The 57,671-nt window shown below is 35.8% G+C and carries 41 protein-coding genes and 1 tRNA gene (2 of these 42 running past the window's edge); 19 read left to right on the forward strand and 23 right to left on the reverse strand.

The features are described 5' to 3' along the window. The 3 genes from K0R77_RS08060 to K0R77_RS08070 all read right to left on the reverse strand — a co-directional run. Window positions 1-127 carry the 5' portion of a DUF4377 domain-containing protein gene (locus tag K0R77_RS08060; RefSeq protein WP_300350894.1) on the reverse strand. Its footprint begins 146 nt before the window's first position, so the window shows 127 of its 273 coding nt (coding positions 1-127); its start codon is at window positions 125-127; the stop codon falls past the left edge of the window. Between the two features lie 99 nt (window positions 128-226). Further along, window positions 227-550, reverse strand: a complete 324-nt coding sequence (locus K0R77_RS08065) for a DUF962 domain-containing protein (RefSeq protein WP_300350896.1) — start codon at window positions 548-550, stop codon at window positions 227-229. 109 nt (window positions 551-659) lie between these two features. Beyond that, window positions 660-2,330, reverse strand: coding sequence for an APC family permease (locus K0R77_RS08070; RefSeq protein WP_300350899.1), 1,671 nt, complete (start codon window positions 2,328-2,330; stop codon window positions 660-662). Between the two features lie 253 nt (window positions 2,331-2,583). Here K0R77_RS08070 and K0R77_RS08075 point away from each other — a divergent pair, with 253 nt between their 5' ends. From K0R77_RS08075 to K0R77_RS08085, 3 genes are all read left to right on the forward strand, one after another. Next, window positions 2,584-5,547, forward strand: coding sequence for a tetratricopeptide repeat protein (locus K0R77_RS08075; protein ID WP_300350901.1), 2,964 nt, complete (start codon window positions 2,584-2,586; stop codon window positions 5,545-5,547). A gap of 81 nt (window positions 5,548-5,628) precedes the next feature. Beyond that, window positions 5,629-7,398, forward strand: coding sequence for a TonB-dependent receptor (locus tag K0R77_RS08080; protein WP_300350903.1), 1,770 nt, complete (start codon window positions 5,629-5,631; stop codon window positions 7,396-7,398). A 75-nt stretch (window positions 7,399-7,473) separates the two neighbouring features. Continuing rightward, a tRNA-Arg gene (locus K0R77_RS08085) sits at window positions 7,474-7,547 on the forward strand. 169 nt (window positions 7,548-7,716) lie between these two features. Here the strand turns inward: K0R77_RS08085 and K0R77_RS08090 are convergent. From K0R77_RS08090 to K0R77_RS08170, 17 genes are all read right to left on the reverse strand, one after another. Then, window positions 7,717-8,538 (reverse strand): alpha/beta hydrolase, encoded by an 822-nt coding sequence (locus K0R77_RS08090; protein WP_300350905.1) that lies wholly within the window; start codon window positions 8,536-8,538, stop codon window positions 7,717-7,719. Window positions 8,539-8,803: 265 nt separating this feature from the next. Beyond that, a complete protein-coding gene (locus K0R77_RS08095; protein ID WP_300350907.1) occupies window positions 8,804-9,319 on the reverse strand; it encodes a DsbA family protein in 516 nt (171 codons plus the stop codon). A 2-nt stretch (window positions 9,320-9,321) separates the two neighbouring features. After that, the gene (locus tag K0R77_RS08100; protein ID WP_300350910.1) at window positions 9,322-10,491 is read right to left on the reverse strand and encodes a redoxin domain-containing protein; all 1,170 of its coding nucleotides are present in this window, start codon (window positions 10,489-10,491) and stop codon (window positions 9,322-9,324) included. A 132-nt stretch (window positions 10,492-10,623) separates the two neighbouring features. Then, a complete protein-coding gene (locus K0R77_RS08105; RefSeq protein ID WP_300350913.1) occupies window positions 10,624-11,358 on the reverse strand; it encodes a M17 family peptidase N-terminal domain-containing protein in 735 nt (244 codons plus the stop codon). Window positions 11,359-11,392: 34 nt separating this feature from the next. Further along, window positions 11,393-12,439 carry a cupin domain-containing protein gene (locus K0R77_RS08110; RefSeq protein WP_300350915.1) on the reverse strand — a complete coding sequence of 349 codons (1,047 nt, stop codon included), beginning with the start codon at window positions 12,437-12,439 and terminating at the stop codon, window positions 11,393-11,395. 358 nt (window positions 12,440-12,797) lie between these two features. After that, the gene (locus K0R77_RS08115; RefSeq protein ID WP_034706033.1) at window positions 12,798-13,355 is read right to left on the reverse strand and encodes a hypothetical protein; all 558 of its coding nucleotides are present in this window, start codon (window positions 13,353-13,355) and stop codon (window positions 12,798-12,800) included. A gap of 399 nt (window positions 13,356-13,754) precedes the next feature. Further along, window positions 13,755-14,303: an antibiotic biosynthesis monooxygenase gene (locus tag K0R77_RS08120; RefSeq protein WP_300350920.1), complete on the reverse strand. Its 549-nt coding sequence runs from the start codon at window positions 14,301-14,303 to the stop codon at window positions 13,755-13,757. Window positions 14,304-14,324: 21 nt separating this feature from the next. Then, entirely contained in the window at window positions 14,325-15,383 is a 1,059-nt protein-coding gene (locus K0R77_RS08125; RefSeq protein ID WP_300350923.1) for an NADH:flavin oxidoreductase/NADH oxidase, read from the reverse strand. Between the two features lie 13 nt (window positions 15,384-15,396). After that, complete coding sequence (locus K0R77_RS08130) at window positions 15,397-17,604, reverse strand: hybrid sensor histidine kinase/response regulator (protein ID WP_300350926.1); 2,208 nt, start codon at window positions 17,602-17,604, stop codon at window positions 15,397-15,399. Window positions 17,605-17,843: 239 nt separating this feature from the next. Further along, complete coding sequence (locus K0R77_RS08135) at window positions 17,844-18,539, reverse strand: LytTR family DNA-binding domain-containing protein (protein ID WP_300350929.1); 696 nt, start codon at window positions 18,537-18,539, stop codon at window positions 17,844-17,846. Window positions 18,540-18,609: 70 nt separating this feature from the next. Beyond that, window positions 18,610-19,083, reverse strand: a complete 474-nt coding sequence (locus tag K0R77_RS08140; protein WP_300350932.1) for a DNA starvation/stationary phase protection protein — start codon at window positions 19,081-19,083, stop codon at window positions 18,610-18,612. A gap of 270 nt (window positions 19,084-19,353) precedes the next feature. Continuing rightward, window positions 19,354-22,161, reverse strand: coding sequence for a hypothetical protein (locus tag K0R77_RS08145; protein WP_300350935.1), 2,808 nt, complete (start codon window positions 22,159-22,161; stop codon window positions 19,354-19,356). Then, window positions 22,161-23,195 (reverse strand): hypothetical protein, encoded by a 1,035-nt coding sequence (locus K0R77_RS08150; protein WP_300350937.1) that lies wholly within the window; start codon window positions 23,193-23,195, stop codon window positions 22,161-22,163. The genes K0R77_RS08145 and K0R77_RS08150 overlap by 1 nt, the downstream gene beginning before the upstream one ends. Beyond that, window positions 23,188-23,991, reverse strand: coding sequence for a molecular chaperone (locus tag K0R77_RS08155; protein ID WP_300350940.1), 804 nt, complete (start codon window positions 23,989-23,991; stop codon window positions 23,188-23,190). Before K0R77_RS08155 ends, K0R77_RS08150 begins: the two co-directional genes overlap by 8 nt. A 73-nt stretch (window positions 23,992-24,064) precedes the next feature. Next, window positions 24,065-24,586, reverse strand: coding sequence for a hypothetical protein (locus tag K0R77_RS08160; protein ID WP_300350942.1), 522 nt, complete (start codon window positions 24,584-24,586; stop codon window positions 24,065-24,067). A 298-nt stretch (window positions 24,587-24,884) separates the two neighbouring features. Next, on the reverse strand, window positions 24,885-25,337 hold the full coding sequence (locus tag K0R77_RS08165; RefSeq protein WP_300350944.1) for a hypothetical protein: 453 nt from the start codon (window positions 25,335-25,337) through the stop codon (window positions 24,885-24,887). Window positions 25,338-25,375: 38 nt separating this feature from the next. Further along, entirely contained in the window at window positions 25,376-26,221 is an 846-nt protein-coding gene (locus K0R77_RS08170) for an AraC family transcriptional regulator (protein ID WP_300350947.1), read from the reverse strand. A 506-nt stretch (window positions 26,222-26,727) separates the two neighbouring features. Here K0R77_RS08170 and K0R77_RS08175 point away from each other — a divergent pair. The 16 genes from K0R77_RS08175 (at window position 26,728) to K0R77_RS08250 (ending at window position 54,132) form a co-directional block, all read left to right on the forward strand. Then, window positions 26,728-27,024 (forward strand): hypothetical protein, encoded by a 297-nt coding sequence (locus K0R77_RS08175; RefSeq protein WP_300350949.1) that lies wholly within the window; start codon window positions 26,728-26,730, stop codon window positions 27,022-27,024. A 278-nt stretch (window positions 27,025-27,302) separates the two neighbouring features. Beyond that, window positions 27,303-28,682 (forward strand): glycosyl hydrolase family 28 protein, encoded by a 1,380-nt coding sequence (locus K0R77_RS08180; RefSeq protein WP_300350952.1) that lies wholly within the window; start codon window positions 27,303-27,305, stop codon window positions 28,680-28,682. Then, complete coding sequence (locus tag K0R77_RS08185) at window positions 28,679-31,534, forward strand: glycoside hydrolase family 2 TIM barrel-domain containing protein (protein WP_300350954.1); 2,856 nt, start codon at window positions 28,679-28,681, stop codon at window positions 31,532-31,534. The genes K0R77_RS08180 and K0R77_RS08185 overlap by 4 nt, the downstream gene beginning before the upstream one ends. Window position 31,535: 1 nt before the next feature. Beyond that, the gene (locus tag K0R77_RS08190) at window positions 31,536-32,858 is read left to right on the forward strand and encodes a rhamnogalacturonan acetylesterase (RefSeq protein WP_300350957.1); all 1,323 of its coding nucleotides are present in this window, start codon (window positions 31,536-31,538) and stop codon (window positions 32,856-32,858) included. 11 nt (window positions 32,859-32,869) lie between these two features. Beyond that, a complete protein-coding gene (locus K0R77_RS08195) occupies window positions 32,870-35,650 on the forward strand; it encodes a glycosyl hydrolase (RefSeq protein WP_300350959.1) in 2,781 nt (926 codons plus the stop codon). A gap of 4 nt (window positions 35,651-35,654) precedes the next feature. Continuing rightward, window positions 35,655-36,458: a lacto-N-biose phosphorylase central domain-containing protein gene (locus tag K0R77_RS08200; protein ID WP_300350961.1), complete on the forward strand. Its 804-nt coding sequence runs from the start codon at window positions 35,655-35,657 to the stop codon at window positions 36,456-36,458. 256 nt (window positions 36,459-36,714) lie between these two features. Then, window positions 36,715-38,595 (forward strand): rhamnogalacturonan lyase, encoded by a 1,881-nt coding sequence (locus K0R77_RS08205; protein WP_300350963.1) that lies wholly within the window; start codon window positions 36,715-36,717, stop codon window positions 38,593-38,595. Between the two features lie 7 nt (window positions 38,596-38,602). After that, window positions 38,603-39,379, forward strand: a complete 777-nt coding sequence (locus tag K0R77_RS08210; RefSeq protein WP_300350965.1) for a rhamnogalacturonan acetylesterase — start codon at window positions 38,603-38,605, stop codon at window positions 39,377-39,379. 5 nt (window positions 39,380-39,384) lie between these two features. Next, window positions 39,385-40,545 carry a glycoside hydrolase family 88 protein gene (locus K0R77_RS08215; RefSeq protein ID WP_300350968.1) on the forward strand — a complete coding sequence of 387 codons (1,161 nt, stop codon included), beginning with the start codon at window positions 39,385-39,387 and terminating at the stop codon, window positions 40,543-40,545. 279 nt (window positions 40,546-40,824) lie between these two features. Further along, on the forward strand, window positions 40,825-41,913 hold the full coding sequence (gene rhaT, locus K0R77_RS08220) for an L-rhamnose/proton symporter RhaT (RefSeq protein ID WP_300350971.1): 1,089 nt from the start codon (window positions 40,825-40,827) through the stop codon (window positions 41,911-41,913). A 359-nt stretch (window positions 41,914-42,272) separates the two neighbouring features. Then, entirely contained in the window at window positions 42,273-45,317 is a 3,045-nt protein-coding gene (locus tag K0R77_RS08225) for a TonB-dependent receptor (RefSeq protein WP_300350973.1), read from the forward strand. An 18-nt stretch (window positions 45,318-45,335) separates the two neighbouring features. Beyond that, complete coding sequence (locus K0R77_RS08230; RefSeq protein WP_300350976.1) at window positions 45,336-47,399, forward strand: RagB/SusD family nutrient uptake outer membrane protein; 2,064 nt, start codon at window positions 45,336-45,338, stop codon at window positions 47,397-47,399. Between the two features lie 194 nt (window positions 47,400-47,593). Next, window positions 47,594-49,696 carry a bifunctional aldolase/short-chain dehydrogenase gene (locus tag K0R77_RS08235; protein WP_300350979.1) on the forward strand — a complete coding sequence of 701 codons (2,103 nt, stop codon included), beginning with the start codon at window positions 47,594-47,596 and terminating at the stop codon, window positions 49,694-49,696. A gap of 217 nt (window positions 49,697-49,913) precedes the next feature. Beyond that, complete coding sequence (locus tag K0R77_RS08240) at window positions 49,914-51,194, forward strand: TIM barrel protein (RefSeq protein ID WP_300350981.1); 1,281 nt, start codon at window positions 49,914-49,916, stop codon at window positions 51,192-51,194. Between the two features lie 394 nt (window positions 51,195-51,588). Then, window positions 51,589-52,977, forward strand: coding sequence for an FGGY family carbohydrate kinase (locus K0R77_RS08245; RefSeq protein ID WP_300350983.1), 1,389 nt, complete (start codon window positions 51,589-51,591; stop codon window positions 52,975-52,977). 3 nt (window positions 52,978-52,980) lie between these two features. Beyond that, entirely contained in the window at window positions 52,981-54,132 is a 1,152-nt protein-coding gene (locus tag K0R77_RS08250; RefSeq protein ID WP_300350986.1) for an alpha-hydroxy acid oxidase, read from the forward strand. A 187-nt stretch (window positions 54,133-54,319) separates the two neighbouring features. Here the strand turns inward: K0R77_RS08250 and K0R77_RS08255 are convergent, their stop codons facing one another. The 3 genes from K0R77_RS08255 to K0R77_RS08265 form a co-directional block, all read right to left on the reverse strand. After that, on the reverse strand, window positions 54,320-54,763 hold the full coding sequence (locus K0R77_RS08255; RefSeq protein ID WP_300350989.1) for a nuclear transport factor 2 family protein: 444 nt from the start codon (window positions 54,761-54,763) through the stop codon (window positions 54,320-54,322). 208 nt (window positions 54,764-54,971) lie between these two features. Then, entirely contained in the window at window positions 54,972-56,018 is a 1,047-nt protein-coding gene (locus K0R77_RS08260) for a GntR family transcriptional regulator (RefSeq protein WP_300350991.1), read from the reverse strand. Between the two features lie 540 nt (window positions 56,019-56,558). Then, window positions 56,559-57,671 carry the 3' portion of a hypothetical protein gene (locus K0R77_RS08265; RefSeq protein ID WP_300350994.1) on the reverse strand. It continues 1,023 nt past the right edge of the window, so 1,113 of the gene's 2,136 nt are visible here — the last part of the coding sequence; its start codon lies beyond the right edge, outside the window; its stop codon occupies window positions 56,559-56,561.

Raw genomic sequence — 57,671 nt, forward strand, 5'->3', positions numbered from 1 at the left:
AATTTCCCCAACTGTCGGATTCTTTTTCTTTTACCTGAAGACATTTCATTGGCGCAACTCCCGTACAATCTACAGTTTGTGAGGCAATGATGAAAGTTTTTTCATCCTCTGAAGATGAATTTGGCATTGGTTTGTTTACATTGTGTTATTAAAAACATGAATGTAAATGTATAGCTTACTATTTTTAAAATATTTTTCATACAATTAATTTTTGTGGTAACCAAAATTAAGCTTTTTCCTGAGTTCTGAATTTCTGTTTACCAATCAACAATTCGAAAAATAATTTAAAATCTGAAATCAATGACCAAAGTGGATACTTAAAAGTTGCCGGTTTATTTCGTTCTATGAAAGCATGACTCAGCCACGCAAAACCATATCCAAATATCGGAATGTACCAAAGAAATCTTTCTTTTCCGGTATAAAATACAAATCCGATCACGGCAAAAACAAATAAAATTCCTAAGAAATGGAAAATTCTTGTTCCCAATTTACGGTGTTCTTCGAGATAAAATTCGTAGAACTCACTGTATGTTTTAATTCTTTCAGCCATGGTTTAGTATTTAAAGATCTTAGAATACTTTAGCAATAATTTCGCCAAATACAAAAAAGGCAAAACTGTATTTTACAATTTTGCCTTTCGTTATTTAAAAATATTTGATTTAAACTTTTCTCAACTTACTGTTCTGATATCCATAGCAGAAATAGATCACCAAACCTACAGCAAACCAAAGTCCAAACCAGAACCAGTTTTCATGGCTCATTCCGGTCAGTAAATAAAGACAAGAACTCAAACCAATCAACGGAATTAATGAAAGATTTTTAATAAAAGTCAAAATGCACAATCCTAAATTAATCAGGATAAAAAAGAAAATAGAAGCTCTGAATTCTCCCTGGTCGGGATCTTTCCAATCCATCAAAGTATCAAAAAATGCAGGCTGAAAATAATAAAAACCGACCAAAGCTCCGATGAAAATTACAGGAAAGATAATTTTACCATTAATATAAGGAAGGTGAAATCTGCCTTTGATCTTTTCTTTTGCCGGCAACAATAAAACTCCGGCACAAACCAACACAAAAGCAAAAATTGTCCCGATGCTTGTAAAATCCAGGATAAAACTTTTATCGGTAAAAATAATCGGAACACCCACTACAATACCTGTAATAATTGTAGCAAAAGATGGTGTTTTGTATTTTGGGTGTACAGTCTGAAATTTTTCAGGCATCAGTCCGTCACGGCTCATCGCATACCAGATTCTTGGCTGTCCCATCTGGAAAACCAGTAAAACTGTGGTGATTGCTACAATTGCTACAAAAGAAACCACCAGTTCCATCCATGCAACATTCGCGTTTGTTTTTTCAAATATAAATGAAAGCGGATCTCCTACACCGTCAAATTTTCTGTAATCGACCATTCCTGTGAGAACCAGAGTAAGGCAGATATAAATTACGGTACAAAGCACCAAAGAAATGATCATTCCTTTCGGTAAGGTTTTTTGCGGATCTTTAGTTTCTTCAGAAAGTACACTCAAAGCATCAAAGCCAATGTAGGCGAAGAAAACTCCGGAAACAGCACTCATGACTCCTGCAAAACCGTTTGGCATGAAAGAAGTAACTCCTGTTTCAGGATTTAAAGGGGTCCAGTTATCTGTATTGATGTATGAAAAGCCAACTAAAATAACCAATACAATAACCGCTAATTTTAATATAACTAAAGAATTATTGAAATTTTTACTTTCCTTTAAACCTACATAACAAAGCCAGGTAATCAAACCATTAATGATGAGTGCAGGAATATCAACGATGAATTTTAAACTTCCCAATAGTGGTGCATTTGTCCATGCATTGATTAATTCTTTATTTTCAGAACCATTTAAGAAAGCTTTTTTTGCTTCTGTGTAACTGCATGTGAGATAATCTGGAATATGCATTCCGAGGCGCTCCAGAAAACTTGTAAAATAATCTGACCAGGAGAATGCAACATAGATATTTCCGAAGGAATATTCCATAATCAAAGCCCAACCGATAATCCAGGCAATCAATTCCCCAAAACTTGCGTAAGCATAAGTGTAAGCCGAGCCAGCTGTGGGAATTCTGCTGGCAAATTCTGCATAGCATAAAGCTGTAAAACCACAGGCAAAACCGCAGATCAGATAGAGTAGAATAACACCGGGACCACCTCTGAAAACCGCTTCACCCAAACTGCTGAAGCTTCCTGCCCCGATAATTGCTGCGATTCCGAAAAATACGATGTCCCAAACACCTAAAACCCTTAAAAGATTAGTGGAAGTATCTGTTTCTGAATAGTTTTTTCTTCTGAAAAGTTGATTCATTCAATAGTTATATATAAGTTGAAAAAAACAAATGTAATTATTTCTATTAAATAATTAATATTTTCTTAAATATTCTTGCTGAAAAGTTAATAAGTATTAAAAATTAATCCACAAACTAACATTATCTGAAAAGACTTGTTTATACAATATCTTTTCGATATTTTCGTTGATAATTTGTGGATAAAAACTTATCTGAAATTTAAGATAAATGGTCTTATTTTTGAAGGCTAACCCATTTTAAAATTTGATATTAATGAAATCAAAAAAAATACTTTTAGCGGCTGCTGTTTTCTATTTTGGTATTTCCGAAGCCCAACAGTCACAGTACTTTACCCAAAAGGAAAACTACAGGTTTAACTTAGCACAGAATCTTTACCAGACCAAAATATACAACGCTTCACAATACGAATATGCACGCCAGTATTTCTATAATCAGAATCTGGAGCAATCGAAAAAAGAAGCTGCACAGTTTTTTGATAACGTCATAGGAGTGATCCTTCAGAAAAATCATGCTGAAGAAGGATTGACGGCTTTTATGAAAGAATATCCCAACTCTGCATATTTTGCTCAGGCTAATCTTCCGTTGGCAGATTATTATTTGGCTAAAAAAGATTTTAAGGAAGCTTTAAAAACTTTAAAGAAAGTTAATCAGTATCAGTTAACCCGTGAAGAAAATACGCAGTATATTCTAAAATTAGGTTATGCCAAATTTATGATGGGAGATTCTAAAGGTGCGATAGATGCGCTGGAAGAAGCTTACAAAACAGCAGAGGAATCTCAAAAAGGCGATATTGCTTATATGTTAGGGCATTTGTTCTATTCAAAAGGTCAGAACGACCAGGCTTTCCAGTATTTTGATTCGGTAAAAGATCAGCCTAAATTTTCAAAGCTCGTGCGTCCGTATTATGTTCAGATGCATTACAATGATAAAGATTATGATAAAGCGATTTCTGAAGGAACAGCTTTATTAAATGAAGATATTTCAGAGTCTTATAAAGCAGAGGTTCATAAAATCATTGGTGAAAGTTATTTTATGAAGAGTGATTATGAGTCTGCTTATCCGCATTTGAAAGATTATCTGAGCGTTCAGCAGAATCCTTCAGAAAATGATTTGTATGAAATGGGATTTGTGGCGGCTCAGCTCAAAAAATATGATGAAGCGGTTTCTTATTATAATCAGTTGTTAAACAGCAATTCGGCTTTGGCTCAGAACGCTTATTATCAGTTAGGAAACGCTTATCTGGCGGTCGGAAAAAAGCAGGAAGCACTTTCAGCGTTCCGTTCTTCTTATCAGATGGATTATGATGCGAGTGTAAAACAGCTTGCTCACGAACAGTATGCAAAATTGGGTTACGATATAGGAAACCCGTTTGAAAGTCCGACAACGGTGATTCAAAATTACATTACCGCAAACCCAAGCGGTGCTAAAAATGCAGAAATGAGATCACTTTTGGTGAAATCTTATCTGTATTCCGGAAACTTTAAGGAGACTTTAAACGCAATTGATAAATTACCGAATTCAACTCCTGAAACCGATAAAGTGGATCAGGAAGTTTCTTATTTATTAGGAACGGAAGAATTTAACAAAGGAAATTTTGATGAAGCTGAAAGATATTTCTTAAGAAGTCTAGAATTTAATATTAATAAAGAGTTCAACAGCAGAGCTTTGTATTGGTTGGGTCAAGTGTATTATCAGAAAGGAAATTACCCTTCTGCGATTGCACGTTATGAAAAATTAGTGAACGAAACTTTCCCTGAAAAACAGCAGTTGCCTTACGACATCGGTTATGCTTATTTTAAATCTAAGAAATTCGATCAGGCGGAGCAATATTTTACGCAATATTTAAAAAATCCGAAACCTGAATTTAAAAATGATGCCGAGCTTCGTTTAGCGGATATTAATTACGCCAACAACGACTTGGATCAGGCAATTGCGATTTACGATAAAAACGAAGATGCTACCGATTATACTTTATACCAAAAAGCTTTGGCTTTAGGATTTAAAGATGATAACGCAGCAAAAATTACCAACTTAAAATCATTGATTTCAAAATATCCTTCTTCGGAATATATTGATGATGCACAGTATGAAATTGGTGTTGCTTATGCAGCTCAAAGTGATTTTGCTAATTCTAATGATTTCTTCGGAAAGGTTATTAAATCTTCTCTGGATAAAGATTTGGTGGCGAATGCTTCTATTTACAGAGCGCAGAATTATATTGACCAAAACCAAAGTGATAAAGCCTTGTCTGAATTAAGATCTCTTGGTGAACAATATAAAAATACAGCTTATGCACAAAAAATCGTTCAGGCGGCAAAGCCTATTTTTACTAAAAACGGTGATGTTTCCGGTTACGCAGATTTTGCAAGAAATGTGGGAGTTAATATTGATGCTTCTGAAATTGATGAAATCAATTTGTCAACCGGAAAACAGTATTTCACAAAGAAAGATTATAAAAACGCGATCTCTTATTACGAAAAATATTTAACTCAGAATCCGACAGGAGAAGGTCTTTATCAGGCCAAATATGAGTTGGGAGAAAGTTATTATCAGACAAATAATCCTACAAAAGCATTATTGGTTTTACAGGAGATTGCAAACGTTCAGAACGATTATCAGGATGATGCACAAACCCGGGTTGCTCAGATTTACATTGCTCAGGGAAATTCTGCTGAAGCTAAAAAATATTTGGAAAATATCAGAAATTCTTCTAACATCAACGTCAGAAATTATGCGAATGTAGAATTGATGAAAATGTATGCTGAAGAAAAAGATTTTTCACAGGCTGAAAAATTAGCCGATGCAGTAATTGCCAACAACAAAAACTCTGCAGCAGTTATTGAAACTGCAAAAGTAATCAAGGCGAGAAGTCTGATGAATTCAGGGAAAGATAAAGATGCTCAAACAGCTTATACTTCGCTTGAAAAATCTTCAAACACAGAAGTTGCGGCAGAAGCTCTTTACGCAAAAGCATTCTATCAGAACAAAGGAAAAGCATTTAAATCTTCTAACGAAACTATCTTCAAATTGGCTAATAATTATGCGTCAGAAGATTATTGGGGAGCAAAAGCATTGGTTTTGATGGCGAAAAATTATATTGGCTTGAAAGACAATTATCAGGCGAGTTACACTTGTGATCAGATTATTGCCAATTATGCAGATTTCCCGGAAATTGTTGCAGAAGCGAAAGAGGTTAAAAAATTGATTAAAAAATAAATGTACTGTCGTATTTATGTAAGATGTATCGATGTCATTTAATCATTAATACTTTTTACTTTATACATTAATACAACATATATGAACAAGAAAATTCAAATACTATCTATATTATTTCTGGGAATTTCGTCTGTGGCATTTTCTCAGATCAAAGAGGAAAAACTGATTCTTAACAAGAAAAGAGAACCGGAAGTAAAGAAAATTGAGAAGAAAAAAACCTCAGTAGAAACGGTGAAAAATTATCCGCCGGAAGAGAAATCTGCCAATCCTGTAAAATACAATATTACAGATGTTCCTGCAGTTTCAGACTTTAAAACTTCTACGATTCAGGGTGAAGATGTCGCTCCGAAATTTGATGCAACGGCTCAGAATAACTATTTTCAGTTTGGAATGGGGAATTACGGAAAGATTTTAGCCGACGCCAATATTTCTAAAACGCTTGAGAACAAAATTGAAGTGGGAGCTGACGTTCATGTGCTTTCTACCAATGGTTTGAAAAAAATCTACGATTGGGATTCTAATCAGAGTTCTGCAACTTTGGGGGCTTTCCTTAATTCTTACGGTGAGAAAGGAAAAATCAATGTGAATGCTGAATACGGTTTAGATAATTATAATTATTACGGAATTTACGCATTGACACCTTCCGCAGATGTAGATTTGAAGCAGAAAGTCAATCAGTTTAAAGTAAACGGTTATTATGATTTTTATTCAAATGAAATTTTAAATGATGTAAGAGTAAAATCTTCCTTTTTGAGTGACCATTTTGATGCAAAAGAAAATCAGGCTTCCATCTTAGCTAACCTTTCAAAACACGCTGTTGAACTAGGAAAAAGCGGAGTTGTTTTAAATGCTGATTTAGGTTTAGGTTTAGAAACGGTAAAAACAGATTTTGCTTTATTAAATAAAAATTCATCAACATTCTTTAATGCAGATATTGCTCCGAAAGTAACTTTTGCTAAAGGTGAATCGTATTTGATGTTGGGTTCTTCTTTTTCATTTTTAAATGCAAGAAATTCTAATTTAATCTTAGCTGAAGAATTAAAAAACAATAAAACATATTGGTTTCCGCAAGCTGAGTTTCAGGTAGCTGCTGCTAAAGAATTTAAATTCTACGGTGGAGTAGACGGTGGTTTAAAACTAAATACTTACAGCGAATTATTGCAGGCAAATCCGTTTTTAGTTTCGGATCAGATGTTGAGACCGACTGAAACGCAGTATCATTTTTATGCAGGTTTAAGAGGTGATATCGACGAAACTTTTAAATATGATGTTTCTGCAGGTTTTGGAAAAATGAGAAATATTATGTTTTTCCAGGGAAATAATTTGTTTGATAATACATTTACTTTAGACCGTCCGGGTTACGATTTTGCTAATACTTTTTCAGCAGTTTATGATGACGGAAATGTACGCGATATCAAAGGTAGTTTACAATATTTCCCATTGGAAAATCTAATTGTTGATGCTGATGTTAGATTTTTAAAGTATGATTTAAAGAATTATGACAATATTTACAATGTTCCGTTGGTGACAGGAAGCATAGGTGCAAAATATACAATGTTCGAGAAAAAACTGTCATTAGGCTTCAAAGGAATCTTTGCAACTGACAGAACGACAAACTCGTATATGCTTGAAGGCGTGGGAAGTCCGTCGTTGATTTTCCAATCGACAGAAGATACGAATGATAAAGTTGGTGGGTATGCAGATTTAAATTTGTCTGCAGAGTATAAAATTCATAAAAATTTCAGTATTTTCGCACTCGGAAACAATCTTCTGAGCTCAAAATACCAAACGTACAAAGGATATAAAGTTCTTGGTGCACAGATTGTGGGAGGTGTGAAGATTACTTTCTAAAATATGGGTAATGAGTAATTGGTTATAAGCAATATTTTCATTACATATCATTAATTACTCATTACTTATAAAAACGGCTTCGTAGTTCAACTGGATAGAATATCGGATTTCGGCTCCGAGGGTTGGGGGTTCGAATCCCTTCGAAGTCACATTTTTATAAAGAAAAACAACGCTAATAGACTATTGGCGTTGTTTTTCTTTATTATGATTACTCTTATTAATTTTTGAGAACATAATCTTTCATAATTAAAGTAATGATTTAATAAAAAATAAAAAAGGTGAACCAAACAGTTCACCTTTTCCTTATTTCACTTTTCCTTAAGATTGGATAAACTCCAAAAGATCTTTATTAATCGTTTCTGCTTCCGTAGTCGGCATTCCGTGAGGGAACCCCGGGTAAGTTTTTATCGTTCCGTTTTTCAGTAATTTAATTGATTTTAAAGCAGCATTCTGGTAAGGAACGATCTGGTCATCTTCTCCGTGAAGAACCAAAACAGGAATGTCAACCGCCTGTAGATCTTCTCTGAAATCAGTTTCAGAAAAAGCTTTTATTCCGTCGTAATGCGCAACAATTCCGCCCATCATTCCTTGTCTCCACCAGTTTCTCTGTACACCTTCTTTCACTTTTGCACCTTCTCTGTTGTAGCCGTAAAAAGGGAAAGTCAAATCGATATAAAACTGCTGTCTGTTGTTCAGTGTCTGATCTCTGATGTTGTCGAAAACTTCCATCGGTACACCATCCGGATTGCTTTCACTTGCCACCATAATCGGCGGAACTGCACTGATCAAAACAGCTTTTTTAGCTCTTCCGTTAGCATATTTGTTAACATAACGGATCACTTCACCACCTCCTGTTGAGTGTCCGATGTGAACTACGTCTTTCAGGTCTAAGAATTCTACCAACTCAGCCGCATCAGCAGCGTATTGTTCAATGGTATGACCGTATATGTTCTGGCTAGATCTTCCGTGACCTCTTCTGTCGTGCGTCACAACTCTGTAACCTTTCTGTAAGAAAAATATTACCTGTGCATCCCAATCATCTGATGATAAAGGCCATCCGTGGTGAAACATCAATGTTGGTCCTTCTCCTTGATCTTTGTAAAAAATCTCTGTTCCGTCTTTTAATTTTAGTGTGCTCATAATTTACTTTTTAAATGTTTGTAATTAATTTATTTTAATATTTCGTTGTCTTAATTCTTTAGCAAATGTAGTTCTGTGAAATTCAACCCATCTTGATCTAAGTTAAAATAGTTCATTTGCTATATTTTATTTTGGGCAGCTTAATCCGCCTTCCGTTCCCGCTTTTTTTGTCATTGCGAACAAAGTGAAGCAATCTGTAGAACTTTTGTACATTCGCAATGACAAAAAAGAGCTCCACTCAAGTCGGGCTGCGGACGATTCGGCATTATTTTACGTTTTCTCTTACTAATTCTAGCAGATCTTCCGCACTTCCGTTGAATTTATTTCCGTTAACGAAGAAAGAAGGTGTTCCATTCACTCCGCTGACGATTCCGCTTTCAAAATCTGCATCAACTTTATTTGCCAGTTCGGTGCTTTCCAGATCCTTTTCAAATTGAGGAATATTCAGTTTTAATTTTTCCGCCAGTTTCATAAGGAAATTCTCATTCAAATCTTGCTGATTTTCATAGATTGCATCGTGCATTTCCCAGAATTTCCCTTGTAAATTGGCTGCTTCTGCTGCGAGTGCCGCCGGTCTTGCATATTGATGCATTTCTGATAATGGGAAGTTTCTGAAAACAAATTTGATTTGACTTCCGAACTCTTTCATCAATTCTTTCAGAACAGGGTAAGCAGCTCCGCAATACGGACATTGATAATCTCCATATTCTACGATAACTAAATCGGCATCTAAGTTGCCTTGTGCGTGGTCAGTTTTGCTGACCGCTGGTTTTAATGACATAATTATTTTGTTTTAAGTGTTTCTAAAGCTTCTAAAATTCCGTCAGCACCGGGATTAATGGCCGTTGGTGACAGATAACTCCATTCGATAATGCCATCTTTGTTGATGACGAATAATGCGCGTTTGCATTCGCCTTCTTCTTCATCGTAAACGCCATATTTTCTGGCGATTTCTCCTTTAGCTTCAAAATCTGCTAACAATGGAAAATGTAAATTTCTGGATTGTGAAAAAGCCAAATGACACCATTTGCTGTCTACAGAAATACCGAAGAGTTCCGCGTCATATTGTTTGAAAAATTTCAATGTTTCATTATACAAAGCCATTTGGTCACTGCAAACCGGACTCCAGTCGGCCGGATAAAAAGCGAGAATAACATTCTTTCCTTTGAATTCTGAGAGTTTAATTTTCTGGTCGGGCGTTGCAAATAATGTAAAATCAGGAGCAACATCATTTTTCTGTAACATAATATGAGTTTTATAGTTATTTTTTGAAATCAATAATCCGCAAATCAGTAATGATAGAGCCGGAAGAATAAAAGTCCATTTTCCTGAATAATCGAGTAGGATAGGAGCGATGAACGCACCGGACAAAAAGCCAATCCACAAGAGTAAAAGACGAATGGCATTGGATTTATATTCTTCTTTTTTCGCCTTATCTTTAGTCATACTCAACATTGCTGTGTTTCTTGCCAAGCTGTTCAAAGTTCCTGTTACGAAATCTGTATTCACTTTTTGGTTTCCTACGGAAGTTACAATCGTGTTCATCAATCCCATCGAAAAACCAATAATTGCAATTGAAGAAATATTATTGATATTATAAAAATAAGCAATTATTGTATAGAAAATAAGAATTCCAGAAACTATGTAAAATGTTAATATTTGGTTCTTAATTCTCTTCCATAATGACAGGCAAGTTCCTGCGTAAACCCCCAGTAGGAAAAGAATGATAACTGTAACTGATGTTATAATAACTCCAAATTTATCAGTAGAAAATGCTGCACCCAACTGTGTCGTGTTTCCACTCATAAAAGAAACGTAGGTTTTCCATTTGATAAGACCTGTCGCATCGATGTATCCTGCAATCAGAGCTAAGAATACCGCCAATCTTTCCTGCTTCCTGATTGGGTCAGGTAAAACTGAAATGCTTGCTGAAGAAATTATTGACTGTTCCATTTTGAGAGGTTATATTTTTGCCACGAAATCACTAATTTTTTATAATTGAATCTAGTAGAATTTCCATTTAAAAGAAAAATAATGATTATTAAATTTTTGCATTTGTGGCTATTTAATATGAATTAATAATCTCTACTTATTAAAAGCAGCAATCGCTTTTTGAATTCCTTCTCCGGCAGTTGTGAAAAATGCAGGTCCTGCGAGCAATGTTATTTTCTCGATTGGTTTGTAGGCAGACATCTTTTTACCCTTCAGGAAAGCCTGAGTTCGGTAAGCGTTGATGGCTCCGGTTACGCCGTATCCTGCAACTTCTGCGGTGGGCGAATCTATTCCTGCATCTTTCAGGTCGGTTGCAAAAGCATATTTTGTAACCCCCAATCGCAACGCTTCTTCCATACCGACAGTAGCAACTTGCTGCATCAGCTCGGGTGTGAATTTATTCCTGTCACCCAATCCAATCAACAGTAATTTTTTTGCTCCGATGGTTCCTGAAGGTGGTGTTATTAATAATGTTTCCAGTGAATGTCCTGCAAACTTACCTGATTTTCTGAGTTCTGTGAGGATACCGTTCAGGCTTTTGTCAAGATGAACCATTCCATTTACAGCTTCAGGTAAAGCGGGCGGCGAATTGAAAATATCACCTTCCGTATATTCAAAAACGCAGGCAATCTGTAAAGGTGTGACTTCTGTGGACGGCCCTTGTACCATTCCTTCGATCGCGATTCCATCAACTTTCCCCCAGATCTTGGAAGTGTTTGCAGGCGTGGTCTGTACTGTGGTTTGTGAAAAATAGATTTGTGATGTTGCAAAAAACATTGAAACAAATAAACCAATTTGTGTGGCCTTTTTTATATTTAAGGTTTTCATAATGTAAAATTTTTAGAATAATATGAAGGAAATTTTATTTTTTAGGCTCAATAAATACTTTCTTAGAAGGGAATTTTTCTGTTTCACCTTCTTTCAAACCAAAATTGGTAACAACAACATCTTTTGGATTTCCCGCAAGCCATTCGCTTAAATCAATAGATTCATAAACACCGCTGTTAAATCCAATAAGGACTTTACAAACCATATCTCCTGTATTTTTGATATAATGTCCGGCTCCCATTGGAACATAACCCACATCACCTGCATTGAATTGCTCCGTTACAACCGTTCCTTCTGCTAAAAATACCGACATTTCTGCTTCTCCGGAAATAAAATACTGCCATTCGTCTGCGTTGGGATGCCAATGCATTTCTCTCAAAGCGCCCGGTTGCAATTCCAAAATAGAACCAGACATTGTATTGCTAATCGGGAATTCTTTGCTGGTAACCAATCTTTGCAAACCTCCTCCGGGAATGATTCTCGGCTGCTGAGAATGCAAAGGATAACGGTGGAAACTGAGTAATTCTATATCAGATTCTTCAGGACGGGCAGCTGCGGTAAATGATAATTCGTCAGGAACAATTCCGGCAGCGAAATAAGCTTCTTTTTGTGGTAATGCAGCGACTTCTTCAAGCGTTAAACCTAAATTTTGTGCAACAATTTCAGGAGGCATACTTGATACGAAATCTGTAACACTGAATGTATGATCTTCGGAAAAATTACCATTATCGAAAATCAAAATAAAATGACATTCTTCTGTTCCTGTCGCCTGAATTGAGTGTCCGTAACCTTTTGGAAAATACCATACATCACCTGGTTCAAAATTATCAACATAACTGTGTCCGTCCGGATGAATAATTGTTGTACGCACCGTTCCGGAAATTACGTAAGCCCATTCTGCAGCGTTGGCGTGCCAGTGCAATTCTCTCATACTTCCTGGCTGCAGTCTCATAGAAACCCCCGCAATGCCTATAGAAGCCGGAAAATCTTTTACTGATGCTCCTCTTGTTGTTCCGCCATCATTAGTGCGGGGAACTTTTTTTTCTAATTCGTATCTGAAGCTTAAGTTTTCGGTATTCATAATAGTAATTTTTAATGTGATTATTAGAGTTTGTCTTTATTTCTACTGTAAAGCTACTGAGGAATCATTCGTTTTGTAAGTTGTTTTCGGTGAATGGGCAAAAACAGTCGTTGGGAATTTGAAAAAAATAGTTGGGGCTTTTAAAATAGAATCTGGTTTTTGTTCAGGCAAATGTTAAATAATACACAGATTAAGAAATAAACATAATGTTTGTCATTCTGTAGGAATCTCAACTACGTATTTACAAAGAATAACTTAGATTCCTACGGATGACAAACCCCGGAAAATAATGTTATTATAAATAAAAAAATCACTGGAATATTCCAATGATTTTAATAAAATAACTATATGGTTATTTTTAAAAAGGTTGATTGTATTTTCCTGTCAACGCTTTGTTTTCGATGCTTTTTGCAAAGTTTGGCGTTTCTTCATGATTATGTGCATCAGAAGCAGCCTGTCTTGAAGCCGCAGCATCAGCAAGGTTCACGTTGTGTTCTTTTAGGTATTCAAACATTTCGGGCGTTGCTGTTGCGTGAATTTCGTTGGTATACAATGTCGTATTATCATCAATTTTTGTCGCTTTAAGTTCCCATAAAACCTGAACTTTAGTACGGCCGGCTTTGGTGATAGAATCTGAAATCGATAGCATTCTGCAATAATCCGCACGGTGTTCCACAGCTACATAATGTTGAACCATCAGTGCATCACCAATGGTTTCAACATTTAATGATACAGGTTCGCCGTCATAAGTTGAAGAGATAGCTGCTCCGATGTGTTGCGTAGAACATCTTTGATATTCTGCATCCGGCAGATTTAACAACCAATCTGCGATGTTTACTTTTTCGATAGGCGCATTGATGATCGCTGTTACAGTAGAATGAGACAATGCGTTTTCTGGTGTTTGAATAATTTCCATAATGTTTAGAATTTTGATTGTTTGTATTAATTTGATGATGTAAAGCTATTATCAGATTAATTCAAAATCAATTGCCATTCGATGAACAGGCAAAATGGATCGTTAAATAGAAAAATAGATAACAATTTTGAACGGAAGGTTTTTTTTAATAAAAGAAAAAGTTGTTTTGTTCCAAAAAGGGTTGTTTTAAATAGAAATTTTTACCAGATTCAGTTATAAAAAATTCGTGCATTCGTAGCAAAAAATATGACCTTCCATTAAATTATATCAATGAATAGCCACGAATGCACGAATTTAATCGTTGTTTTATTCAAAACAGACTGTCGTTTTTAGAAATTTAACAACAAAAAAAATCCGCTTCAAAAGTATTGAAACGGATTTTATGATCAGTGGTTTAATTTATTTATAAAGCCATTTTCTAATCAGTTTGGTATAATTCGGCATCATTGCAAATACCATCAGAAAAACAATACATCCTGAAACGATAAACCCATCAAAATAATGATTGACAGGAATTTGTAAAAATCTTAAAAAAGGTAATACAAATAAGGGAATCAGAAGTGATAACGGATAAATGGCAGACCAGGTCACCAGAAATTGCTTCCAGCGAACGGGAACTTTGGCTTCATTCTCAGATTCGAAAAGAAAATCGAGACCGGAGTTTATTTTGTAATTATCGTTTTTCCGGAATAACGGATTTGCTTTTTCAATCAGATTTTTTCGATTGTCAGATTCCATCCAGTGTTTAAGATGGCTGATGGTGTCGAAGCGGATAATCACAGTATAAACAAAAGTCAAATCAGGAATCGGACGTACAATCTGCAAATCAATAAAACCTTCCGAATGCTTCGTGATGGGAACGATTTCGTCTAACCATTTTTCATATTCCTGTCGTTTTCCATCCAAAATATGGTGGGTGATAACAACGGATGCGCCTTGATTTTCCATAACTGATGTTTTTGTTTAGATTTAAAAAGCTCTTTTATACTGCCACGGAATTTCTATTTCAATATCTAATTCTTTAGCAGAATGAATGGCAAAATAAGGATCACGTAAATGTTCTCTTGCAATAATAATTAAATCTGCTTCTTCATTTAAAATAATATCATTCGCCTGTCGGGCTTCTGTAATCATTCCGACAGCTCCTGTCAGAATTCCTGTCTGCTCTTTAATAGCTTTTGCAAACGGAACCTGGTAACCGGGAAACACCCTGTCTTTGCTCACATTGGTAAATCCGCCACCGGAAGCAGTGATAAAATCTACACCATTTTCTTTCAGTATTTTTGAAAGGGCAATGCTGTCTTCCAAGGTCCAGGCTTCTTCAGATTCTATATAATCAACAGCTGAAATCCTTACCAGCAAAGGCATCGATTCAGGAATTGCTTTTCTGATCTCCTGAACGGTTTCTACTAAAAACCGGATTCTGTTTTCAAAACTTCCGCCATATTCGTCCTGTCTTTTATTGATAACTGCGGAATAAAACTGGTGAAATAAATATCCGTGTCCTGCGTGTAATTCAATCGTATCAAAACCTGCATTCACAGCACGGAACGCCGCCTGAACGAATTTAACTTTCAACTCGTGAATTTCAGGAATGGTTAATTCTTCTGCGAAAACACCGTTAAAATCTCTTGCGGAAGAAGATTTTACTGTCCATCCGCCTTCTTCCTCGCTGAGTGGTTTCATCCGTTCATTAGGATGTTTCAGGCTTCCTTTTCCGCCGGAATGCCATAGCTGGATTCCTATTTTGGCATCCTGTTCGTGAACGAAATCTACAATGTTTTTCCACGCATTTTTTTGTTCGTCGTTCCAGATTCCAACATCATTTAATGTAGCCAATCCTTCGGGAGAAACGGCTGTACATTCGGTAAGGATTAAACCTGCACCACCAACGGCACGGCTTCCCAAATGTACAAGATGCCAATTTCCGGGAACTCCGTTTTTTGCGCTGTACTGCTGCATTGGAGATACTGCCATCCTGTTTTTTAATGTAAGGCTGCGAAGTTGTATAGGAGAAAATAAGTTCATTTTTTCTAAATTTTTAAAGTGATTTTGAAAATTCCTCTGTTTCGGAAACAGCTTGTGAAATGATGTTTTTTACATCTTCTAAAATTGTTTCTGCTGTTGGATTTTCTTCCGTTATCATTTCAAGTGTATCCAGTTTTTCCTGTAATAAGGGCAGCAATCCCATTATCGCAACACTGGATTTGAGGTCGTGTGCACGTAATTTTACGGTTGTAAAATCTTTATTTTGATAAGCTGTTATTAATTGTTGAAGATGATTAGGGACATTATCGATAAACTGCTGGCTGACAATTTTTTCAAAACTCTTGTCGCCACCGCTTACCGACTGCGTATAAGTAAGGTCGATGTATTGATAAACAGGCGGTTTTTCTTCAATTTTTATCTCTTTATGGTTTCTTTCATTCAATCCGAAATTTGAAATCAGTTTGAAAAGTTCTTCTTCTTTGATCGGTTTTGAGATGTATTCATTCATTCCGCGGCTGATACATTTTTCTCTTTCTCCCGCCAAAGCGTGTGCAGTCATTGCAATGATTGGAATATTTAATTTCAGTTCTTCCCGAATTTGTTGAGTCGCAGCATAACCGTCCATCTGTGGCATTTGAATATCCATCAAAACAAGGTCACAATCGTTATTTCTAAGATATTCTACAGCTTCCAAACCGTTTGATGCGGTTTCAAAATCGATATTCCATTGCAACAATAAGTGCTTCATCAGACTTTGATTGATCGCATTGTCATCGACTACCAAAACGCGTAAAGGCGTATTTGATTTATCTTTAAAATAATTGGTATCTACCGCAGGAATTGTATTGAGTTGCTCTTTTGCAATACCGTAAGGAATATAAAAGTGAAAAGTCGTTCCTTTTCCCTGTTCACTGCTGACTTCGATATCGCCGTTCTGCAGCAAAATCAGGCTTTTTACGATGGATAAACCTAATCCTGTTCCTCCGTAATTTCGGGTGATGGAATCTTCACCCTGGTTGAATCTTTCAAAAACTTCATTCAGTTTTTCTTTATCAATTCCAATTCCTGTATCTGTAACTTTAAAACCGACAATGACTTCTTTTTCAGTTTGTTGTTTGTTATAAATTTCAATATTAATGCTTCCCTGATCTGTAAATTTTATGGCATTCCCGAGGAGGTTGACCAAAATCTGAGTTAATCTCGTTGCATCGCCTGTCAATGTATCCGGGATTGATGCTTCTACCTTGCTGGCAATTGTCAGTCCTTTTTCCTTTGCGCGCTCTGCAAAAAATGTTTCTACGGAATTTACTAATCCGTTGATACTGAATATTCCGGGTGTAATTCGCATCATTCCTGCTTCGATTTTAGATAAATCAAGAATGTCATTAATAATTGCCATCAGATTTTCTCCCGACCGCTGAATTGAAGATACAAATTCGGCTGAAGTTGTATCCAGAGGTCTTTTTTGCAGCAAATTGGTAAAGCCCAAAATCCCGCTTAGGGGTGTTCTGATTTCGTGGCTCATATTGGCAAGAAAATTTTCTTTTGTTTGCGCGGCCACCGACGCTTTTTTCTCGGCAACATCCAATTCCTGTATCAGTAAACGCTGACGTTTGAACTGACGAAGGATGTGATAACCGACAATAGCACCGCTTAATATTAATAAAATAAGCAAAGAAATGTCGTACATTCTTGCTTTTTGTCCCATTTCCTCGCTTCGTTTACTAAGCTCAACCATATGCAACCGGCGGCTTTCATAGATTTTTGCAGTAATGGAAGTGATTTCATTTGAAATTTTTCTAGCCCGTGGATTCGCAATGGAAGTTTGGTCGTCCATATTTCCCAAAGAAAAGTAGCGGTGCAGTAATTTTTCCTTTGTTGTTTTCTTTTCCATTGCAAGAACGCTGAGTCTATGAATAAGCTTTTCTTCTACAGAATCTGCATTGTCTTTGGAAAGTGAATCGAGGAAATTTTCTATCTGATTTATTTTCTGGTCGATCCCTTCCAGATGGGTTGTGTCATTGGTTGCGATGGATGCTCTGATCCTGCTTTCAACACCCAGAATATCACGGTCGATTTCTCTTAAATGGTTGCTTGAACGAAGCTCATTTAAAAGTCTGTTATTATTTTTGATGAGCTCTTTCGTGTTTTTGGCTGAATTGATCTGTACAGCGATCAATAGGAGAGAGCCTGCAATGAAGGTCAGTATTATAAAATAACTAAAACGTTTGTTGTTCATTACAGAAGGTTTATTTATCATAAATGAATATGTTCTTTTTTACTATAGAGTTTGTCTTTCCGTAGGAATCTAAGCAATGATTTAAAATTGAATCTCTAAAAAATAAGTCTATATTTCTACGGAATGACAAATGTTGTGTCAAATTCAAAAATGTCTAAACTTGCGTGTTGCAGCCCGGCTTGAACGGAGCTCTTTTTATTTTTCCTAAAAATAAAAAAGCGGGAGTGGAAGACGGATTAAGCTGCCCAAATAAAAATTATCTAAAAAACATTCATTCTTGTGTTGAGTGCTTTTCTGTAGGCATCGGCAACGGGAATGAATTTTCCATTAATCATAATTCCACCGTCCTGTAAGGTGTCAATCTTGCTTACAGAAACGATGTAAGAGCGATGAACTCTGATAAAATTGTCCTTTGGAAGACGTTCTTCAGCAGTTTTCATCTTGCCGTGTATCGCAAACATTTTTTCACGGGTATAAAACTTTACATAATCTCCCATTGCTTCTGCGTAAAAAATATCGTCCAGCTTCAAACGCCTTGTGATATTGGAATCCCTGACGAACAGAAATTCGTCGTTGGTCATTTCTACATTTTCTTTTTTGCTTTCGAGAATTGACTGAGCTTTGCTTACTGCCTGTAAAAATCTCGCAGGCATTACCGGTTTCAGGATATAATCTGCAATATTCAGTTCAAAAGCTTCGAGCGCATATTCTTTGTTGGAAGAGGTGAAAATGATGATGATATCTTTCCCAGAAAGGTTTTTCGTGAGCTCAATTCCCGTCATTTCGGGCATTTCGATGTCCAAAAAAATCAGGTCAACGTGATTGTTCTGCAAATGATTGTAAGCTTCAATCGCATTGGAATATTCATTGACAATGGTAAGATTCGGAATCTGTTTTGCGAGATGTGCCAAAGTTGTTCTTGCAATGTCATTATCATCAACGATTAAAGCTTTCATAGGAATAGTTATTATATGATTGACACAAATATAATTATTCCTTTTTATTTTTGATGCTCCGGAATCTTAATTATCTGAAATATGAACGGATCATCCAAGCCATTTCTTCGTGGGTTTCCATCAATCCTGTAATGAAATCGCTGCTGCCGTAATCTTTGTATTCTTCGGCAAATGGTGTGATGTTTCCTCTTAGAAAATCGATGATGCTTTCGTGGTCTTTTAAAAGATCTTTCATAAAGCCGAGACCATCGTTTGTTCTATCGCTGTATTCTGTAAGGTGCGTAAGCTCAAGATAAATTTTCATTGTAGCAGGTGCATAATGTCCTATTTTGCGCATACGTTCTGCAACACTGTCGATCAATTCGTCGATTTGTTTATACTGCTCCTCGAAGAAGATGTGGTTGGCGTGGAAATTCTCTCCGGTCACATTCCAGTGCGCATTTCTTGTTTTGGTGTAGAGTACAAATTCGTCTGCTAAAAGTTTTGCCAATTGTGCTGCCACAGCGTCTGTGTTTTGCTCTGTAAGTCCGATGTTTGTTTTCATAATAATAGGATTTAAATTTTGAGCATTATTGCTCTGTTTTCTGATGTAAAGGTCAGTAAGAATCCTGTAAAATGGAAAAGGTTTTCGTTGAATGGGCAAAAAGAGTCGTTGAAATAATTATCTGAAATGTTTAGTGAAATAGTATTGGTGCCGGAAATGAGTTTGTAATATTCAAGCTTTACCAATTTAAATCTTTCAAAAAAATATTAAAAAACTGTAGCTCCGGATTATAAATTTTAATGTAAAAGGCATTAGAACTGCAATTTGAACTTAATTACCAAATTTTTTCGAATGTATTTTCTTCTCCTTCACTTTTATCACAAACTCAGGAAGTGTGTAAAGTTCACCTGCCTTTACAGAGAAAGAGGCGCGTTCTGTCTCACAGTATGTATTTTGAGGCAGCGTATTGATGTTAAGTAAGGCGGTATAATTTCCGGTAGGTAAGAAAGAAATAAACTCACCATCATCGTTTGTGTTTACAGTTTCAATTAAAGTATCATCCTGATAAATATTAAATATAATGCCATTAGCTCTGGGATTGAAATCAACAGCTGTTTTATTATCGAATTGATATTTTACGTGTCCTGCTACAGTGCCATTTTGATGGAGCGGGATCGCAATTTCAAGTGTGTATTGATTGACATCCAACATTTGATCATCATAATACCAACCTTCCTGAACAGACTGTTTTAAACGGTATTTTCCAAAAGGTACATTTTTATATGAAATTTTCCCGTCAGAATCGGTTTTAAAGGCGATATTATTGATGTTGATCAGATAATTTGAAGCAGTTTCTTCTTCTGTATCAAATATATTGTTGTTGTTTCGGTCATAGAAGGCAAAAGCGTAAAGATCTGATTTTTTCTTTGTGCTTAAAGTGGTTTTCTGCAGATTCAAGGTAACTCCTGCTTCAATGGTGAAAATATTATTTCTGGTGTTTGCGGATGAATAGTTGTATAAAGATGAATTCACAAAAAACTCATATACTCTTGTATGCCACTTCAGATTGCAAAATGCTGAAGGTGATTTTCCGTAGATGTTATCATCTGTATAAGAAAGCCCGGAAGTAATGCTTAGTTTGTCTTTAAAAGCGGTACTGCTGTAATAAACAGATGCACTGAGTTTTTTATATTTTTCATTTTTATCGATGAGCTGTGAGAAGGCATATTCTGATAAATAGTAACTTCCAGACTGGTATTGAGAAGAAAAATTGATCTTCCGGTAATTATAATTGGCTGTAAATTTTCCCTGAAACTGTTGGTTTTCTTCATTCGGATATTGTGCAAATCCCATCTCGAGAGCCAAAACAGCAGAGTGTTTTCTGCTTTCACTGATCCAGTTGGTATTTTCTACAATTCTGTGAGCTTTAATTGATAAATCGTTTTTTTGAAATTGCGGAAGAAAATTATTGTACGAGTTAGATTTTTCCAATTGATATTGATATGAAAAAGAATAACCAAATGATCCTGTTTTTGCCAAATTCAGTCCAGCTTCCATTTTGACATTATCCGAAGAGAGCTGAGTGTTGTAAAAGTAATACTTAGGTGAATAATTAGAATAAAAAGCATTAACGAAAGCATAATGTTTTTTGAAAACTGTGAGATTGGCATTTTGCTGAATTTGCAGACTTCCTCTGCGGTTTCCGGGATAATAATCTGAGCTGTAGAAAATATTTCCGTTAAGATTTAGTTTTTTTATAATCCCTGAATATTGAGATTCAAATGCGAGAGAAGGCTTGGTGATTCCGTTCAGGTCATAAGAGCTGATTCCTCCGTATAGTTTTGACGTTGTCTGCCAAAGATTGTTGAAGCTGTGAGTAAATTCAGTTCCTAACAAATGATGTTTGGCTTTCTCGTAAGGATCGTTTTTAAATATATAAATTGATGAAAAATTCCGGGAAAAATTATAAGGATTAAGAATTCCCTTGACATAAAAACCGTATCCGTTTTTCAAAAACGAATTTTTTTCCAACAAACTGAAGCTTTGCTCAATGAAACCAACTTCAATTTTTTTATCTTTTGCAGAATTCAGAAAGCTGTACTCTACACCTCTGCCAAAAAGTGAAAGTTCCAGAAGCTTACTGATATTTCCAAGTGTAAATTCGCTTTTCTCGCGGCGGTAAGAAATGTATGTATTATTGACAACAGGATCGGTTTGCGAATTTATCATAAACATATTTCCGTTGATGAAAATATATCCTGAAGAAACATTAAAACCACCGCTTCCTAAAATTTGATACATATTAAGGTTATCTCCAACTCTGCGATAGCTTGTTGTTATAGAATTTTTCGTAGTACTTGCGAACCCATTTTGCTGCTCATCCTGAAACTTCTGTGTATGCGAAATACTCTGCACGGAAATTCTGCTAGTACCGAATATTTCTTTATCAGGATCTTTGAATCCGGTAACGTTGATGTCAAAAATGTTGTGTTTAAGAAGTTCTTTTGATGGTAAAAAGCTGAATGTAAATACAGAATCCTGTTGCGGACGTAATGTTCCGTGTTTTTCAATAAAAAGATTGCTGTCGCTATGATCAGGAATTTTAAAAACCAATGTCGTTTGTTGTGTTTTGTTTCCCTTGTTAGAAACCTTGATTCTGATCTTTAAAGAATCCTGATTGTTGTTTCTGAAAATCTGTGAAGTTTCGGCAAACATCTGCAAAAGACTGCTTTCCTCCACTTTATGAGTCACCATTTTTTCATTAATTTTCTGATCGTACTGATTGGTTAAAGTCAGATTGATGTTGGCATCTCCTGCATCTGCATTGTTGCTGACAAAGAATTTAAGTGAGACAAATCTTCTTTCATTTTTTTGCAGGTCTACTATAATTTCCTGCCCCAAAATAGATTTGAATCCTGTAGGAGTTGATATTTTTATTTTACCTTTAAAATTTTCGGTTGTATTGTTCTCAACAACAATTACCAGATCAATAATTTTTGATTCTTCACTGTATGATTTTTCATGAATGTCAAACAGAATATTTTCAGTTTTATTTTGAGCCGACAAAAACAGCGAACCAATCAATAGCAGAAAAGTCGTACAATATTTTATAAAATTTTGGAAAGGAGTAGGCAACATTATTGAGGAGTTATCTCATATTGTAATGTTGCAGAATATTCATCAGGTTTTGCATTAATGAAATATTCATCATTAGGTTTTGTGAAATATTTGATCGTGTAATCAAGATTTGCACCTTGTGTTGAAGATCCTTTTGCAATAGTCTGTGAAGCAGTATTTAAAAAAACTGTATTGAATGATGAGCCAGTGTTTTGTGTTGTTGGCAATATATTCATCTGAACATTGCCGACCGGAATTGTTCTTCCGCTCGCCGATGTGAAATTATTTTGGATGGCTCTTACTGTTATCTGAAAATTTGTATTGGCTTTTACAGTAAGCGCATTAGGATAAATAACACTTTTGCCATCTTTATAATCCTGTACACTATTAAATTCCAAAAGACCATTAGTTGCATTGCTGTTCACTTTCAGTGAAAGTTCTGTGCTTGTAGGTGGCGTTCCGGAGAGTGCGCCTATCTGAAATTGGAACTGATGATCTACTTTTCCGATGATCATATTATTTTGATCATAAGCTGTAAATTCTATTGGAGCCGTAAATGTGATCCAGGCAGGATAATTTCCGAGATATGCTCCACCGGCAACAACAATGCTGAATTTTAATTGTAAATTATAATATCCGTTATTTTGGCTTGGCTGATTATATAAAGGAGCATTTGATTTAGGAATCAATAAAAAATCTGAACCTTCGGTAACAATGGTATTAAGAGGAATTCCGATTTCTGCTATCGTGGGAACGGCATTCGGATGTGCCTGACCTGTTGAAGATACCGGCTGGAAAGATATTTTATCAGCAGGGAAAATATATGATCCGCTGTTAGCGGTGATGCTGCTTTTAAGACGTGCTGCTAACCTCCAGTTAGGAATATTAAAATTTCCGTTTCCGGCAAAAGTAACGGTATAGGCATCAGGATTTGTATTTCCCTGATATGAGTTTATCTGGAGATAGCTGTTTGTCCAGGATGAAAATGATATTTGAGCATGTAACTGAGTGGTAAGTAAAAATATCATTAACAAAAAGCAGAACTTTTTATTCATAACTAAAATTTAATTCGCCCATTTCTAAATTTTCTGCGTCACCGTAATCTATGAGTACGGATGCGGTGTATTTACCTTTTTCCAATGGTGTTGGAAGAGCAATTTCCATTTCACGCTTGTTTCCCGGCATAGTGTAAAACACGATCGGACTTAAAGTTGTTTTTTTACCGTTATCTGCATTGAGAATATCAGTCGTCACTTTACCGTCTACCCATATTTCAGCCTGATTTTCAAAATTCAATGTCAGTATTTTTTTTGCTGCATCAAATTTTAAATCGGTTATTTCAATTTTTTTCTTCGTTGCTTCCGGTTTCTTATGAAATATTTTAATTCCTGAACGGATGCTTACCTTTATGTTGGCTCCTTTACTGTCGACATCATCCACAGGATTCATTTGGCTTACGTACAGCAAAGCAGTATGAGCTGATAAATTGTCTTTTGAAAGAGTAGGTGAGGTAATCGTTATCTCAATATCACGTCTTTCTCCGGGTGTTAACGAAAAATAATTGTCGCCTTTTTTAATGGTAATCCAGCCGGCACAAGAATTTGGTAAAGAATTGGCGGGATGCATCTGGTTTTCTCCTTTTACATCATATTCCCAGTCGCCAAGACTTACTGCAAGGTCAAGACTGTTTTTTGCACTTACATTGGTTACGGTTATTTTTTCGGTATTACTGATACCTGCTCCTGATTCAAAGTAAAGTCGGGGTGGCGATACGGATATTCCGGTTTGTGCTTTTGCATTGAAAATAAATACAAAAAAGAAAAAGCAGAATAGCTGGAATGTATTTTTCATGAAGAAAGTACTAATAAAGAGAAGTGCTGCAAAGACTGCAACACTTCTTTATAGATTTAAATTTCTCAGAATCTTATTGAGATACGATAGTGTAAGTCAGTTCAGTTGTATATACTGTAGGATCTTGTCCTGCAATATAGTTGTTTAAATAAGCGTTTGCACCTGCACCTTTATATTCGATGCTGATTTTCTTATCTACACCTCCGTTTGCAGAAGTTACCAATGTTGTTTCGTTAGCTGATAACGAAACGTTTTGAGCGTATTGTGCACCATTTACGGCATCAGAACCTGCTGTTGCTTTGATCTGAATTGTATTAGCCTGAATGTTTTTTGCACCATTTTGCAAAGCTGCATTAGCACTTTTTACTTTTACCTGAAATCCGCCGGTACTGAAAACGTTTAAGTGATCTGCATTCAAAGAGCTTACTCCGTTTGCATAGTCATCTTTCGTCACGTAGTCTAAGTTGACGATTTTTTGAGCGTTGTTTACAACTAATGTCTGAATAGGTTTTAATCTTACGTTAAGAGTAACGTTTTGAGCACTGAGGGTTCCTACACCTAATATTGCTATTGATGTAATAATGAATTTTTTCATTAAATTATTGTTATATTGTTTCTAAGTTTCGGATGCAAAAGTAATACGATCCAGCGAAATATAAATTGTAAAAAATGACTAATCTTTTGTGAAAATTAACAAATAATTAATGAATAGGCTGATTTTTTGTTTTTAATGAAATTTAAACATAATATTATATGATTAAATATAATTTATATTTTTTATTATATGATACTATTATATGTAATACTTTAAATATTATGTGAATAGATAGATAATTTTCGGGTCTAATTATTCCTATTTATCACATATCAATAAAAATATTTTTTTCATTTTTTTATTGTGTAATTATCACATAAACAAGCATTCTGTCGGTCTCTGATATTGTGCATTTGTTGATAATTTCTCTTTGAGAATAAATAGGGTATTGTGTCGGAATTTTGTGGTCGGTTCCGGAAGATGTTTTTGAATAAATGAGTTTTGAATCAGATGGACAGTTGTTTTGGTTTTTGTTTTGCTTGCTTTGAGAAGTGTTTGTTTTGGGTAACTTATTCTCATTCAGTAACTTGATTTGATATCCGTATAAATTGGATGCTCTCAGTTCATTTCTGTTTTGTTTCTGGCTAGAATAATTATCTTGGTTGGAATGTTTTAAATCTTTTGCAGTTGTAATCGATAGAACCTGGGAAGGAAAAATTCTTATATTGATGCGATTTTGGTCTGCTGATTGTGCAGGTAAGAGTGTCAATAGTCCCAAAAGGAAAAAAAACACAATATACTTGGCGTACATAATAAAATGTATGAATTGGTTAATATAAATGTAGGGCTTTATATTGGTATTTCCCTCATTTCAGATGGTTTTTTTCCTGTATGTTTTTTTACAAAATTGCTAAAATTACCTTCATCGTTGAAACCCAGATCAAAAGCTATTTCAGACATGGTATGATTGGAGAATTTAATTGCTTTTTCGCATTCAATTTTTATTTTTTCAATGATAAGTTGCTTGGCAGATTTACCATATACATATTCTGTCATCTCTGTTAGTCTGCGTACGGAAATTTTCAGTTCTTCTGCATAGTGGGAAACCTTTTTAGCGGTTTTAAAATCTCTTTGAAGTAAAATTCTAAATCTGTTAACGTAGGAAACATATTCCATACGCTCGTCTTTTTCTATGTAATGATTTTCTACGTGGAGGTATGCGTCAAGAATGAGTCCTTCGATAGCATTGTGTGCGGCCGAAATATAAAGGCTTTCATCTTTGCTCTGAAATTTCAGCAGGCGTTCTACCAGAATGATTTGGTGATATTTGTTGTTTCCGAAATAGGGTGCAATGAAAATCTCAGAATCACTGTTGAAAAATACCTGTGAATTTAAAAAGAGGCTGTCTTTTGATGATTTATCGTAAAAACCGGCTGAAAATGCAATCACATAAATATCTTTACCGATTGCATCGATGATTTCAATGTCCTTTTGAGGACCGATGAAAACGGCATTTCCGCCAGTAATTTTGTATATTCTGTTTGAAACGGCCAGATCCAGATCTTGTGCTGTAAGAAAGATGCAAAAATATTCTCGTGTATTAAACTGGCGCTCATAATTATTACGTTTGATAATATCGCTTATTAAATTAATACTGAAGCCTATTTTATGAAGTTGATTTGTTATCTGGTACATTGAGATGTGAAACTTACATTTGTTAATCTCAAAAATAGAATAAAATTTTGACAAATAAGTAAATAATTTATGATTATGTTTTATATTTAATAATTTGTTATTGTGAATTTGTGTTTTTGTTAGTTGTAATGGGCTTTTTGAGTGGATAATGATATTCTTTTATTCTTATAATATATTTTTAAAAGAAGTTTAAACTCTGATATAAGCGTTATATTGCCTAATTGTTTTTCTTATTGTAATGCTTTAAATATGGTGTTTGAGGTGTTTTTTTACTGAAAAGTTTTTTTATTAACTGGAAACCCAATTAATAAAAAGGAATTATAATATTTCATTATGAATTTTTTTATTTGTAATAGTAAATTATTATTGTTGAAAAAAATGTTATTAGTCAAAGAAGAAAAAATTACATTCAATAAAAAATTTGATACTCAATATCTGCATTTTACATAACAATTTGTTAATATAGAATCGAAAGAATTACTTCTGGAAAGATGTAATTTTACTCAATGAAAAAGAAGAAAAAGACGGTAACCAAAGCTCAGCTGGATGAACTTAAACATTTGAGAAATCATTTAACGCCGCAGTTATCAATCGACAATAAAATTAATACGCTTATTCAGATCAGTCAGGTATTGAGAACAATCAATTTGACGAGCACATTCTCGAGCAATATTTCAACCGAATTTACAGGATTAGAAGTTTTTGGAGAGAGATATAATAATTTCCCTAAAATAACTTCTGTGATTGATGATGCTATTGTATATTATGACGAACAGCTAAATTCATTTTCTCAATCTTCTTAAAATATCATTTGAAAACAGCTCTGTTTTTGAATTTCAAAAATATCAGATCAAACCAATGAATTTCATTGGTTTTTTATTTTCTAATGAGTTGATAAAAATCAATCATCGGTCATCTTTTGAATTCACCCGAAAGAGCAGGATACTGCAAATTTCAAAAATGTATACTTTTATAAAAATGAAATGATAGAATAATTTTCCTTAAAGAATGAAAGTTATTGTGATTTTGTGTTTGTCATTTAGAATTCATGAAATCAAGTCATACAGAAATATAAATAGATATGAAATTTCAAAATACATCAAAATTCCTACTGTCTTTATTTATAGTTTTTCTCTTTTCATCAGTTGTGAAAAGTCAGGACAAATTCCCTGATGGTACAACAATCCCAAAATGGTTCAAAGAAAATAAACCGACCGACATCAACAAATTAGGCAAAAAATACATCCTTACAGACAATGGAGTAAAGAACGACAGCACGATTCTTCAAACCAAGCAATTACAGGCAGTGATTGATTTGGCTGCTAAAAATGGTGGAGGTGTTATCATCGTTCCAAAAGGAACATTTCTTATCAGTTCAGTCTTCTTCAAACAGGGAACACATTTGCATTTGGAAAATGGAGCCAAATTAAAAGGAAGCGATGATATCAATGACTTTCCGGTAGTAATCACAAGAATGGAAGGTCAAACCGTAAAATATTTTCCGGCTTTGATCAATGCGGACGGATTGGATGGTTTCACTATTTCAGGAAAAGGAACACTTGACGGAAATGGACTTCGCTTCTGGAAATCATTCTGGAAAAGACGCGAGTGGAATCCTAAATGTACCAATATGGATGAAATGAGACCTAGAATTATCTACGTTTCCAATTCTAAAAACGTTCAGGTGGAAGGAATTACCATTAAAAATTCACCTTTTTGGAGCACTCATTATTATAAAAGTGATTTTGTTAAATTGTTAAATCTGACCATTCTTGCTCCAAAAGAACCTGTAAAAGCACCAAGTACAGATGCTGTTGATATCGATGCGTGTACCAATTTCTTAATTAAAAATTGCTATATGTCAGTGAATGACGACGCGATTGCTTTAAAGGGTGGAAAAGGCCCGAAGTCTGATAAAGACCCGAACAACGGTGAAAACAGAAACATCCTCATCGAAGACAACAGCTTCGGATTTTGCCACAGCGTTTTAACTTGCGGAAGCGAATCAATTCACAATTACAACGTGATTCTAAGAAATTCTAAGGTAAAAGATGCTTCAAGATTATTACATCTGAAAATGCGTCCGGATACTCCTCAACATTACGAATATCTTACCGTAGAAAACATCACAGGAAACGTGAAAACATTCTTGTATGTTAAAGGCTGGAATCAGTTTTTTGATTTAAAAGGCGAAGAAAGACCGAGAAAAGGATTGGCTAATAATATTACTATCAAAAATATAGATTTAAGTTGTGAAACGGCGTTTTCTATTGAAAAATCAGACTTATTTGATTTGAAAGATTTCACATTTGAAAATTTGAAAATAAAAGCTTTAAAGCCTGAAATGCAAAACCTGAGTAACATTCAGAATTTAAAGCAAAAAAATATCAATGTGACTCAGGTCGCTTCTCTCACGCAATCTTACAACAAAAAAGACGATTCCGATACTGCTGCAAAATGAGTTATTTTACCAAAATATTCGTTCTTTTATGCTTTTGCTCACAGTTTCTGCATTCTCAGTCTAAGGAAATTCAATTCCTGAGCGGGACAGATGCTGAGCATACAAAAGAATGGGATTTTTGGATTAACGACGGAAGGAAATCAGGAAGTTGGAGCAAAATTCAGGTTCCTTCTCAATGGGAACAGCAGGGATTTGGCTCGTACAATTACGGAAGAGATTACGTAACCTACGGCAAGAATTTTAAATTTAATGACGAAACAGGTCTGTATAAACACAAATTTTCAGTTCCAAATTCCTGGAAAGGCAAATCAGTCAACATTGTTTTCGAAGGTTCAATGACCGATACCGAAGTGAAAATCAACGGAAAGTTAGCCGGAGAAATTCATCAGGGCGCTTTTTATGAATTTAAATATGATATTTCAGACAAATTAAATTTCGGAAAGGAAAATATTCTTGAGGTCAAAGTTTCAAAAATGTCCGCAGATAAATCTGTGAACAATGCAGAACGTCTCGCTGATTATTGGGTTTTGGGAGGGATTTTCCGCCCTGTTTATTTGGAATCCACTCCAAAAGAAAATATCTCATCAACATCAATTGATGCCAAAGCAGACGGAACTTTCTGTTCCAATATTTATTTAAAAGGAATCAGTTCTGTCAACAATTTAAAAGTCCAAATTTTTGATACTAAAAATAGTCTCGTTGCCGAATCTCAGATTAATATACAAAAAGGAGATACTTTAAAACAAATTAAATTCTCTGTAAATAATCCGAAACTCTGGACAGCCGAAACGCCGAATTTATACAAAGCTAAATTCAGTTTAAATAAAAATAAAAAAAACATCTACGAAACCGAAGAAAAATTCGGTTTCCGAACGATTGAAATTCGAAAAGGCGACGGAATTTACGTCAACGGTACCAAAATAAAAATGAAAGGCATCAACCGTCACGTGTGGTGGCCTGAAACAGGAAGAGCTGTCAACAAAAACATCGATTTAATGGACGTTCAGCTCATCAAGGAAATGAATATGAATGCCGTTCGCTGTGCCCATTATCCACCGAATAAATCGTTTCTTCAGATTTGCGATTCTTTAGGGTTGTATGTTTTGGATGAGCTAGCAGGCTGGCAAAAAAAATACAGTACGGAAGTCGGAAAAAAACTTGTGAAAGAAATGGTTACGAGAGATGCCAATCATCCTTCCATCATTTTTTGGAGCAACGGAAATGAAGGCGGACATAATTTTGATTTGGATGCAGAATTTGCAAAATACGATTTGTCAAACCGTCCGGTGATTCACGCTCATCATAAGCCTGGAAACGCTTTCAATGGCATCGACTGCAATCATTACGAAGATTATTACAGCACCAAAAAAATTCTCGAAGGAGAAAATATTTATATGCCGACCGAGTTTTTACACGCACAAGACGACGGCGGTGGCGGAACTTCTCTCGCCGATTATTGGGAACTGCACTGGAATTCCAAAAAAGGAGCGGGCGGTTTTTTGTGGGCGTTTGTTGATGAAGGTTTGGTGCGAACGGATTTCAATAATCAGATTGATGTCAACGCCATCAACGCTCCCGACGGAGTTTTAGGGCCACATCGTGAAAAAGAAGGCAGTTTTTACGCCATCCGTGAAATTTACAGTCCTGTAAAAATTGATTTTAAAACGTTGCCGACAGATTTTAATGGAACAATTCCTGTTGAAAACCGTTATCATTTTACCAATCTAAATGAATGTCAGTTTGAATGGAAACTGGTCAAATTCAAAACACCATTTTCGTCTGAATCTGGATTTGATGTAATTCAAAAAGAAAAAGCAGAGTCTCCAAATATCAAACCAACGGAAAAGGGAAATATTAATGTAAATCTTCCTCAAAACTGGAAAGAAAGTGAAGGTTTGTTGTTAACTGCAAAAGACAAATTCGGTAAAGAAATTTATACCTGGACTTGGAAAATCAAATCTAATGATGAAATTTCAAAACAGTTTTCGAAATCATTAATCAAAGAATTTTCGGTTACTGTTGTAGAAAATGATTCATTATTTATCTTAAAATCAGATGAAAAAGAATTTTCATTTTGGAAAAAAGACGGATTATTAAAGTCAGTTATTTTAGATAAAAAAGGCAAAAAAATGACCTTTCGAAACGGACCGATTTTCGTGAATGGAAAAACGGAATTGTCTTCAATTAAATCTTTATCAGAAGGAAAAAATCAAATCATCGAAGTTTCCTACAAAGACGGAAAAAAAGCAGTTTGGAAACTGAATCCGAACGGAATTTTAGAATTGAATTATGAATATTCGCTTTCCGGAGATTATCAGTTTGCAGGCGTAAGTTTTGACTATCCTGAAAATTATGTCATCAGCGCAAAATGGTTAGGGAAAGGCCCATATCACGTTTGGAAAAACCGAACTCAGGGACAAACTTACAACGTCTGGCAGAACCTTAAAAACTCAACCCGAACAGGTTTTTCACCTTGGATTTATCCTGAATTTAAAGGCTATTTTGATGATATTTCGTGGTTGCAACTGAATACAGCGGAAGGAAAAATCACCGTTGGAACAAAAGAAGAAAAAATGTTCGTCAGACTTTTTGATTTCTATGGAATTTATGGTACGGAAGGATATCCGAAACTGCCTACAGGAAATATTTCTTTCCTCGATGCAATTCCACCACTGGGAACTGTTTTAGCATTTAATATTAATAATGATACTTCGACTTTAGGTCCTGAAAGTGAACCGAATCATTTGAATGGGACCTTCAAAAGAACATTGTATTTCTATTTTGGTCTGCCGGATTTGGGTGATGAAAATAAGCAGTTTACAATGCCAAAAGAAAATATTTTAACAGATTAAAATGCAGAACTGGATAAAATTTTTGACGCTTTTCTTAAGTTCGTTTTTGTTTGCTCAACAGACGACTTTCAAGTTTGATTTTGGCACAGACAGAACCGAAAACGGATTTATTCCCATCACGTCAACATCGAAATTTGATAAGAAAATCGGCTACGGATTTATGGATATTTCCGGTTTAAAATCTGTCGATAACGGAGGAAATGCTTTGACAGGAGATTTTATTACGAGTGACAAACCTTTCTATTTTTCAGTCGCAATTCCTGAAGGAAATTATAATATTACAATAAATCTTGGCGATTCTAAAGGAGCATCTGAAACGACAGTTCGTGTAGAAAACCGCCGTCTGATGCTGAATGATATCAAAACAAAACAAGGTGAAATTGTTGAAAAACAAATTTCAGTTCACGTAAAAGACAGTATCATCCGAAATCAAAATGGCGAAAAAATCGGAATTATAAAATTAAAACCAAGAGAAACTAAATATTTACATTGGGACAACTTATTGACGATTGAATTCAATGACAAAACTCCAAAAGTTTCTTCGGTAGTCATTCAACCGAACCCAACAGCTAAAACCATTTATATCACTGGAGATTCAACGGTTGTAGATGCGCAGTACGAACCTTGGGCGTCGTGGGGACAGATGTTTCCGTATTTTTTCGTTCCGAATGAAGTTGTGATTGCCAATTACGCTGAAAGCGGAGAAACATTGAAAGCCTTTGAAGACCGTCACCGAATCGATAAAATCTGGAATAAAATAAACCCCGGAGATTATCTGTTCATCCAGTTTGGACACAACGACCAAAAAGCTGGAAACAGCATTAAATCTGGTTACAAAAAAAGGTTAAAAGAATGGATTGGCAAGGCAAAACAATTGGGCGCAATTCCGGTTTTGGTAACTTCGATGAATCGTAGAGTTTTTGATGAAAGTAATAAAATCGTCAATACTTTAGATGATTTTCCTGATGCAATGCGGGAAATTGCGAAAGAAGAAAATGTATATTTAATCGATTTAAATGCAATGAGTGAGACCTTGTTCGAAGCGATGGGACCAGAAAATTCTAAGAAAGCATTTGTTTATTATCCGGCAAACAGTTATCCAAATCAACCAACAGTTTTAGCAGATGATACACATTTCAATACCTACGGTGCTTACGAATTGGCGAAATGTGTGGTTAAATCTATCGTTGACCAAAATTTACCTTTAAAAAAATATATTTCGAAAAATTATAAGACTTTTAACCCAAATAAACCTGATGATATTGATAGATTCCATTGGCCAGAAAGTATCTTTATGGAAAGTTTGAAGCCTGATGGAAATTAAAAAAATAAGAAATGAATATTCAATCTATCATAAAATTAAGTTTAATCTGTTTTGCTTTCGGAAATCTTTCCGCACAAAATACGTGGCCAAAAATCACCGAGACCGCAAAACCCTGGACACGTTGGTGGTGGATGGGAAGCGCTGTCAACGAAAAAGGATTAGACAAACAACTGACAACTTTAAATAAAGCAGGTTTCGGAGGCGTGGAAATCGTTCCGATTTATGGCGCAAAAGGTTTTGAAAAACAATACCTCAATTACCTTTCTCCGGAATGGATGAAAATGCTTCAACTCACTACTTACAAAGCAAAAAACCTGAATATGGGCGTCGATATGTCGGTTGGAACAGGCTGGCCAATCGGTGGACCGCAAGTTAATGAACAGGATGCTGCTACGAAAATGATTGTTCAGACTTACACGATTTCAGCAGGCGAGAATTTTTCAGATAAAATTATTTTGAAAGATGAAAAACAGAAGAATTTAAAAATCATAAAACTCGATATTGTCACAGCTTACAATGAAAAAAATGAAGCGGTAGTTTTAACAGATAAAGTCAGTAGCGATGGAAGTTTAGACTGGAAACCGAAGTCTGGAAAATGGACAATCTATGCAGTTTTTGTAGGTAAAACTTTGCAAAAAGTAAAACGTGCCGCTCCGGGCGGAGAAGGCTATACTTTAGACCATTTTTCAAACACAGCAACGGCTGATTATTTTAAAACTTTCGATAAAGCTTTTGGAAATTCAAACTATGGAATTCGTTCATTTTTTAATGATAGTTACGAGGTTTACAATGCAGACTGGACGCCTGATTTTAAAAATGAATTTAAGAAGAGACGAGGGTATGATTTAAGTCCATACATCAAATATTTGGTGAATGATGAAGAAGATAATGAAACGACAGGCAGAATAAAATCCGATTATCGCGAAACGATGAGCGAACTGATTTTGAATAACTTCACCGATAATTTCACGAAATGGGCACATTCCAAAAATTCTAAAAATACGAATCAGGCTCACGGTTCGCCAGGAAATTTACTGGATTTATACGCAGCAGTCGATATTCCGGAATCGGAAACTTTCGGAAGTACAAAATTTGATATTCAGGGTTTGAGAAGAAATCTGGAAGACATCAATACGAAGGAAGTTCCCGACATCAATATGCTGAAGTTTGCCTCTTCGGCAGCAAATGTGACAGGTAAAAAATTAACTTCAAACGAGACTTTTACCTGGCTGACCGAACATTTCAAAACATCCTGGTCGCAGGCAAAACCCGAAGTGGAACAGGTGTTTTTATCGGGAATCAACCACGTTTTTTATCACGGAACGACTTACACACCGGCCGAGGTTCCGTTTCCAGGGTGGTTGTTTTATGCGTCGGTGAATTTCGTTCCCGAAAACAGTTTATGGCCGCATTTGAAAGGATTAAATTCTTACATCGAGCGTACGCAATCTGTCCTGCAAAGCGGAGAATCGGATAACGAATTGCTGATGTACTGGCCGATTTACGACCAATGGGCGAGTCCGAAAGGGAAGGATGTGACGTTCAAAGTTCATAACGTGGAAAAATGGTTACAGCCAACTCCGATGTATGAAAATCTGAATAAACTCAATAAAATGGGTTATTCTCTCGATATGATTTCGGATAAAATGATTGGCGAATCGAAGTCGGAAAATCAGAAAATTCAGGTGTCGAAGGAAGGTTCTGAGTATCAGGTTTTAATTATTCCTGAACTCACTTATTTGCCGGAATCTACTTTAAAAAATATTTTGAATTTGGCTCAAAACGGAGCTTCAATTATTTTTCAAAACGAGCCGAAAGATATTCCCGGAAATTTTGAAGTGGAGAAAAGAAGAACGCAGTTGAAATCTTTATGGAATCAAATTCCGTTTCAAAGCCAATCTGAAAATGTGAAAACTGCCAACTTCGGAAGAGGTAAAATTGTCTTAAGTTCTGACGTTGCGAAAGCTTTAGAATATTTAAAAATTGAGAGAGAAAAATTAACGGACACCGGATTGAAATTTGTGAGAAGACAGTTTGACGGCGGAAAATATTATTACATCGTCAATCATACTTTCAAGGAAATCAATCAAAATATTCCGCTGAATTTTGTCGGAAAACAAGTCACTTTGATGAATCCTGAAAATGGGGATTATGGAATTGCTCAAACACAGAATAATTCAATAAGAGTTCAGCTGAAATCTGGAGAATCGTTAATTGTTAAAACTTCTGAAAATGCAGACAATTCAATTCCAAAATGGAATTACACTGAAAAAACGGACGTACCGATTGTTTTAAATCAACCTTGGCAACTGACTTTCAAAGAAGGCGGCCCCGAACTTCCGAAAGCGAAAAATTTGAAGAAACTGGAACCTTGGACAAACTTTACAGAAGATCCTGCCACACAGAGTTTTTCCGGAACAGGCGTTTATACAACGACTTTAAATTTAAAAAAGAAAAATGCAGACGACTATCTTTTAAAATTGGACAAACTTTACGAAAGTGCAAAAGTGATTGTCAACGGTCAGGAAGCCGGAATTGTCTGGAGCATTCCATTCGAAATCAACATCGGAAAATTTTTAAAGAGAGGTAAAAATACCATCCAAATCGAAGTCTGCAACCTGATGGCGAACAGAATCCGTTATATGGATCAAAATAAAATCCAGTGGCGAAATTACCACGAAATAAATTTTGTGAATATTAACTACAAGCCTTTTGATGCATCTAATTGGAAAGTTCAGCCTTCCGGTCTGGACGGCGAAATTCAGTTAATTCCAATTCATTATTCAAAATAAAAATATGACAAAAAATATTGTAAAAACATTCGCATTAGGAACTTTGCTGACCTTCAGTTTTTCCAATGCTCAGCAGAAACCGAAAGTCGTTTTGGACAACTTTTTCAACAACGAAAAAAAGGAGAACAAAGAAACCAAAGTCCTTGAATCGTGGCATTACACGTGGAACGACACCAGCAACGGAGGTTTTTCTTTGTTGGGAGAAATATTTACAAAACAAGGTGCAGAAATCAGTATGCTGACAACTGCTCCCACCAAAAAAGATTTGAAAAACGCCAATATTTACATCATCGTAGATGCTGATATTGACAAAGAAGCGTACGGCGGAAAGGCAAATCTTATTGACCCGACAAGTATTAAAAACCTGACAGAGTGGGTGAAAAAAGGTGGCGTTTTGGTGTTGATGAGCAACGACAACGGCAATTCTGAGTTCGAACATTTCAACAAACTTGCGGGAGAATTTGGAATTCATTTCAATGATGACAGCTACAACCGAGTTCAAAAAAGAGAATTTGAGCAGGGAAAAGTAATGGTTCCTTTCGGAAATGAAGTGTTTTCTGAGCAAAAATTATATATGAAAGAGGTAAGTTCCATCAATGTGAAATCTCCTGCCAAAGCCATTTTAACGGCAGAAGGTAAGAATATCGGAGCCATTGTAAAATTCGGCAAGGGTACCGTTTTCGCATTGGGCGACCCGTGGTGTTATAATGAATATATCGACGGTAAAAAACTTCCGGCAGATTTCACCAATTATCAGGGAACTGAAGAATGGGTAAAGTGGTTGTTGAAGCAGACTTCTAAAAAATAATTACAGAAGTGCAATCGGTTGAATTGGTTTCGTGGAAATTTTTTGGGCAGCTTTATCCGCCCTCCGTTCCCGCTTTTTTGCCTCCGCTTTGCTCCGGCAAAAAGAGCTCCACTCAGGTCGGGCTGCAAGAGATTCACCGCAAAAATCCTTATCAAGATTTCAAACCCTGACAAGAATTAACGAGTAGGCTTTAGCCCGTTTATGAATCAAGTTAGAAAATTTGCTTTAGCCAAACTCATAAAATCAAAACAGAATTATGAAAGTCAAATATATCTTCGTTGCATCAACCATTTTTCTTTCGCAAGCAATCTTTGCCCAAAGACAAATGGAGTATCTGAAAAGAGGAATCGTTGCCATACCTGCAGAGTCAGGCGTTTTTGTGAGTTGGCGTTTGCTGGGAACAGAAGCTCAAAATACTCATTTTGATTTATACCGAACTGAAAATAATTCAACTAAAAAGTTGAATGAAAAACCACTTTCAAACGAAACCAATTTTTTAGATAAAACAGTCGACAAAACAAAAAATTACACCTATTTCGTAAAATCAAACACGCAACATCAGGATGTTGACCAAGATTTTGCAAAATATACTGCTAATCAAAAACCTTATTTTTCAATTCCGTTAAAAACGCCTCAAGGTTACACGCCAAATGACGCTTCAGTTGCTGATTTGGACGGAGATGGCGAATATGAAATCATCCTTCATCAAACCGGAAGGTCAAAAGACAACAGCCAAAAAGGAATGACAGACCCGCCAATTATTCAGGCTTATAAAATGAATGGAAAGCTTTTGTGGGAAATCAATTTAGGTAAAAACATCAGAGAAGGAGCGCATTACACACAGTTTTTAGTATATGATTTAGACCAGGACGGTAAAGCGGAAATTGTAATGAAAACTGCCGACGGAAGCAAAGACGGAAAAGGAAAGTTCATTGGTGACCCGACAAAAGATTACGTCAACGAAAACGGAATGATTCTTTCCGGACCGGAATTTTTAACGGTTTTTAACGGAGAAACGGGTGAGGAAATTAATACAGTAAATTATCAGGTCCCAAGATTTGCAGGGAGTTTAAACCCGACCAATGATCAAATGACTGAAACCTGGGGCGATGCAAAGGGCAACCGTATAGATAGATTTTTGGGAGCAGTCGCTTATTTGGACGGCAAAACGCCAAGTGTAATTATGTCGAGAGGTTATTACACCAGAATGGCGATTGCAGCCTGGGATTATAAAGATAAGAAACTGAGTTTGCGATGGCTTTTTGATACAGAAAGTTCGGAAGAAAACAAAAAATATAGAGGTCAGGGAAATCATAATCTGAGTATTGCAGATGTCGACAATGATGGAAAAGATGAAATCATCTTCGGTGCAATGACCGTCGATGATGACGGAAAAGTTTTGAACAGCACAGGTTATGGTCACGGAGATGCTTTGCACGTAGGCGATCTCGATCCTTCAAATCCCGGATTGGAAATTTTTGATATTCAGGAAAGGTTTGATGATGCAGGAGCACATTTCAGAGACGGGAAAACCGGAAAAGTTTTATGGAAATTACCATCTTTAGAATACAGCTCAAAAAGTAAATTTCAGGGACCGGGAAGAGGATTATCTTTAAATATTGATCCACGCTACGATGGTTCTGAATGTTGGGCTGCAGGAGCAGGAGTGAAAGGACTTTACGATGCGAAAGGAAAGAAAATCAGTGAGAAAAATCCTTCTGCCAATATGGGAATCTATTGGGATGGTGATTTTTTAAGCGAAATTTTGGACGGAACTAACGTCTCAAAATGGGATTGGAAAAAAGGAAAATCAAACGTCATTTTTGATTCTAAAAATTATCAGTGTGAATCTAATAACGGGACGAAGAAAAATCCGTCTTTAGTTGCAGACCTATTCGGAGATTGGCGTGAAGAAGTGATGTACAGAACAGCCGATAATCAGGAATTGAGAATTTTTTCTACGACAATTCCAACCCAGCACAGATTGTACACTTTGATGCAAAATCCACAATATCGTTTGAGTATTGTCTGGCAAAATGTAGGTTATAATCAGCCTCCCCATACCGATTATTATTTGGATGAATCAGTGAAAGAAATTCCAAAACCAAATATTTATACCATAACTCCCAAAAATTAAATCTTTTATGAAAATCAAGATTATTATTCCGCTTGTTCTGTTGGTTGTATTTTTAGGAGTTTCATTTCAAAAACTACAAGATAAACCTGTTCTTTATATTATCGGCGATTCCACAGTGCAAAATGGTTCTGGTAAAGGCTCTGATTCTCTTTGGGGATGGGGAAGTTTTATGAATTTATATTTGAATACAGATAAAATTGAAATTCAAAATCACGCAAAAGGTGGCAGAAGCAGCAGAACTTTTTTGACGGAAGGTCGTTGGGATTCTATTATGAAAACGATTAAAAAAGGAGATTATGTTTTAATGCAGTTTGGTCATAATGACGGTGGTGAACTGGCAGATACATTACGGGCGAGAGGAACAATCAAAGGTATCGGAGAAGAGTCGAAAGCTATTTACAATCCGATCCGTAAAGTGAACGAAACTGTTTATACTTACGGTTACTATATGAGAAAATATGCAAATGAGGCGAAATCTAAAGGTGCAATTCCGATCATTGTTTCACCAGTTCCAAGAAATAAATTTAATCCAGAAGGAAAAATTGAAAAAGATCAGTACGGAATTTGGTCAGAGGAAGTAGCAAAACAAACCGGAGCTTATTTCATTGATTTAAATGATATGGTTATCACAAAATACCAGGAAATGGGATCTGAAAAAGTAAAAGCTTTTTTCCCGAAAGATCATACCCATACCAATAAAGCTGGAGCGATGTTAAATGCAGAATTGGTAATAAAAGGCATCAAAAAACTAAAAGGTAGCGAACTAAAAAAATATATAAAATAAAAAATATGCGAAAACTATTAACAGCAAGCTTTTTTGCACTGGTTATAGGAGGTGTGACTTCCTGTTCGGTTCAGAAACAAAACGCTGCAGGCAAAGTAGAACTTCCCAACAAGAAAGAGATTCTGGAAGTTTCAACACGTGCTAACCAATATTTTATGAACAAATGGCCTGATACAGGAAAAGAAATTGTCGGTAAAAAAGTGTGGCCAAGCAATCTTTGGACACGAGCTGTTTATTATGAAGGATTAATTGCTCTTTATAAAGTAGATCCAAAAAAAGAGTATTATGACTATGCAATTTCATGGTCAGAAAACCACAAATGGGATATGATGCGAGACACTTATACCCGTAATGCAGACAATCAGGCTTGTGGACAGACTTATTTAGACCTTTATGAAATCGATGGTAAAAAAAATCCTGAGAGAATAAAATTGGTGAAAGCTTCCATAGATAGTATGATGGCTACCAATAAAATAGATGACTGGTGGTGGATCGATGCGCTTCAAATGGGAATGCCTATTTTCACAAAACTTGGCAGAATGACTGGTGAAAAAAAGTATTTTGACAGAAATTACGAAATGTATACCTATACAAAATACAAACACGGGGGAAATGGTCTTTATAACCCAAAAGACAGACTTTGGTGGAGAGACAAAAGCTTCGTTCCGCCTTATAAAGAACCAAACGGGGAAGATTGCTACTGGAGCCGTGGAAACGGATGGGTAGTTGCTGCCTTGGCTCGTACGTTGGAAGATACACCTAAATCTGATCCTCATTATCAGGAATATTTGCAGGATTATAAAGATTTACTATCAGCTTTGATTCCAATTCAGCGAGAAGACGGATTTTGGAATGTAAGCTTGCACGATCCGACCAATTTTGGTGGGAAAGAAATGACAGGAACTGCTCTTTTCGTTTACGGAATGTCTTACGGAATCAATAATGGACTGATCGACAGAGAAACTTATTTGCCGGTTGTGGTTAAGGCTTGGAATGCCATTGTGAAAGATTCCGTTCAGCCCAACGGATTTTTAGGTTGGGTACAAGGAACAGGAAAAGAGCCTAAAGATGGTCAGCCGCTTTCTGTAAGCAAAGAACCTGATTTTGAAGACTATGGTTTGGGGTGCTTGTTGCTTGCAGGAAGCGAGGTTTATAAACTGAAATAATCAATTTTTTTCTAAAGCTTCATACATCCTTGGAATGGACTTTCCGAAAGAATTTTATTGAAAGGATCAATCAGAGTGTATGCTCTGATTTTTTGTTTTAAATGAAATCAGGATTGATGGGTGATCATTCATAAGTGGGTAAATAAAATATAATGGTAATTTTTATTTTAAAGATTATGAAAATGCCAATATCTTTGAGGATTTTACAAGCATGACACTACAAGATGCTTAGTTGCTTCCATATCAGTAATTTTCAAATTCAAGCAAGACGATAAAATTATGAATGCATTATTAGGAGTTTTTTTTCATTTCTTAGGAGGATTTTCTTCGGGAAGTTTTTATTTACCATATAAAAAAGTAAAAGGATGGTCGTGGGAAACTTATTGGTTGATAGGAGGTGTTTTTTCTTGGATCATCGTTCCGCCGCTTACCGCTTTTCTTACCATTCCTAATTTCTGGGACATTATTCAGAACGAAAGTTCTTCTATACTGGGACTGACGTTTTTGTTTGGTGCTTTGTGGGGAATAGGTGGTTTTACTTATGGTTTGGGAGTTCGATATTTGGGAGTGGCGCTTGGAAGTAGCATTATTTTGGGACTTTGTATGGTTTTCGGATCATTGGTTCCCTCTATTTTTTATGAATTTTCTCCTCAATCAGGAAAAGATAATATAGGTTTGATGATGTCAAGTTCTTGGGGACAATTTGTTTTACTTGGACTTTTTGTTTGTGTTATCGGAATTATCATCAGCGGAAAAGCGGGAATGATGAAGGAAAAAGAACTTCAGACCGAATCAATAGATCCTCATGGAACACAGGTGAAAACGGAATACAAATTCGGATTAGGATTAATCGTTTCCATCATATCAGGAGTTTTGAGTGCTTGTTTCAATTTCGGTTTAGAAGCAGGAAAGCCAATGGCAATCATGGCCAATGAAGCATGGAAGGTTGCCAATCCAAATCAGGGAGAATTTCTTTTCCAGAATAATGTAACGTATGTTGTCGTTCTTTGGGGCGGAATGGCAGTCAATCTGATCGGTTGTCTCTATCTAGCTTTTAAAAATAAATCTTATACAGATTACACCAAAAAAAATGTACCTGTTATAAAAAACATCATTTTCTGTGCATTGGCAGGAACGATGTGGTTTTTACAGTTCTTTTTCTACGGTATGGGAGAAAGTAAAATGGGGAACGGACCGAGTTCATGGATTTTGCACATGGCATTTATTATATTCATCGCCAACCTTTGGGGCATCGTCATCAAAGAATGGAAAGGTGTTTCCAAAAAAACCATTACAACGATTGCAGCGGGAATGGTTGTAATATTTATTTCAATTTTAATTGTAGGATACGGGAATTCTTTAAGATAAGAATTTTAGTTTTGTAAGCTTTTATTAAATTTCATTCATACTTAATATAGTTTAAATTTTGCAAGGCACTGATAAAGATCAGTGCCTTTTTCTTTGCTTTTTCTTTGCTTTTTGTATGATTTTTTGTAAATATTATTTTGCTTAAAAGGTTTTAATATTGCTAATATTTATTTATGGATTTCAAATTTTATTCAATTTTTTATAACTGAATCATTAATACTTTTAAATTTTATATCAAATATTTATAAATATTTAAGTTAAATTAAGAATTTTATAATGCAGGATATGGCAGGATGCCAAAACTTTTGTAACAGTGTACTTTGGTGACAGAAATAAGTAATGTAAATAAAAATTAATATATGTCTTTAATAATTAAACACAAGAATATTAAGCCGCTCATCGCACCGCTATTTTTGCTTGCGTCTGGCTTTATGTTTGGGCAACAAGCAGCAAGTGATACTGCAAAAGTAGACACTAAAGATATTGAAGAGGTTGTCGTTATCGGTTATGGTAAAGTAAAAAAATCTGACCTTACGGGATCTGTATCATCAGTATCTGCAAAAGACCTTGCGGCTACTCCGGCAATGAATGCTTTACAGGCTTTGCAGGGTAGAGCAGCAGGTCTTAATATTGTTACGGCAGGTGGTGCGCCTGGAGCAAATGCAAACGTTACCGTTCGTGGTGGTGCATCGATTACTCAAGGAACAGAACCATTATATATTGTTGACGGTTTCCAGCTGGATAATGCTTTGAATATTATCAATCCTAACGATATTGAAAGCATTGATGTATTAAAAGGAGCTTCTGCAATCGCCATCTATGGTGCACGTGGTTCCAACGGTATTATTGTTATCAAAACAAAAACCGGGAAAAAGGGTAGAACAACTATCCAATATAATTCTTTTATGTCATTTGATATGCTTTCAAAGAAGCTGGATATGGTTTCAAACGCTGAGCAGTATGTAAAATATCAGTACGAGATGGCTCAGCTTCAGGGGAAAACTACCACATGGAGCAATGTTTTTGATAATGGCTTAGGTACAGATTCACCTGGATTTTATACCGGTGCTTTTAATAGAATCAGTAATCGCTACGGCTCAGAATCTGCGTTAGACTGGCAGGAAAAAATGCTGGGCGGAACAGGGATTACACAAAATCACAATGTAAATGTTTCTGCAGGTACAGACAAAACGCAGGCATTCATCAGTTATAATTACAACAGGCAGGAAGGTTTATTACAAAATTTCAGTGAAACCAGAAATTCATTACGTGCCAATATCAATTCAGAATTGTATAAAGGAATTCGTTTAGATTTCAGTTCGATGTTTACTACCAATTCTACAAACGGTGGTGGAGCATATTCAGGAATGAAAAAAATACTTCTTCAGCCCATTACAGGAGGAACATTATTTACACAGGATGAGCTATTCAATACTCAGACTTTCCCTGATTATTCTTCGTTAGACTCGAGTTTTGATACAGAGAATCCGTATATAGAAACTGCGGCATCTACTTCAAACAGAAGAACCAGAACATTTTTGGCTAACGTAGGTCTTGAATTTGATTTATTGAAGGATTTTACATTCAGAACTGCGGGATCTTATAACTGGACGAACACTAAGTCTACTTCATTTTCAGATAAAAATTCCCGTGCATTTCTTACAGACCCTGTAAATACAGGAATTAATGGAAGCATCGGCAATTCTGAAGCTTATAGATATCAAATTACTAATACTTTAACCTATAATAAGACTTTAGGTGAAAAACATAAACTGACCGGATTAATAGGAAATGAAATTATCTATCAGGAAACTGAAAGTAACAGCATGAGACTGATAAAATTTCCTTCTATTTTAAATTACGGTTTAGATGATATATCAAATGCTACAGTTGCAGATAAAGAAGCAGACAGATCTTCACTCAGCTTACTTTCATATTTTGCACGTGTAAACTATAATTATGATAATCGTTATTTACTAACAGGTACAATTCGTCGTGACGGATCTTCAAAATTTGGTCCGGAAAACAGATGGGGTATATTTCCATCCGTGGCTGCCGCCTGGAGAGTTTCAGAAGAAGGTTTCTGGAAAAATTCTAAAATTGAAAATTATATCAATGATCTGAAGTTTAGATTTGAATACGGTATAGTTGGTAATAATAGCATCCCAAATAATGTGTTCAGAACCAACGTGGTAGGAACCGATTATCCTTTGAGTAATACTGTAGGTAATTTAGCCTTAGTAACAAGCAGTGTTTTGGGCAATCGTATGGTGCAATGGGAGGAAATGAAATCTACCAACTTAGGAGTAGATTTGGCTTTGTTTAATAATAGAATTAAATTAACCTCCGAATGGTATAACAACAACGTAACCGGGATGTTGCTGCAAACTGTACTTCCTGCTTCTACTGGGTATTCAAGCACATATAAAAACATAGGTTCCATGAAAAATACCGGTATGGAATTCACATTAAATTCAATCAATTTAAAATCTGAAAACTTCAGATGGTCTACAGATGCGAATATAGGATTTAATAAGTCAAAAGTATTGTCTCTGGATGAAGGAAGAACCTTCAGAAACTTCAGTGTAGGTAGTAACAGAGCAGGTATGGTAACCTATTACGCTACAGTTGGAGAAGAATTAGGAGATATGTATGGGTATGTTTATCAGGGAATTTATACTACTGATGACTTTACTCAGGCATCAAATGGAACATTGACTTTGAAACCAGGGGTTGTGAAGCCAGCTTCAGGAACTCCAAAACCAGGTGATATTAAATTTGCTGCGGATAATGAAGCAGGAGATCAATTTACAAGAAAATTAGTGAAAATAGGAAACGGTACGCCGGATTTTATCGGTGGATTGAGCAATAATTTTTCTTACAAAGGTTTTGATCTTGCAGTATTTATGAAATTCAGCGTAGGTGGTGATGTTTATAATGCGACCAAGCATAGTATGAGTCCATATGCCTTATTCCAAAATGTACCTTCAGAATTCGGGGATAACTATTATCATGTGGTTGATCCTAATACAGGACAGGCTGCAACGAGTTTGGTGAGATTAAAAGAACTTAACCCTAATGAAAGTGATAGGCTTTGGAGCTTAGGAACTACAAACTCAAGCTATATCACTTATCCTTCATCGTATTATGTAGAAGACGGCTCATATTTAAGAATTTCTATGATAACTTTGGGGTATTCTTTTCCTAAGGAATTTTTGAGTACTGTCAGATTGAGTAACGCACGTATTTATGCAACTGTTAATAACGTAGCGACCATTACAGGTTATTCAGGATTTGATCCGGAAGTTTCGGCGGCAAGTGGTGTTACCGTTACTCCGGGATATGACAATTCTTCATTTCCAAGATCCAGAAGTTATGTTTTGGGTATCAATCTTACTTTTTAATATTTAAATGTTTCAATCATGAAAAATATAGTTAATAAACACAATTTCATAAAAAGATTAATAATAATTCCATCCATTTTGATCGGTGGACTCAGTATCAATTCTTGTAGTGATGAATTTTTGAATCAACCTGCATATAATTCATCTGATACAGAATCGGTATTTACAAATATAGAAACTGCAGATGCGTTTGTTCAGGGTCTTTACAGAGGTCTTGTTCCTACTGAAATGTTTTACCAATTGGGAGCGGGAGATACGGTTACGCATTCTTCAGAAGACGGATCAACCAATAATTCCAAATACAATATCTGTAATTATCAATATGATTCAAAAACTCCTAATACCGTTACAGGAATCTATGCTGCGATGTATGCTGTCATAGAAAGATCTAATATTGCAATCGATAGGTTACCAGATATGCCAGCTAGCGCAAAGCGTGATGCATTATTAGCAGAAGCAAAAGCCATTCGTGCATTTTGTTATTATAACTTAATAAGAGTTTACGGCGACGTACCTGCAATCTGGATACCTTTAGAAGAAGCAGATCCAAATGATCCGAGTACGCTTTATCCCAAACGTACTTCACGTGATGTAATTTATGATAAGGTTATTGGTGATATACAAGAATCTATTAACAGTATGCCGACTTCTAACGGAACACCGGAAAGACTAAACAAACAGTCGACTAATGCGCTTTTGGCAAGAATTGCTTTATATGCAGCAGGATATTCTCTTCGTTGGGATCTTAATACAGGATCTGCAGGTACAATGTCTCGTCGTCCGGATAACGCTAGGGTACAACAATTGTATCAGATTGCAGATGCTGCAGCGGCAAGTGTGATTAATGGTGGTACCAATAGTTTAGTACAGGCTCAGGGAGGAAAAAGTGGTTTTGAAGCTTTATGGTTTAATTTCGACAGAAGAAATTTTGCAACTGTAAATCAGGAGATGCTTTGGCACATTGCTGAATACGGACCGAATACAAACTCTGCTTTTGGAGTGTATGCACATCCAGGTTCTAGAGGGGGCACTTATGGTTCTCGTAAGGCTTTACAGTTCATATTACCTAGTTATTACCTGTCTTTCGATCCGGCAGATAAACGCAGAGATGTTGCCACTACTTCTTACAGTATCTACTTCTTAAAAACCGGTAATGCAAGTGATACATGGGTAGATGTAGGAACTACATATTCTTGTATTATGCCGGGTAAATTCAGAATCAGTTGGTGTGTGGAGCCACAGGCTGCAGATGCACGTAATCTGAATATTCCTATTATCAGATATGCTGATGTATTATTGATGTATGCAGAAACACAAAATTATTTAAATGGAGGACCCACTGCTTCGGGTATTGCTGCATTACAGCAGGTGAGAAACCGTGCGGGAATTGGTTCCATGACAATTCCAAGCGGTCAGCAGGCTTTCGAATCTGCTATTGTTCAGGAGCGTAAGTGGGAATTTTCAGACGAATTTATGCTTCGTACCGATTTGATCAGAATGAATCGTATTGCTAGTGAAATTGATGCAACTAAACAGGCAATGAAAAACTTGTCAAACCGTACAGGTCAGTTTGCAAATACACCAATTTATCGTCTTTACAAATTTCATAAAAATGCACAGGTTTACGGAGATCCGTTCTTGGCAGTGACTTATATAGACTTAACAAATCCTACACAAATTGCAGCTGTTCAGGCAGTTCCTACAAACTCAAGTGGTTATGCAGCCTATCAGGTAACTTTGAAAAATATAGCAGCAGCAAATGGGCAAACTTCAACCACTGATGACAAATGGTATCCTGTGAATATGTTCCAGGCTTATACAAGTACATTTAATGGTAATGCAAGAAAAGCTGTAGGATTTGTTGAAGGATTTAATGCACTTCAGATTGGAAATATCATTTATACAAAACCAACCGGATCATTTGAGAACGGAGGAGTCTATCCAAACTGGATCGAAGGTGGAGGAGATGGTCTTTTCTACGGATTTGTACCAAATAAAACGGAATTACTTCCTTTTGCGGCAGCTTCTGCAGGTCATCCATTGGTCGATAACCCGAATTTGACTCAGCTTCCTGGATACTAATCAATAACAAACACCACATCAAAATATTAATTCATTTTTAACCTAATTAAAATTACCGTACAGCTGAGCCGAAACGTGATAAATATCATTGTTAATTTATCTTTAAATAATCAGTTCAGCAGTATAGTACGGGATGCTGTAAAAATTACTACAGTCTAAATTTGGGTTAAAATTCAGAAACAAAAAGAAAACAAATGGAAAACGTAAAAACATTCAAATACGTAGATTATTTATGGGATGAAAGCAAAGCGGCTTCTTTAGGAGATGATCAGGTTGCTTTATTTTTATACCGTTCAAACATATTAGGAGCAGATCTTAGAATTACCAATTATGGAGGAGGAAACACCAGTTGCAAAACACTTGAAAAAGACCCTTTAACCAACGAAGAAGTTGAAGTAATGTGGGTGAAAGGTTCAGGTGGAGACATCGGAACTTTAACAAGAAAAGGAATCGCCGGATTATATACGGAAAGATTAAGAAACTTAAAAAATGTTTATCAGGGTTTGGCAGATGAAGACAGAATGGTTGGCTTGTTCAATCACTGTATTTTTGACTTAGATAGCAAAGCTCCTTCTATTGATACGCCTCTTCACGGTTTACTTCCATTCAAACATATCGATCACCTTCATCCGGATGCTTTAATTGCTGTAGCTGCTGCGAAAGACAGCGAAGCGATTACCAAAGAAATCTGGGGAGATACAATGGGGTGGGTTCCTTGGCAACGTCCTGGTTTTGATTTAGGATTACAGTTGGAAAGATGTTTAGCTGAAAATCCGGGAATTCGTGGAATCGTCTTAGGAAGTCATGGATTGTTCACTTGGGGAGACACTTCTTACGAATGTTACATCAACAGTTTAGAAGTTATCGAAATGGCCTCTGAATATATTGCTAAAAAAATCGAAGAAAACGCACAGGTTTTTGGAGGCCAGAAAGTTGAATCTCTTCCTGCTGACGAGCGTAAAAATAAAGCAGCACAATTGATGCCTTTGTTGCGAGGTTTAGCTTCTTCTGAGAATAGAATGGTTGGTCATTTTACTGACAGTGATGTCGTTTTAGAATACATCAACAGTAATGATCTTGAGCGTTTGGCTCCACTTGGAACTTCTTGCCCGGATCACTTCTTAAGAACAAAGATTCAACCACTAGTTTTAACTTTAGATAAAAATGAAGATTTAAGCGATTCTAAAGCTATTTTAGAGAAATTAAATCCTCTTTTCGAACAATACAGACAAGAGTATAAAGAATATTACGAAACTTGTAAACATCCAAACAGTCCTGCAATGCGTGATCCGAACCCTGTGATCATCATTTATCCGGGAGTTGGAATGTTCAGTTTCTCAAAAGATAAGCAAACAACTCGTGTTGCTAGCGAATTTTATGTCAATGCAATCAATGTAATGCGTGGAGCAGAAGCTATTTCTGAATACACTTCATTACCAAGACAGGAAGCATTCGACATTGAATATTGGTTGCTTGAAGAAGCTAAACTTCAAAGAATGCCTAAAGAAAAACCACTTTCAAGAAAAGTTGCGATCGTAACCGGCGCAGGAGGTGGAATCGGACAGGCAATTGCTGACAAAATGGTTCAGGAAGGAGCAGTTGTTGTTTTCACAGATTTGAATCAGGAAGCAGTAGAATCTGTTACTGCAAAATATAACAAAGATCAGGCTGTAGCGGTTACTTGTGATGTCACTAATGAAGAGGCGATTGCAAACGCTTTCAAAGAAACTGTTTTAGCATTTGGTGGAGTAGATATTATTGTTCACTCAGCAGGTTTAGCGATTTCTAAATCTTTGGAAGATACCACAACAAAAGACTGGGATCTATTAGAAAATGTCTTGGTAAAAGGTCAGTTTTTGATGGCGAAAAATGGAGTGGAAATCATGAAAAAGCAGGATTTAGGGGGAGATATAGTAAATATTGCAAGTAAAAACGGCTTAGTTGCCGGACCAAATAACGTTGCTTACGGAACTGCAAAAGCAGCTCAACAGCACATGACAAGATTATTGGCGGCTGAATTGGCTTCAGATAAAATCCGTGTTAATGTAGTAAATCCTGACGGAGTTATCGTTGGGAGTAAAATCTGGGAAGGTTCTTGGGCAGAAGGTCGTGCAAAAGCAAACGGAATTTCTGTAGAAGAATTGCCGGCATTTTATGCAAAAAGAAATTTATTAAACGAAATTATTCTTCCTGAAGACATCGCCAACGGAGTTTTTGCCTGCGTTGCTATTTTAGATAAAAGTACAGGAAACATCATCAATGTAGACGGAGGAATGGCAAATGCGTTTCCAAGATAATTATTGATAAATATTTTTTGTTTGGGCAGCTTAATCCGCCCTCCGTTCCCGCTTTTTTGCTCGTCGTACCTCCTCACAAAAAAGAGCTCCACTCAGGTCGGGCTGCGAAGATTCGAAAGCAAGATAAGGGATGAATTAAATATTTAAAACTAATTTTAGGCAATCAATCAACCTTGTCAGGGTTCAAAACCTTGACAAGGTTAACAAAAATCAAAATATGATTATAGGAAAAGATATCATTGAACAAATTAATAAAGACGAAGTTGAAAACTTTAATTCAGACTTTGATTTTCTACAAAATAAATTAACAAAATCAGGAGCAGATGTTGCTGAAATTGTGAACAAAATTGCCGATTTCCAGGTGGCAATTCCAAGTTGGGCTTTAGGAGCTGGAGGAACCCGTTTCGGAAGATTTTCTTATGGTGGCGAACCTTCTTCTTTAGAACAAAAATTAGATGACGTTGGATTGCTTCATGCATTAACGCATTCTGCGGGAGCGGTTTCATTGCATATTCCTTGGGATATTCCGAGTGATGTGAAAACAATTAAAGAAAAAGCGGCGTCACACGGACTTATTTTTGATGCCATGAATTCTAACACATTTCAGGATCAGCTGGGAGCAAAAGCATCTTACAAATTTGGTTCTTTGAACGCTGTGAATGAAGATTCAAGAGCTTACGCTGTTGAACACAACAAAGAAGTGATTAAAATCGGAAAAGAATTAGGTTCAAAAAGCTTAACCGTTTGGTTGGCTGATGGAGCAAGCTTTCCCGGACAATTGAATTTCCAGACGGCTTTATCAAATACTGAAAAAAGCTTAAAAGAAATCTATGCAGGAATGCCTGAAGACTGGAAACTTTTCATCGAATATAAACCTTACGAACCGAATTTCTATTCTACAACAATCCAGGATTGGGGAACTTCATTCATGTTGGCAAATGCTTGTGGAGAGAGAGCTTACACTTTAGTGGATTTAGGACATCATTTACCGAATACCAATATCGAACAAATCGTTGCAACATTGATGTATAAAGGGAAATTAGGTGGTTTCCACTTTAATGACAGTAAATATGGAGATGATGATTTGACGGTTGGCTCAATCAAACCTTATGCTTTATTCTTGATTTTCAATGAATTGGTGTACGGAATGGAAAATAATCCTACCAACCCTTATCCGGCTTGGATGATCGATGCAAGTCACAATATCAAAGATCCGTTGGAAGACTTATTACAGTCTTTGGAGGCTATTTTAATTGCGTATGCTCAGGCACTTTTGGTTGATCAGAAAGCATTAAAAACAGCACAATTAAACAATGATGTCGTTGGTGCGCAGGATATTTTGCAGAATGCGTACAGAACAGATGTTCGCCCGTTATTAAAGGCTGCAAGATTACAGACGGGTGCAGCATTAGACCCAATCGCAGCTTATAGAGATCTGAAAGTAAGAGAAACTTTAATTTCCGAAAGAGGTTTAAATGTAAAAGCAACCGGATTATAAAATCCTATTTAAATTTGATAATTTCAACTTTTGAGTGCAATCGAAAGTTTTTATTATATGTATCCTTATATTTTTATCATTAAGGTTGAAAGTGTTTAGATGAGTAGGGTTCTAGGCATTGCTGCTTTAAGAAATTAGTGGATTTTTTCTTATCGCATCTTACAATCTGAACACTCCTTAATGGTTTTAAAAATAATATTTAGATGAAGACCTGATAAACATGATTATTATTTGTGTTCTTTGCTGAGTGAAACGCCTTTGCGAACTTAAAACATATAGTAGTCAAAAAAAATCTTTGCGGATTTTGCGTTTAAAAATAAAGCTTACAAAGACAAAAACTAGATTAAAAAGAATTATTTTTATTTTATAAAACTCAATTTAATTCATTACAAGAATGTCCGAAAAAAAGAAGGTAACCATAGTATTTGATATTGGAAAAACCAATAAAAAGTTCTTTTTATTTGATAAAAATTATAAAGAAGTCGTTCGTGAATATACAGAATTACCGCTCACAACTGATGAAGATGGTTATCCTACAGAAGATCTTGCAGCCCTGCAAAATTGGATAAAAGATAATTTTAATGCCATTCTTGACAATGAAAAATACGAGGTAAAAGCAATCAATTTTTCTACTTATGGGGCGAGTTTTGTGCATCTCGATCAGAGAGGAAATGTTCTGACGCCTTTGTACAATTATACAAAACCCATGGATCAGGAAATTCTTGATTTATTTTACGAAAAACATGGCGATAAACTGAAAATTGCCCGCGAAACAGCATCACCTCAATCGGGAATGTTGAATTCAGGACTGCAATTATTCTGGTTAAAATATAAACACCCTGAAACGTTCAAAAAAATCCGTTACAGCCTTCACTTACCTCAGTATTTGTCGTATTTGTTTACAGGAATCTGCGTTTCGGAATTTACTTCAATCGGCTGTCATACCAATTTATGGGATTACGACAAAGCAGATTATCACGACTGGGTTTATGAAGAGGAAATCGATGCTTTATTAGGACCGATTGTACCTACTTCTGCGAGTATCAATACTTCATACAGAAACAAAAAAATTAAAATCGGCGTTGGAATTCACGACAGTTCTTCAGCGTTGTTACCTTATATTTTAAGTAAAAAAGAACCTTTTTTATTGCTATCAACAGGAACATGGAGTATTTCTCTGAACCCTTTTAATGATGAAAGTCTGACGGATGAAGATATAGAAAACAATTGCCTGAATTATATGCGTATCGACGGTAAACGCGTAAAAGCATCCCGTTTTTTTATGGGAAATGAATATAAAATTCAGGTTGAAAAATTGTGTGCATACTATGGAAAAGAGTATGGTTTCCACAGAGAAGTACAGTTTGACCAGGATTTGTATCTGCGGCTAATGAAAAATAAAAATATCTATTTTCGTTTTGAAGGAATTATTTTAAAGCGAAAAATGATTACTGCAACAGATTTAAATTCATTCGCAACCTTTGAAGAAGCCTATCATCAATTGATGATAGAATTAATGGATCTGCAGATTCATACCATTACAAATGCAATCGGAAATTCAGATATTAAAAATATTTATATTGACGGTGGATTTACAGATAATGATGTATTTATGAAGCTAATGTCTCATCATTTTCAGCATTACAACGTGATGTCTACACATTCTCCGTTGGGTTCAGCATTGGGAGCTTCGATGGTTATTTCCAACAAAAAAATAGACGAAACTTTTTTACAGCAGCATTATCAGATGAAAGTGCTTCAACCTTTAATTCTTAATTTATAATTCATGGCATTTCCATTTGATACCCGTTATGCTTCACTTGAACTTCTGATCGAAAGAGCAAAAAAAAGAATGCCCCGTTTCGCTTTCGAATATTTGGATGGCGGTTGTAATGAAAACATTAACAGAGACAGAAATACAAGCGAACTGAGAGAAGTTCTGCTTCGTCCGCAATATCTGAACAATAATTATGCGGAAGCCAATATGGAAACTGAATTATTCGGCGTAAAATATTCCGCACCATTCGGAATTTCTCCAGTTGGTTTGCAAGGATTAATGTGGCCCAATGCTCCAGAAATTTTAGCAAAAGCAGCTTTTAAGCATAATATTCCTTTTATTTTAAGTACGGTAACAACAAGCAGTCTTGAAAGAATTTCCGAATTAACGGAAGGAAAAGCCTGGTATCAATTATATCATCCAAGAGAAGAATGGTTGCGGGACGATATTCTTGATCGTTGTGAAGTTTCCGGATACGATGTACTCGTAGTTTTGGCAGATGTTCCTACTTTTGGATATAGAGCAAAAGAAATCAGAAATGGTTTGGCAATGCCTCCTCAATTGAATTTCAGAAATATTTCCCAAGCTTTAGCAAGACCGGAATGGTGTTTGGAAATACTCAAACATGGAGTTCCTAGTTTTAAAACCATGGAAAAATACATGGATAAAAATATGGGTGTGAAACAGTTAGGGCAATTCATGAATTCTACATTTTCAGGAAGATTAAATTCTGATAGAATAAAAGCAATTCGCGACAAATGGAAAGGAAAATTGGTTATCAAAGGTGTTGCTTCAGACGAAGATGCCGCAGAAGCCGTTCGTTTAGGTTTTGATGGAATGATCATTTCCAATCATGGCGGAAGACAATTAGACGCAGGAGAATCTACGATTGCCGTAGTCAAAGAAATCAGCGAAAAATATAAAGATCAGATCAAAATAATGATGGACAGCGGTGTGAGAACCGGTCCGGATGTTGCCCGCGCTTTAAGCTGTGGTGCTGAATTTGCCTTTATGGGGAGAACGTTTATGTATGCAGTCGGAGCTTTAGGCGAAAAAGGTGGTGATCATATTATTGAAATGCTTAAAATGCAGTTCAGACAGGTAATGGAGCAGGTTTGTTGCGAAAAACCGGAGGATTTACAAAATTTTAGAGTAAAATAAAACTTCTTAAAAGTTAAATATCTAATCAGTTTGTCGTTCTGACGAAGGAAGAGTCTATTATTAAATTAAAAAGAGATTCTTCATTACACTATCTTTTAGAATGGCACTTGTGAAATTTACTTTTTTATAAATTAAAAAATTCGCAAACCTAAATTTGCGAATTTTTATTTATCAAAATCTTGATCATTTATTTCTTCTTTTTAGATTTTACGGCTTGCCTGGCTAATAGTTTCCAGTCGTTTTTAACCTTTACCCAAACCAATAATATATCCAAAGTTACATCACCCGGAGCTTTTCCAAAATCAGCAGTGGTGGCATAAAAGTGGTGACGAACAATTGCGGTATTTCCAACGATATTCACGTTTTGATTGGTAATATCAATAGTTACAAAATCTGATTTTTTACTGACTAATTTGTCAACAAATTCCGTTGCGTCATCAATGTGACCTCCCGAATGCCCATACGTTAATTCCGGTAAAATTAAAGATTCTAATGATGATTTGTCGCCGCTCATCATGGCTAATCTTAGCTTTTCTGCAACATCAGTTACAGCATCTTTATCGTTTTTTTTCTGCGCGAAAACAGTGATTGTCACTAAGAAACTTAGGGTAAAAATTATTTTTTTAATCATTATAATTAGTTTTTTTTAAAAATTCAAGGTGATTCCAATAATTATTAGGATCTTATTTTTTAACGATTTGTTTGTCATTCCGTAGGAATCTAAACTGCTTTATTTTTAGTATGTTAAGATTCCTGCGGAATGACAAAATGACTGCTAATTTTAGCGTTATGATTAAAAACTGATATTCATATAATTTTCATCCAACATCCAACATCATCTATAATGATTCTCTCTGAATAAATTTAAAAACATTATTCACCGATTCCTTTTTATTTTTTAAAATCATGTAGGCGGCAGATTCCCCCATTGCTTTAAAATCCGTTGTAATTACCGTAATTCCAAGCAATTCTTTTAGTGGCGTTTCGTTGTAGGAAATAATTCCAATGTCTTTCCCTAATTCCAGATTTTTTTGTCTGATCTGCTTTACCAAATTCACCAGATCACGTTCTCGAATGGTGATGAAAATATCTTTATCCTGTAATTCCATGTCGGGATAAATTTCGTCGAGAATCTCATAATCTAGTTTAAAATCTTTGCAAAACTTCTCAAAACCACGCACAATACGGAAAGGGTAGGGATGAATTGATTTATCAGGATAAACCAAAATAATCTTTTCGTATTTCTTTATTTTCTCTAAACCTTCTTCTAAGGCATTATAAATATCATGCTCAAAATCCTGAAAAATTGAGCCGTATTCTCCTGAAATATTAGGCTTGGTATTGTCTAGCAACAACAGTTTGTTTTTGGGAATCTGTTCGATCATGTCTAAAACTTCCTGTGTAGAACTTGTATGTTTAGACTGTTCGTCACGAAAATGCGGCATGATAACATAATAATCAAATCCTCCCAGATTCTTTTTTAACGAATTAATGAAAAGCGTTTCATCACAATGGTAAATATACATCTCAACATTGCCTTTGGTACCGATTGCATTGACGAAATAATTATAAATCATCATTTTATAGGTACTCGGTTTGTTGATCAGAAAGAAAATATTGATGATATCATTCTTATTGATACGCGAAATGTAATATCCTTTTCCCTTTACCGATTCGATTATTTGCCTTTTACGAAGTTCTTTATAGGCTTTTTCCACGGTATCTCTCGAGAGAAAACACGATTCGCTAAGCTCGTTGATGGAAGGAATTTTTTCTCCGATTTTAATTTGTCCTCCGTCAATTCCGTTCAGAATAGAATCTACAATCTGTTTGTATTTCGGAACTCTGGAGTTTTCATTGATATTGATTTCAAGTGTATCTGACATGATCTTTAAGTGGGAGATATTGTTTCAGTTAAAAAAAATCTCTTTAAGAGATTATATAATGAGTGAAGACAAGTTACAAAAATTTACATTAAATGATTCATACATTTGTTGATCAAAATTTATAGTATAAGATTCTTGTTTTCAGTTATTTATGTTTTTATTTTATGTAATGTCAGAATTTGAGAAAATGCAGAATTTCATAGTGAAACTTAAAATTCAATATTTCGTTTAAAAAAAATTAGAATACAGGAGTCTTATAGTTTCGTTTTAATCTTATCAAAATGGATTTTTGAAACTCATGCCTATAAGTTTATCAGTTCATCCGCATGAGTTGAACGATTCTATCCGCATGAATTTTTAAGTCTGATAGCTTATCCGTAACAACGGAGCTCCATAGGAGCGATAGGTTTGTAGAAAACGTTGTAACCATACAGGAGGAGCTCCGTAGGAGCGACATATCTATCCAACCCAAAAACTCAACCCTCCGACACAAAAAAAGCCCGCCATTTCTGACAGACTCTAACTAATATGAATGTAATTTTAAGGCATTTTTTTAAAACCTTCCGCTTTTATTTTCCAGGTTCCGTCTTTTGGAAAGCCTGGAAATTGTCCTGTCGAATTATCCCAACCTTCCAACATCATCGCAACAGTGGTCAAAACTCCACCATTTCCGGGAAGATAAATTCTCAAACGTTTGTCCTGAAAATTATGACCGTTTTTCAGATAAGTATTAGTCTGGATGTTCATAAATAATGCATCCAAAGCTTTGTTCGGCAGTCCAAGTCTAGCTGCATTCATCGCAGTCATCGGGAAATCCCAACCCCACGTGTGTTCCCAGTTCCATCTTTCCCAAACGATGTCCAAAGTGTTTTTCATTATTTTTTTGTCCAGTTTTGGAGACTCAGGAACCATTCCTAATGCGCCTAGAACTGCAGGATGATCAGTCATCCATTTTGGAAATGTGAATGAATCTTTCGCCGATTCTGTCGACAAATAAACCCCATCCTGAACCGGAAGCGGAGCTAATTTAGAAATGACATCATCCCATTTTTTATCTCTCGTTTCACCTAATCTTTCTTTCCAAAGTTGAGCAGTTTTCAGCGCCCAATCCCAATACGCAACTTCATAAGTAGGGTTATAAGTATCTTTCGCAGGGAAAACTTCCTGTGCAGGAATGACTCCTTTACCTAAGTTATAACGATTTTTCTCTTTATCATATGTTGCAAAATCAGCCATAAAATCAGCAGTCGCAAAAATCATATCTTTGTATTTTTCCAAAACTTTTTTATCCTTGCTGTTTCGGTACAAAAGTTCGGTCATATAAATAATGTGTGGCTGTTCCCAAATCAAAAAAGCAGCAACAGAAGACGGACTTTCATTACCTTCGTTATCCGACATTTTAATCCAACGAACGCCTTTGTAGCCTTGTCTTTCCGCTAATTTTTTAGCTTTGTCAAATGACCTGAAATAGTAATCAAGTTGTTTCTCCAAAATCTCCGGTCTTCCCCACAAAGCGAAGTGAACACCGTGCCACCAATGCATTTCCGTATGCGGTTTTCCGTACCAGCTGTTAAAAGTCAACCCCGTTTCCTGAGGAGGATTACTTCCTCCGCACTGAACTTTGGTTAAATATTCTGACAAGACAACTCTTCT

The organism is Chryseobacterium sp. (assembly GCF_029240215.1).
GTDB lineage: Bacteria > Bacteroidota > Bacteroidia > Flavobacteriales > Weeksellaceae > Chryseobacterium.

Excerpts from the sequence above, each read along its gene's own strand:
- K0R77_RS08065 (WP_300350896.1), bottom strand. The coding sequence starts at position 550 with ATGGCTGAAAGAATTAAAACATACAGTGAGTTCTACGAATTTTATCTC.
- K0R77_RS08070 (WP_300350899.1), bottom strand. The coding sequence starts at position 2,330 with ATGAATCAACTTTTCAGAAGAAAAAACTATTCAGAAACAGATACTTCC.
- K0R77_RS08075 (WP_300350901.1), top strand. The coding sequence starts at position 2,584 with ATGAAATCAAAAAAAATACTTTTAGCGGCTGCTGTTTTCTATTTTGGT.
- K0R77_RS08080 (WP_300350903.1), top strand. The coding sequence starts at position 5,629 with ATGAACAAGAAAATTCAAATACTATCTATATTATTTCTGGGAATTTCG.
- K0R77_RS08090 (WP_300350905.1), bottom strand. The coding sequence starts at position 8,538 with ATGAGCACACTAAAATTAAAAGACGGAACAGAGATTTTTTACAAAGAT.
- K0R77_RS08095 (WP_300350907.1), bottom strand. The coding sequence starts at position 9,319 with ATGTCATTAAAACCAGCGGTCAGCAAAACTGACCACGCACAAGGCAAC.
- K0R77_RS08100 (WP_300350910.1), bottom strand. The coding sequence starts at position 10,491 with ATGGAACAGTCAATAATTTCTTCAGCAAGCATTTCAGTTTTACCTGAC.
- K0R77_RS08105 (WP_300350913.1), bottom strand. The coding sequence starts at position 11,358 with ATGAAAACCTTAAATATAAAAAAGGCCACACAAATTGGTTTATTTGTT.
- K0R77_RS08110 (WP_300350915.1), bottom strand. The coding sequence starts at position 12,439 with ATGAATACCGAAAACTTAAGCTTCAGATACGAATTAGAAAAAAAAGTT.
- K0R77_RS08115 (WP_034706033.1), bottom strand. The coding sequence starts at position 13,355 with ATGGAAATTATTCAAACACCAGAAAACGCATTGTCTCATTCTACTGTA.
- K0R77_RS08120 (WP_300350920.1), bottom strand. The coding sequence starts at position 14,303 with ATGGAAAATCAAGGCGCATCCGTTGTTATCACCCACCATATTTTGGAT.
- K0R77_RS08125 (WP_300350923.1), bottom strand. The coding sequence starts at position 15,383 with ATGAACTTATTTTCTCCTATACAACTTCGCAGCCTTACATTAAAAAAC.
- K0R77_RS08130 (WP_300350926.1), bottom strand. The coding sequence starts at position 17,604 with ATGATAAATAAACCTTCTGTAATGAACAACAAACGTTTTAGTTATTTT.
- K0R77_RS08135 (WP_300350929.1), bottom strand. The coding sequence starts at position 18,539 with ATGAAAGCTTTAATCGTTGATGATAATGACATTGCAAGAACAACTTTG.
- K0R77_RS08140 (WP_300350932.1), bottom strand. The coding sequence starts at position 19,083 with ATGAAAACAAACATCGGACTTACAGAGCAAAACACAGACGCTGTGGCA.
- K0R77_RS08145 (WP_300350935.1), bottom strand. The coding sequence starts at position 22,161 with ATGTTGCCTACTCCTTTCCAAAATTTTATAAAATATTGTACGACTTTT.
- K0R77_RS08150 (WP_300350937.1), bottom strand. The coding sequence starts at position 23,195 with ATGAATAAAAAGTTCTGCTTTTTGTTAATGATATTTTTACTTACCACT.
- K0R77_RS08155 (WP_300350940.1), bottom strand. The coding sequence starts at position 23,991 with ATGAAAAATACATTCCAGCTATTCTGCTTTTTCTTTTTTGTATTTATT.
- K0R77_RS08160 (WP_300350942.1), bottom strand. The coding sequence starts at position 24,586 with ATGAAAAAATTCATTATTACATCAATAGCAATATTAGGTGTAGGAACC.
- K0R77_RS08165 (WP_300350944.1), bottom strand. The coding sequence starts at position 25,337 with ATGTACGCCAAGTATATTGTGTTTTTTTTCCTTTTGGGACTATTGACA.
- K0R77_RS08170 (WP_300350947.1), bottom strand. The coding sequence starts at position 26,221 with ATGTACCAGATAACAAATCAACTTCATAAAATAGGCTTCAGTATTAAT.
- K0R77_RS08175 (WP_300350949.1), top strand. The coding sequence starts at position 26,728 with ATGAAAAAGAAGAAAAAGACGGTAACCAAAGCTCAGCTGGATGAACTT.
- K0R77_RS08180 (WP_300350952.1), top strand. The coding sequence starts at position 27,303 with ATGAAATTTCAAAATACATCAAAATTCCTACTGTCTTTATTTATAGTT.
- K0R77_RS08185 (WP_300350954.1), top strand. The coding sequence starts at position 28,679 with ATGAGTTATTTTACCAAAATATTCGTTCTTTTATGCTTTTGCTCACAG.
- K0R77_RS08190 (WP_300350957.1), top strand. The coding sequence starts at position 31,536 with ATGCAGAACTGGATAAAATTTTTGACGCTTTTCTTAAGTTCGTTTTTG.
- K0R77_RS08195 (WP_300350959.1), top strand. The coding sequence starts at position 32,870 with ATGAATATTCAATCTATCATAAAATTAAGTTTAATCTGTTTTGCTTTC.
- K0R77_RS08200 (WP_300350961.1), top strand. The coding sequence starts at position 35,655 with ATGACAAAAAATATTGTAAAAACATTCGCATTAGGAACTTTGCTGACC.
- K0R77_RS08205 (WP_300350963.1), top strand. The coding sequence starts at position 36,715 with ATGAAAGTCAAATATATCTTCGTTGCATCAACCATTTTTCTTTCGCAA.
- K0R77_RS08210 (WP_300350965.1), top strand. The coding sequence starts at position 38,603 with ATGAAAATCAAGATTATTATTCCGCTTGTTCTGTTGGTTGTATTTTTA.
- K0R77_RS08215 (WP_300350968.1), top strand. The coding sequence starts at position 39,385 with ATGCGAAAACTATTAACAGCAAGCTTTTTTGCACTGGTTATAGGAGGT.
- rhaT (WP_300350971.1), top strand. The coding sequence starts at position 40,825 with ATGAATGCATTATTAGGAGTTTTTTTTCATTTCTTAGGAGGATTTTCT.
- K0R77_RS08225 (WP_300350973.1), top strand. The coding sequence starts at position 42,273 with ATGTCTTTAATAATTAAACACAAGAATATTAAGCCGCTCATCGCACCG.
- K0R77_RS08230 (WP_300350976.1), top strand. The coding sequence starts at position 45,336 with ATGAAAAATATAGTTAATAAACACAATTTCATAAAAAGATTAATAATA.
- K0R77_RS08235 (WP_300350979.1), top strand. The coding sequence starts at position 47,594 with ATGGAAAACGTAAAAACATTCAAATACGTAGATTATTTATGGGATGAA.
- K0R77_RS08240 (WP_300350981.1), top strand. The coding sequence starts at position 49,914 with ATGATTATAGGAAAAGATATCATTGAACAAATTAATAAAGACGAAGTT.
- K0R77_RS08245 (WP_300350983.1), top strand. The coding sequence starts at position 51,589 with ATGTCCGAAAAAAAGAAGGTAACCATAGTATTTGATATTGGAAAAACC.
- K0R77_RS08250 (WP_300350986.1), top strand. The coding sequence starts at position 52,981 with ATGGCATTTCCATTTGATACCCGTTATGCTTCACTTGAACTTCTGATC.
- K0R77_RS08255 (WP_300350989.1), bottom strand. The coding sequence starts at position 54,763 with ATGATTAAAAAAATAATTTTTACCCTAAGTTTCTTAGTGACAATCACT.
- K0R77_RS08260 (WP_300350991.1), bottom strand. The coding sequence starts at position 56,018 with ATGTCAGATACACTTGAAATCAATATCAATGAAAACTCCAGAGTTCCG.